41 protein-coding genes and 2 pseudogenes are annotated in these 57671 nt (G+C 46.7%); 22 read left to right on the forward strand and 21 right to left on the reverse strand.

Features of this window, described 5'->3' with window-relative positions:
- Positions 1–175 precede the first annotated feature (175 nt).
- A pseudogene (locus QUB56_RS37260) lies at positions 176–628 on the forward strand (ScaI family restriction endonuclease).
- Here QUB56_RS37260 and QUB56_RS16180 read toward each other — a convergent pair.
- Together QUB56_RS16180 and QUB56_RS16185 are read right to left on the reverse strand one after the other, a co-directional pair.
- The gene (locus QUB56_RS16180; protein ID WP_332956439.1) at positions 620–1141 is read right to left on the reverse strand and encodes a site-specific DNA-methyltransferase; all 522 of its coding nucleotides are present in this window, start codon (positions 1139–1141) and stop codon (positions 620–622) included. The pseudogene QUB56_RS37260 and the gene QUB56_RS16180 sit on opposite strands and share 9 nt — an antisense overlap.
- Before the next feature lie 123 nt (positions 1142–1264).
- Positions 1265–1468: a hypothetical protein gene (locus tag QUB56_RS16185; protein WP_332956441.1), complete on the reverse strand. Its 204-nt coding sequence runs from the start codon at positions 1466–1468 to the stop codon at positions 1265–1267.
- A gap of 170 nt (positions 1469–1638) precedes the next feature.
- Here QUB56_RS16185 and ribBA point away from each other — a divergent pair, with 170 nt between their 5' ends.
- The 4 genes from ribBA (at position 1639) to QUB56_RS16205 (ending at position 7493) form a co-directional block, all read left to right on the forward strand.
- Entirely contained in the window at positions 1639–3354 is a 1716-nt protein-coding gene (gene ribBA / locus QUB56_RS16190) for a bifunctional 3,4-dihydroxy-2-butanone-4-phosphate synthase/GTP cyclohydrolase II (protein ID WP_332956442.1), read from the forward strand.
- A gap of 270 nt (positions 3355–3624) precedes the next feature.
- Positions 3625–4080 (forward strand): HAD domain-containing protein, encoded by a 456-nt coding sequence (locus QUB56_RS16195; RefSeq protein ID WP_332956443.1) that lies wholly within the window; start codon positions 3625–3627, stop codon positions 4078–4080.
- A 47-nt stretch (positions 4081–4127) separates the two neighbouring features.
- On the forward strand, positions 4128–5567 hold the full coding sequence (locus tag QUB56_RS16200; protein WP_445243361.1) for a pentapeptide repeat-containing protein: 1440 nt from the start codon (positions 4128–4130) through the stop codon (positions 5565–5567).
- A 195-nt stretch (positions 5568–5762) separates the two neighbouring features.
- A complete protein-coding gene (locus tag QUB56_RS16205) occupies positions 5763–7493 on the forward strand; it encodes an ATP-binding protein (RefSeq protein ID WP_332956445.1) in 1731 nt (576 codons plus the stop codon).
- Between the two features lie 76 nt (positions 7494–7569).
- Here QUB56_RS16205 and QUB56_RS16210 read toward each other — a convergent pair whose 3' ends face one another.
- Together QUB56_RS16210 and QUB56_RS16215 are read right to left on the reverse strand one after the other, a co-directional pair.
- Entirely contained in the window at positions 7570–8250 is a 681-nt protein-coding gene (locus tag QUB56_RS16210) for an OmpA family protein (RefSeq protein ID WP_332956446.1), read from the reverse strand.
- Positions 8251–8257: 7 nt separating this feature from the next.
- Complete coding sequence (locus tag QUB56_RS16215; protein WP_332956448.1) at positions 8258–9010, reverse strand: hypothetical protein; 753 nt, start codon at positions 9008–9010, stop codon at positions 8258–8260.
- A gap of 784 nt (positions 9011–9794) precedes the next feature.
- Here QUB56_RS16215 and QUB56_RS16220 point away from each other — a divergent pair.
- From QUB56_RS16220 to QUB56_RS16235, 4 genes are all read left to right on the forward strand, one after another.
- A complete protein-coding gene (locus QUB56_RS16220) occupies positions 9795–10799 on the forward strand; it encodes an RNA polymerase sigma factor, RpoD/SigA family (protein WP_332956450.1) in 1005 nt (334 codons plus the stop codon).
- A gap of 511 nt (positions 10800–11310) precedes the next feature.
- Positions 11311–12513, forward strand: coding sequence for a zinc ribbon domain-containing protein (locus QUB56_RS16225; protein WP_332956452.1), 1203 nt, complete (start codon positions 11311–11313; stop codon positions 12511–12513).
- A gap of 222 nt (positions 12514–12735) precedes the next feature.
- Positions 12736–13233, forward strand: coding sequence for a hypothetical protein (locus tag QUB56_RS16230; RefSeq protein ID WP_332956523.1), 498 nt, complete (start codon positions 12736–12738; stop codon positions 13231–13233).
- Positions 13194–15866 (forward strand): CHASE4 domain-containing protein, encoded by a 2673-nt coding sequence (locus tag QUB56_RS16235; RefSeq protein WP_332956453.1) that lies wholly within the window; start codon positions 13194–13196, stop codon positions 15864–15866. The genes QUB56_RS16230 and QUB56_RS16235 overlap by 40 nt, the downstream gene beginning before the upstream one ends.
- Positions 15867–16444: 578 nt before the next feature.
- On the opposite strand, the gene cobO is transcribed toward QUB56_RS16235, so the two are convergent.
- From cobO to QUB56_RS16250, 3 genes are all read right to left on the reverse strand, one after another.
- On the reverse strand, positions 16445–17068 hold the full coding sequence (gene cobO / locus QUB56_RS16240) for a cob(I)yrinic acid a,c-diamide adenosyltransferase (protein ID WP_332956454.1): 624 nt from the start codon (positions 17066–17068) through the stop codon (positions 16445–16447).
- 59 nt (positions 17069–17127) lie between these two features.
- Positions 17128–17706, reverse strand: coding sequence for a Uma2 family endonuclease (locus QUB56_RS16245; RefSeq protein WP_332956455.1), 579 nt, complete (start codon positions 17704–17706; stop codon positions 17128–17130).
- A 165-nt stretch (positions 17707–17871) separates the two neighbouring features.
- Positions 17872–18489 (reverse strand): hypothetical protein, encoded by a 618-nt coding sequence (locus tag QUB56_RS16250; protein WP_332956456.1) that lies wholly within the window; start codon positions 18487–18489, stop codon positions 17872–17874.
- Positions 18490–18606: 117 nt separating this feature from the next.
- Between QUB56_RS16250 and QUB56_RS16255 the strand changes: the two genes are divergently transcribed.
- From QUB56_RS16255 to rimM, 3 genes are all read left to right on the forward strand, one after another.
- On the forward strand, positions 18607–19860 hold the full coding sequence (locus tag QUB56_RS16255; protein ID WP_332956457.1) for a molybdopterin-binding protein: 1254 nt from the start codon (positions 18607–18609) through the stop codon (positions 19858–19860).
- Positions 19861–19962: 102 nt separating this feature from the next.
- The gene (locus QUB56_RS16260; RefSeq protein ID WP_332956459.1) at positions 19963–20595 is read left to right on the forward strand and encodes a response regulator transcription factor; all 633 of its coding nucleotides are present in this window, start codon (positions 19963–19965) and stop codon (positions 20593–20595) included.
- 144 nt (positions 20596–20739) lie between these two features.
- Entirely contained in the window at positions 20740–21381 is a 642-nt protein-coding gene (gene rimM / locus QUB56_RS16265; protein WP_332956461.1) for a ribosome maturation factor RimM, read from the forward strand.
- Positions 21382–21568: 187 nt separating this feature from the next.
- Here rimM and QUB56_RS16270 read toward each other — a convergent pair whose 3' ends face one another.
- Complete coding sequence (locus QUB56_RS16270) at positions 21569–22039, reverse strand: phosphate-starvation-inducible PsiE family protein (protein ID WP_332956463.1); 471 nt, start codon at positions 22037–22039, stop codon at positions 21569–21571.
- A 591-nt stretch (positions 22040–22630) separates the two neighbouring features.
- Positions 22631–22942: an RNA recognition motif domain-containing protein gene (locus tag QUB56_RS16275; RefSeq protein ID WP_332948676.1), complete on the reverse strand. Its 312-nt coding sequence runs from the start codon at positions 22940–22942 to the stop codon at positions 22631–22633.
- 335 nt (positions 22943–23277) lie between these two features.
- On the opposite strand from QUB56_RS16275, the gene QUB56_RS16280 reads away from it, so the two are divergent.
- Positions 23278–23550, forward strand: a complete 273-nt coding sequence (locus tag QUB56_RS16280; RefSeq protein WP_332956464.1) for a hypothetical protein — start codon at positions 23278–23280, stop codon at positions 23548–23550.
- Here QUB56_RS16280 and QUB56_RS16285 read toward each other — a convergent pair.
- From QUB56_RS16285 to QUB56_RS16315, 7 genes and pseudogenes are all read right to left on the reverse strand, one after another.
- Positions 23540–25735 (reverse strand): nitrate reductase, encoded by a 2196-nt coding sequence (locus QUB56_RS16285; protein WP_332956465.1) that lies wholly within the window; start codon positions 25733–25735, stop codon positions 23540–23542. The genes QUB56_RS16280 and QUB56_RS16285 overlap by 11 nt on opposite strands.
- 375 nt (positions 25736–26110) lie before the next feature.
- Positions 26111–27790, reverse strand: coding sequence for a nitrate ABC transporter ATP-binding protein (locus QUB56_RS16290; RefSeq protein ID WP_332956466.1), 1680 nt, complete (start codon positions 27788–27790; stop codon positions 26111–26113).
- A gap of 104 nt (positions 27791–27894) precedes the next feature.
- Positions 27895–29919 (reverse strand): nitrate ABC transporter ATP-binding protein, encoded by a 2025-nt coding sequence (locus QUB56_RS16295; RefSeq protein WP_332956467.1) that lies wholly within the window; start codon positions 29917–29919, stop codon positions 27895–27897.
- 209 nt (positions 29920–30128) lie between these two features.
- The gene (gene ntrB, locus QUB56_RS16300) at positions 30129–30998 is read right to left on the reverse strand and encodes a nitrate ABC transporter permease (RefSeq protein WP_332956468.1); all 870 of its coding nucleotides are present in this window, start codon (positions 30996–30998) and stop codon (positions 30129–30131) included.
- Positions 30999–31180: 182 nt separating this feature from the next.
- On the reverse strand, positions 31181–32512 hold the full coding sequence (locus QUB56_RS16305) for a CmpA/NrtA family ABC transporter substrate-binding protein (RefSeq protein WP_332956469.1): 1332 nt from the start codon (positions 32510–32512) through the stop codon (positions 31181–31183).
- 115 nt (positions 32513–32627) lie between these two features.
- Positions 32628–32972, reverse strand: coding sequence for a 2Fe-2S iron-sulfur cluster binding domain-containing protein (locus tag QUB56_RS16310; protein ID WP_332956524.1), 345 nt, complete (start codon positions 32970–32972; stop codon positions 32628–32630).
- 3 nt (positions 32973–32975) lie between these two features.
- Positions 32976–34511: pseudogene (locus tag QUB56_RS16315) on the reverse strand (ferredoxin--nitrite reductase); the annotation flags it as partial.
- Positions 34512–35124: 613 nt separating this feature from the next.
- Between QUB56_RS16315 and QUB56_RS16320 the strand changes: the two are divergent.
- The 3 genes from QUB56_RS16320 to QUB56_RS16330 all read left to right on the forward strand — a co-directional run bounded on the left by QUB56_RS16320 (position 35125) and on the right by QUB56_RS16330 (position 37089).
- Positions 35125–35340, forward strand: coding sequence for a hypothetical protein (locus QUB56_RS16320; RefSeq protein ID WP_332956526.1), 216 nt, complete (start codon positions 35125–35127; stop codon positions 35338–35340).
- A 164-nt stretch (positions 35341–35504) separates the two neighbouring features.
- On the forward strand, positions 35505–35672 hold the full coding sequence (locus QUB56_RS16325; RefSeq protein WP_332956470.1) for a hypothetical protein: 168 nt from the start codon (positions 35505–35507) through the stop codon (positions 35670–35672).
- Positions 35673–36201: 529 nt separating this feature from the next.
- A complete protein-coding gene (locus QUB56_RS16330; protein ID WP_332956472.1) occupies positions 36202–37089 on the forward strand; it encodes a PEP-CTERM sorting domain-containing protein in 888 nt (295 codons plus the stop codon).
- A 98-nt stretch (positions 37090–37187) separates the two neighbouring features.
- Here the strand turns inward: QUB56_RS16330 and QUB56_RS16335 are convergent, their stop codons facing one another.
- From QUB56_RS16335 to QUB56_RS16345, 3 genes are all read right to left on the reverse strand, one after another.
- Entirely contained in the window at positions 37188–39842 is a 2655-nt protein-coding gene (locus QUB56_RS16335; RefSeq protein WP_332956474.1) for a C39 family peptidase, read from the reverse strand.
- 589 nt (positions 39843–40431) lie between these two features.
- On the reverse strand, positions 40432–40872 hold the full coding sequence (locus QUB56_RS16340) for a peroxiredoxin (RefSeq protein ID WP_332956476.1): 441 nt from the start codon (positions 40870–40872) through the stop codon (positions 40432–40434).
- A gap of 383 nt (positions 40873–41255) precedes the next feature.
- Positions 41256–42746: a catalase gene (locus tag QUB56_RS16345; RefSeq protein ID WP_332956478.1), complete on the reverse strand. Its 1491-nt coding sequence runs from the start codon at positions 42744–42746 to the stop codon at positions 41256–41258.
- A 153-nt stretch (positions 42747–42899) separates the two neighbouring features.
- Between QUB56_RS16345 and QUB56_RS16350 the strand changes: the two genes are divergently transcribed.
- The 5 genes from QUB56_RS16350 (at position 42900) to ileS (ending at position 49510) form a co-directional block, all read left to right on the forward strand.
- The gene (locus QUB56_RS16350) at positions 42900–44099 is read left to right on the forward strand and encodes an AAA family ATPase (protein WP_332956480.1); all 1200 of its coding nucleotides are present in this window, start codon (positions 42900–42902) and stop codon (positions 44097–44099) included.
- A 3-nt stretch (positions 44100–44102) separates the two neighbouring features.
- Positions 44103–44813: a DUF4276 family protein gene (locus tag QUB56_RS16355; protein ID WP_332956481.1), complete on the forward strand. Its 711-nt coding sequence runs from the start codon at positions 44103–44105 to the stop codon at positions 44811–44813.
- Positions 44814–44885: 72 nt separating this feature from the next.
- Positions 44886–45296 (forward strand): Npun_F0494 family protein, encoded by a 411-nt coding sequence (locus tag QUB56_RS16360; RefSeq protein WP_332956482.1) that lies wholly within the window; start codon positions 44886–44888, stop codon positions 45294–45296.
- A gap of 171 nt (positions 45297–45467) precedes the next feature.
- The gene (locus QUB56_RS16365) at positions 45468–45632 is read left to right on the forward strand and encodes a hypothetical protein (protein WP_332956484.1); all 165 of its coding nucleotides are present in this window, start codon (positions 45468–45470) and stop codon (positions 45630–45632) included.
- Positions 45633–45919: 287 nt separating this feature from the next.
- The gene (ileS, locus tag QUB56_RS16370) at positions 45920–49510 is read left to right on the forward strand and encodes an isoleucine--tRNA ligase (protein WP_332956485.1); all 3591 of its coding nucleotides are present in this window, start codon (positions 45920–45922) and stop codon (positions 49508–49510) included.
- A 56-nt stretch (positions 49511–49566) separates the two neighbouring features.
- On the opposite strand, the gene QUB56_RS16375 is transcribed toward ileS, so the two are convergent.
- Both QUB56_RS16375 and QUB56_RS16380 read right to left on the reverse strand, forming a co-directional pair.
- Positions 49567–55701 carry a tetratricopeptide repeat protein gene (locus tag QUB56_RS16375; RefSeq protein ID WP_332956486.1) on the reverse strand — a complete coding sequence of 2045 codons (6135 nt, stop codon included), beginning with the start codon at positions 55699–55701 and terminating at the stop codon, positions 49567–49569.
- A 3-nt stretch (positions 55702–55704) separates the two neighbouring features.
- The gene (locus QUB56_RS16380) at positions 55705–56991 is read right to left on the reverse strand and encodes a hypothetical protein (protein ID WP_332956487.1); all 1287 of its coding nucleotides are present in this window, start codon (positions 56989–56991) and stop codon (positions 55705–55707) included.
- A 115-nt stretch (positions 56992–57106) separates the two neighbouring features.
- Between QUB56_RS16380 and QUB56_RS16385 the strand changes: the two genes are divergently transcribed.
- Positions 57107–57574, forward strand: a complete 468-nt coding sequence (locus tag QUB56_RS16385; RefSeq protein WP_332956489.1) for an NAD-dependent epimerase/dehydratase family protein — start codon at positions 57107–57109, stop codon at positions 57572–57574.
- Positions 57575–57671 lie beyond the last annotated feature (97 nt).

The following is a 57671-nucleotide window of genomic DNA, read 5'->3' on the forward strand; positions in this document are numbered from 1 at the left end:
AATAGCATCTATAACTGGATGGGATTACATTTTGTCAGCCCTAGCTACTGTTGCATGATTTTTGAAAATTGGTATAATAAAGATACATCCACTTAAGCCCAAGGAAATATATGAAGTAGTAATTCAAGTCTGGCGATAAATATTTGAATCTATTTTTACCAGCAAAAAATATAAAATAGGTGTCGATTTATTTCCTCGCCCCCAAATTATGGGATACTTTTTGCACGAACTCATCCCATTAGAATTGGGGAGGCGATAGCCAGGAATTTGGCGTCGCGAAGAAACTGCTACTGAAAAATATCTGGTCTGTCTTCTAGATGATTGCTTCTCGATCGAGATTAAAACTTCTTCAAGTAATCGTAATACATATGGAAATCGCAGTTTTCCTCAACTAAGCACTACTGGTATAGAAGGAAAGAAGAATAAATCGGGCTATTATCTTGTTGTTAATTTCCAGAAAGTCAACCAAAAAAATCAATGCTCACAACTACCGCAGATTAATTTAGTCAGATTTGGATGGTTAGACCGAGAAGATTGGCAATGTCAAGCCTCTGCCACTGGGCAACAAGCGAAATTAAGTTCGGATATTGAACGTTATAAATTGCTGGAATTACCAACTTTAAAATAAAGATAAATGTGCTTCTCTGAGTTCCTTGTCCATCAAAAAATTATCTATTCTACTAGCGACAATCTCACAGTAATCAGCCCTAATTTCAAATCCAATAACTTGTCGCTGCAAACCCAGAGCCACAATTGCTGTAGTCCCGGAACCCATAAACGGATCTAAAACAATTTCGTTTAAATTCGATGCAGACTTGATGATGCGATCGACAACAGCAACAGGAAATTGAGCGGGGTGAGGCGTGCGTTCTTTTGAAGCTCGGTTTTTCCCTGACGTAACTTTTGGGAACTGCCAAACATCCGTCGGATTTTTGCCTTTTAAGTTTACTTTAATCTTGCCGTTCTTTTTCTGATTCGGATATTTCACATTTGGGTCGCGCACTTCATCCAAATTAAATGTATACTTGTCTTGATTTTTCACATACCAGAGAAACTTTTGATTGCGGGGTGAAAAGAACTTGCTGCCCGCAACTCCCGCGCCGTAGTTCCAGACAACTTCTTGAATCAGATAAAAAGGCACTTTGTCTCAAAGCAGGTAGGAAATCCCAATTGCTTTTGCCCGATCGCGAATTGACAAATAACCTAAATTCAGCCAAAACGCTCCTCGGTCGAGCGTTACCCGGTAAACCTCCGCTATCCACTGCTAGCACCAGTTTAAATACTCATCTAACACCAAGAATTTTTCGTACTCTTTGCCGATGTTATAAGGCCCGCTGGTAACGGTTAAATCTACAAATTGATCCGGCAGCAGCTTCAATGCTTCCAAACAATCCAGGTTATAAATTAGGCAATTAGGAGCTTGGAAGTACGGTTTACCTAAAATATTCGCGATCTCAGTCAAGCTCATGAAACATTGGGGAGAGATTTTGTTGACAAGATGCAATAATTATAGTAAGTGAGTTGAGAAAAATTGTCAAACTCATCTGGACTGGGGAATCGCCCTGTCGGAAACAAAAGGTTACAATCACAAATACATTCTATTTCCATAACATTACTGTTTATAGCTTGAACTCCTCAGTGCCAAATAACAACTCCTCAACTCAATCCTTTCAATTTGACTCGATCGACAGCGCCCTCGCAGACCTCAAAGCAGGTCGCCCCCTGGTAGTAGTCGATGACGAAAATCGCGAAAACGAAGGCGATGTGATTTGTGCCGCCCAATTCGCCACCCCCGACAACATCAATTTTATGGCGGTGAACGCCCGGGGTTTGATTTGTCTGGCATTGAGCGGCGAAAGGCTCGATCGCCTGGAACTGCCCCTCATGGTCAGCAAAAACACCGACAACAACCAAACAGCCTTCACCGTCAGCATCGATGCAGTCAACGGCGTCAGTACCGGCATCTCCGCCGAAGACCGGGCGCGCACCATCCAAGTAGCCATCCACCCGGACACCAAACCTCAAGACTTGCGCCGTCCCGGTCACATTTTCCCCCTGCGGGCGATAGACGGTGGCGTCCTCAAACGCGCCGGTCACACCGAGGCCTCGGTTGACCTCGCCAGACTCGCCGGGCTGTATCCCAGCGGCGTGATCTGCGAAATTCAAAACCCCGACGGTTCGATGGCGAGGTTGCCCGAGTTAATCGACTACGCCAAAACCCACAACCTCAAAATAATCAGTATTGCCGACTTAATTAGCTACCGGCTCGAGCACGATCGATTCGTCCGCCGCGAAACCGTCGCCAAATTGCCCACTCAATTCGGCGAGTTTATGATTTACGCCTACCGCGACACCCAAGACAACTCAGAACACGTTGCTATTGTCAAGGGCGACCCGGCAGAATTTAAAGACAAACCCGTGATGGTGCGGGTGCATTCCGAATGCCTGACCGGCGATGCTTTGGGTTCCCTGCGCTGCGACTGCCGGATGCAACTGCAAGCGGCACTGAAAATGATCGAAAATGTCGGTTCTGGCGTCATAGTTTACTTGCGCCAAGAAGGTCGGGGTATTGGATTGGTAAATAAACTAAAAGCTTACTCGCTGCAAGATTTGGGATTCGATACCGTAGAAGCCAACGAGCGGTTGGGATTTCCCGCCGACTTGCGGAACTACGGCGTCGGAGCGCAAATGCTCAACGATTTGGGAGTAAAAAAAATTCGGTTGATTACCAACAACCCCCGCAAAATTGCAGGTTTGAAAGGTTACGGAATTGAAGTAGCCGATCGCGTCCCCTTACTGATTGAAGCCACAGATTACAACTCGATCTATCTGGCAACAAAAGCCGAAAAACTCGGTCATATGCTGCTGCAAACTTATTTAGTAACAGTGGCGATTCAGTGGAACGAAACGAAGGAAGAAGCCAGAAGCCACAAAGCAGAAGGACAAGAGGAAGATTCTGCCATTCAAAATCGGTACGAACACCTGGAGAAACTGCGGCATTTGGCCGCTAGCCAGCATTTGCTGCTGCAAGAAGAAGCGCGGCCGGTGGGAATAGCCCTTTTTGGAGAAGGCTCCCTCATCGTTCACCTCGGCTTCGATCAAGCCGGACTCTGTGCCCCCGACTGGTACTCTGAGGTAAACCATCCTTACGTCAAGGCGATCCGCCACATTCTGGCTTCCATCAGCACCCAGCCGAATTTGCAAACATTAGAATTGATGGTTTCCTCCGGTGGAGATCCGCTCAAAACCCTGCAAGTTCAGCTCGATCGCGAGACATTCCCTTTGTCGGAATTAGTCGGAATTTGCGATCGGCTCGAACCTCAAAAAATCTACAGTTTTGCCCCTATTCCCTGAAGGCTGAAGGTAGAAGGCAACCCCCCTATCCCAGCAGGGGGGAAAGCCCAAGCCCCGAAAAACAGTGAATTTCAGAACAATACTTGTTGATACCAACATCTTCCTTTCGTCAGAAAGCAGCAGCCCCGAAAAACAGTGAACAACAATGTTTGTTGATTGCAGTCTAACAAGTCGAGGCAGCGAACAATTGAGAGAGTATAGTAGATGCACACATTTATCTTATTGACAAGTATTAATAGTCATTAAATTATTCCAGAGGAATTTTACTTAATGTTAATTTTCTTAGATATTGATGGTGTCCTTATTCCTGAGCGAAGACATGAAACACCTGGCTCGCTAGCAGAGCTAATGAAATTTAATTCAGATTGCCTTAATCACTTTGAAAATGTCCTCCGTTCCTATCCTAATGCGCTAGTAGTAATTTCATCCTCTTGGCGTGAAATATTCCCCTTCGAGGTAATCCCACCATTGTTTTCACCAGATATCGCTAGCCGTATTATCGGATTCACCCCTTTCCTCAATCCCAAAAATATTCACCAACACAAATATCTACGACACCAGGAAGTTCTGGAGTATCTGCGACAAAATCAAGCAGAAAATTTACCTTGGGTAGCCATTGACGATATTCCCGAACACTATCCGCCAGATTCGCCAGTTGTGGCTATTGATGATTACAATGGTTTTGACCAGAACTCAGCAAAGGTACTTTCAGAATATCTAACTTGATTTCAAATGTTAGGAAAAAAGTATCGGAATAGAGGGGGCAAATTGATATGGAAATGAACGCTGGTGAATTACTGCACCGGCTCGACTTCAGGGGGCAAGCGCTTAAAGGTGCTGACCTCGGAGGTGCGGAACTCCGGGGAGCCAACCTCAGAGGCAGCGACCTCCGAGAAACCAACCTCAGCAACGCTATTCTCAGGTATGCAGACTTGATCGAAGCCGACCTCACCGGCGCCAATCTCAGCGGGGCGGATTTAGCTGAATCATTTCTCAATTTAGCTAACCTCACTAGAGCCGATTTGACCAGTGCAGTCCTCCGAGAAGCTACTCTCGTAGGAGCCGAACTCGTGGGCGCCAACCTCAAACAAGCAAGTTTGATCAAGGCTAATTTAGTTGGAGCAAATCTCCAGGAAGCCAACTTAACCAGAGCCAACCTCAGCGGAGCCGATTTTCGCGGTTCTCAGTTGAGCAGCGCCATTTTAGACAAGGCCGTATACAACAACCGGACTATCTTTCCCGAGGATATTGACCCGCGTGCAATGGGAGCATTTTTGCTAGCTCCCAATGCTTCGTTCCCCGGCTTAAATCTGGCTATGGTAGATTTGACCGAAGCCGATTTAAAAGGAGCCGATTTGCGGCGGACAAATTTATACCAAGCTATTTTATTTGGCGCCAAACTCGATCGGGCAAACTTAGCAGGAGCCAACCTCAGCGGAGCGGACTTGAGGGAAGCCAGTTTGAACGCCACGATTTTAGAAAAATCTGTTTACAGCAACAAGACTTTGTTTTCAGAAGGTATCGACCCCAGCCTGGGCGGAGCTTATTTGATTGCTCCCAATGTATTGCTGCAAGGGGTAAACTTAACCGGAGCCGACTTAAACGGGTCAGATTTAAGTGGATCTAATTTGAGCGGTTCTAACTTAAGTTCGGTCAATCTCAAAAATGTAGACCTCAGCAGAGCTAGCTTAAAAAAAGCTTACCTCAAAGGTGCCAACTTGGAGGGAACAGATTTGAGAGGAGCCGATTTAAGCGGCGCAATTTTAAAGGAAGTAAACTTGAGTTCTGCTGACCTCCGGGGTGTAGACTTAACAAGGGCAGACCTCAGTGGCGCTAATTTAAGCGATGCCGATTTGAGGGAGACAGATTTCACCGGAGCTACTTTGCTGTTCGCTAACTTGAGCGGGGCAGACTTAAGAGGTGTAGACTTGACAAAAGCTGACCTCAGCGGCGCGAAGTTAAACGAAGCTGACCTTAGAAAAGCAGATTTGATGAGAGTAAATTTGGAGGGAGCAGATTTAACTGAGGTAGACTTAAGCAATGCTCATTTATTCCGGGTTAATCTCAGAGGTGCTAACCTCAAAGGTGCTAACCTCAAAGGTGCTAGTTTAAAAGGGATATTTTTGACCGACGCTTATTTGAGCGAAACGGATTTGACCGATGTAGAGCTGAGCCAGAGTTTTTTTGAAGAGCCACTAGAATCGGAATGGTAATTCGTTGAATGTTAACAATCGAAAATCAAAAATCGCCCAGCGAAAATGGCTCGATTATTAACAATCTAAAATCTAAAATCTAAAAGGGCTCGTCGGAATGGTAATTCGTTGACTGTTAACAATCGAAAATCAAAAATCGCCCAGCGAAAATGGCTCGATTATTAACAATCTAAAATCTAAAATCTAAAATCTAAAATGGATCGACCGTTAGGCTCTGTTATTCAAGGTTCCCTCAGCAAGGGATTAGAAGTGCGACTGCACGCCGATGTTTCGGTGGAAGATATGAGGGTGGGAAAATTTCTAGTAGTGCGGGGGGTGCGATCGCACTTTTTCTGTATGCTCACCGACGTGTCTCTCGGAACTTCCAGCGCTCGCATTTTATCAAATCCTCCCAATCCCAACGACGATTTTCTTCTAGCAGTGCTAGCCGGTAGCAGCACCTACGGTACCATAGAACTCTCGCCGATGTTGATGTTGACTGCAGAACGAGAAAAACAGCAGGCAATTTTCGACCCCCTAGGCGGCCCAGTCCGCGAGAACAAGTTGGCGTTAGGAAATTTGGCTTCTTTTGAGTCACAAACGGGGGCCGATATGGAGTTGCTGCCGGTCAAAACTATTCCCAGCCACTTTTCCCAGGTGTTTGATGCCAAAGAAACCGATTTTCGGGCAGTTTTTGGCTGGGAAGATGACCCGTACCGCCGCAATTTTGCGATCGGCAAACCGATTGACATGGACGTTGCTGTGTGCTTGGATTTAGATAGGTTTGTGGAACGCAGCAACGGAGTTTTTGGCAAGTCGGGAACGGGAAAATCTTTTCTGACTCGCTTGCTTCTATCGGGAATTATTCGCAAGCAAGCTGCTGTTAATTTAATTTTCGATATGCACTCGGAGTACGGGTGGGAAGCTGTTTCGGAAGGGAAACAGTTCAGCACTGTTAAAGGTTTGCGGCAGTTGTTTCCCGATAAAATTCAGATTTATACCCTCGATCCAGAATCGACCAAACGCCGGGGAGTCCGCGACGCTCAAGAGTTGTTTTTGAGTTTCGATCAAATTGAAGTGGAAGACATCGCCCTAGTGCAGCGCGAGTTAAATTTGTCGGAAGCTAGTATCGAAAATGCGATTATTTTGCGAAATGAGTTGGGAAGTGCTTGGATCAACAAGTTGCTGGAAATGACCAACGAAGATATCCAAATGTTTTGCGAAGAAAAGCGGGGAAATAAGTCTTCGATTATGGCTTTGCAGCGCAAATTAGAGCGGCTGAATGATTTAACATACATTCGGAAACGCTGTCCGAAAAACTATGTAACAGAAGTTTTGCAGTGTTTGGATGCTGGGAAAAATGTAGTAATTGAGTTCGGTTCGCACTCGGATTTGCTGTCGTATATGTTGGCGGCAAACGTGATAACTCGCCGCATTCACGGATCTTACGTGCGGAAGGCTGAGAAGTTTTTGCAGACTAAAAATCCGTGCGATCGCCCGCAGCCCTTGGTAATTACCATAGAAGAAGCTCACCGCTTTCTCGATCCGGCGATCGTCCGATCGACTATTTTCGGTACAATTGCCAGAGAAATGCGAAAATACTTCGTAACCCTGCTGATTGTAGACCAGCGTCCCTCCGGCATCGACGCCGAAGTCATGTCGCAAGTCGGCACCCGGATCACAGCTTTGCTAAACGACGATAAAGACATCGATGCTATTTTTACCGGCGTTTCAGGAGGGCAGAGTTTGCGTTCAGTTTTGGCAAAACTCGACTCCAAACAGCAAGCATTAGTTTTGGGCCACGCCGTACCCATGCCAGTAGTCGTGCAGACTCGTCCTTACGACGAGCAATTCTACAGGGAAATCGGGGATATTGACTGGCAAGAAATGCCCGACGAACAAGTATTTGCAGAAGCTGAAGCTGCCAAAATGGATTTAGGATTTTAACAACAGATTAAACCATTATAAAATTCCTCTTTATCAGCGTTAATCTGCGTGCATCTGCGGTAAAAAAATCTAATTCCTATGTTTTAATAATTAATTCAACGCGGCGGTTTTTTTCCCTCCCCACCGGGTTGTCTGAACCGTCTAAATTATTATTAGGAGAAATCGGTTTAGCTTTGCCGTACCCTTTGGTTTGCATTCGGGTATTCTGCACCTTAAAAACGTTAATAAAATAATATTTTACCGCGGCGGCTCGCTTCTGGGAAAGATCGAGATTATAGGAATCTTCCCCGCGGTTGTCGGTGTGTCCGTTGATGAAAATTTGGGCGTTTTTGTAATGTCTCAGCAGCAGATCGATCTTGGTGAGAGTGGGTTTAGCTTGGGCGCGGACGTTATATTTGTCAAAATCAAATAAAATAGTTTCTGGCACATTAATTCTGATGCCTTCAGGTACTTTTTCGGCGTTCAACTCTGTTTCAATGTTTTTGACAGTCTCGGTTGTTATTTGAGTTGGTAGCTGCTCCTCTGTCGCAGTTTGATTGGCGGTGATATTCTCAATTTTTACTGTAGTCTGAGCAATAATTTCAACTTTTACTGTAGTAGGAGTAATTGGTATTGTTTCTAAGGTTGTAACTGCTGTTGATTCTGATTCAACCGTATCGACTTTGGGGGATTTACTGGCAGCTAAATGAGAGGATGAGGTCGCGAAAAGCAATGATGAGATTATCGTAGTATTAATCAGTCTAATTAGGTTGGTCATTTCTCAATTACCTGTTAATGGGAATATTGTAGAATAGGGTAATAGTGCTACCATCATTTATAGTGGAATACAGCCCCAAATACTTGGCTTTCGGTTGTAACCAACCTACAAATACAAACTGCCCTTTGAGCGTAGTGCCTGGTTTAATCAGAATTTGGGTATTATTGGAGGGAGGTAATAAATTATATCGTTGGTTATAGTTGTCGTAGAGATACATACCATCTTTACCATTAAGCATTACAACTTCCTTGCTACCATTTGTAATCGCCATAGTCACTATAATGCTATCTTCACCAAAGGTAATTTTGGTCAGCCGTCGCCATAGTTGGTTAGTGATAACCCGGAGGTCGTAAGTTTGTGCAGGTGGCAGAGAGTTTGTAGGTTTTTGGGCAACCTCTAAACTCGTTTGAGTCGGAATTGGTGTAGGATTTGGAGATTGAGTTTGAATTGGCCCAGGAGTTGGAGTATTGGGTGCGGGCGATGCGGCGGGTTCTTGTGCTCTTGGTGTTTGAACGGGAGGTGAAATTGATGGAGTTTGAATTGCCGTAGGAGTTGGGGTAGTGGGTGCGGACGACGCGGCGGGAGCTTGTGCCAATGGGTTTTGCACACAGGCGACACACACCAGCGATAGTAATGCTAATTGTGGGAAATTTTTAGCTTTCATTGCTGCACCCGATCGAGCTTTTGTGCTAATTTTAATTGAGAGTGGTAGCTTTTGTTGCGGGTTTAATCTAGCCTTGAGAATTAAATGAGCTACCAAGTGCGAGATCCCTTAAAATCTCTTTAACTAGAAATTACGATCGAACGTCAAAAAAATTAGCCCCCAGCTTGGGATCCGAAGCTTTTCCCCTTTCACCCCCTCACCCCTTATCCCTAACTTCACAAAAGTTGCCTAAGCTTAAATATGGTTGAGCCTCGCGGCACAATTGAGCTCAAACAGCCCCACAGCCAGTTTTGATACACCTTTACTTACTCGCAGCCGAATTTGAGTAGCATACTCCCAGAAAAATGTCAATAAATATTTAAAATATTTTAAAGAGTAAGTGGCAGTGAATACGGCGATCGAGTTCGGTTATCTCGCATCGCAGCATCTAGGCAGGGAGAAAATTTCAAGCGATGATGGAACAGAGAGGAAAACAAAGCCCTGGAATTGCATGAGTCTGTTTGCATGAGTATTGTGAAGTTGAGTGACGCTTAAAACGACCAGGGAATTTAAAAGCTTAAGGAAAAATGTAGAATCTTGACCTTAAGACAGAGGTTTTTACTCTTTACGATCCTCAAAATTTGGAATAATATTGAACAAAGTAAAGTCTTACTTCACTTCGCCTTGAACTAGCCGTTAAAGCTAGCGAGTTATCCAAAATCGATGGGATTACTGGGAAATCAAGCACAAAAGTAATCCCAAACAACAAGCTTCTACCGATCGTCACCGATAAACAGGAGGGGAAACATCCCCCTTGTCGCAGTCTTTATCCCACTTGCAAAAGTGGGACAGAGTATCACCAACTTTTTATCTGTTGTTACAAGGAGTGCAAAACTCACCCATGTCCACCACCACCCCCAAAAACAAAACAGTGAAAGCCGATCGCATGGGCAGCCGGCCATACTCCTCAACGGATACGGTTCGTGCCTATCTGCATGAGATCGGTCGCGTACCCCTGCTAACCCGAGAAGAAGAAATTGTTTTCGGGAAGCAAGTGCAGCAAATGATGAAATTAATCGAAGCAAAACAAGCACTTGCTAAAGAATGGCAGCGGGATCTGACTCTTCAAGAGTGGGCTGCCGAAATGGAGTTGACCGAACCTGAACTGAACCGGATATTGCAGTTAGGGCGGCGCGCCAAGCAAAAGATGATTGAAGCGAATTTGCGGCTAGTAGTGGCGATCGCCAAAAAATACCAGAAACGCAATATGGAATTCTTGGATTTAATTCAAGAAGGTACTCTCGGTTTAGAACGAGGAGTCGAAAAATTTGACCCGATGCGGGGATACAAATTTTCCACATACGCCTACTGGTGGATTCGGCAAGCAATTACCCGCGCGATCGCCCAACACGCCCGCACCATTCGATTGCCAATTCACATCACCGAAAAACTCAACAAAATCAAAAAAGTGCAGCGGGAACTCACCCAGCAGTTGGGCCGGTCTCCCTCCCCAGCGGAAATTGCCACCGCCCTAGAACTGCACCCTTCCCAAATTCGGGAATACCTGCTGATGGCAAGACATCCAGTTTCTTTAGACTTGCGGGTAGGAGATAACCAAGATACCGAACTGCAAGAACTCTTAGAAGACGAAACTGCATCTCCAGACAACTACATTACCTCGGAATTGCTGCGGCAAGACCTCGATACTTTGATATCAGAACTTACCCCCCAGCAGCGAGATGTAATAATTCTGCGCTTCGGTTTGGAAGACGGCACCGAAATGTCTCTAGCGAAAGTCGGAGAACGGCTCAATCTCAGCCGGGAACGGGTGCGGCAGCTAGAACATCAAGCCCTCGCCCACCTGCGGCGCCGCCAAGCTCAAGTCCGAGAATACTTGGCTAGTTAGTCAGTAAAAGAGTTGAGATTTTTCCCAAAATCTCAACTCTTTTTTTCGTGTTGGCGTGGCTGGGAAGAATACTTTTATACCCGTAAAAACAAATGTAACTGTAGCTATGTGCTCCAAACCATTAGGGAATAGGTCACGCCAAATCCTTCAATTCTTTAATCTAAAATATCAAATCTAAAATGGTATTATAGCGGTTCTCGGAAAGATGAGGTATTCACCAATTAATTAACAATTCCCCAATCCCCCAATCCCCCAATCTCAAATCTCAAATCTCAAATCTCAACTTGTACCTCATCTATCTGAAAAAGGCTATATTTGAGGGGTCGATCGCGCGGGGCGGACGCAAAAATTGTCAAAACTAATCTTAGATTTAACTTCAGGAGGCGGGCGCTCGTTCATTCAAGTTAATACCCAGCGTTAAGCGGTTGAACACAAAGCGGTAAATCTGTTTAAATCTGTGTATAATTGTGCATATTAGTAAATTGCTGAGATTAAGGAAAGCCACGTATATATGGTAGGTTCCAAGAAACAACAGAAAACTGAAGAAGTTTACACCCCGGTGATACCTGTTGTCTCTTGTGCCGACGAAACTCAGGTTGACCGGATCGCGGAACTGTGCAGAATCTCCAGAGCTTTAACTTACAACAAATTAGGTTCTGTAAAGCGATGGGGACTCGACGGTCAGAAGGCAAACCCCATTGTTCGTACAATTCTAAAAGCCACAGATATCAACTTGCAGTCAAAGTTATGGGAATGGTCAATTAGCTACACAATGAAAGCGATTGCCGCCCAACAAGAAGCCGCGAAGGTTGGCGTTGTCCGTGGGATGGGGCGCACATATCCTTTAAGCCCAGTCGAAAAAGAACGCACAAATTCGTGGTTGAAAACAGCCAAATCTACCAAAAATAATGATTCACTATTAAAGTTTCCGAAAGCGGAAACGGAGATATTGCGAGACAATCTCTTTGATTTACTGCACAACGACACCTCTTATGGTGACGAGATTGCCGCGGCTTTAAGTAAGTTGATGACTGCTAAATCAAAGCGGAGTGTCAGCACCGATCGCAATAAATACCGACAGCGTTCTTATATTAAAGACCTTGACGATCCAATCAAAGTCAAAAATATATGGGGAAACAATCTGGCTCACAAGGTTAAATCCAGAAAAATTCAGCGAGAGCGGGCAACCCTACAGAATTTTATTTGCAGAGATTTGAAGAAACTCATCACTTCACCGACTCGAATCTTTGCCGAAGACCTCACTCAGCCCATCAGTGGCAAGCACCAATCTAAAGCGATAAATCGCCAGCTTAATCAGTGGATGAAAAGTAGATTGCAAGCTTCATGGGAGAAAATCTCTAGGGAGACAGGATCGAATTTATCAGTGGTAAATCCTGCTTACACTTCGCAAATGTGTTCTCAAACCGGGACGTTATTGGGTAAACGGGATGGGGATGTTTTTACCGCTTATACCGAGGTAGTGATTCAATCTGATAAAAAGGCCGCGCTGAACATTCTGTATTGTCGCTCTGATAGCGAAATAAATCGCTGGATGAAGTATGCGGAAGTCGGCAAGGTTTTACTGTTGCCGACAGTTCGATATTTGACTTCAATTGGCAAATCTGTTACCGAAGTTTGGGACTTAGGATGGATCAATCCTAAGTTTAAAGTAGAAGCGATCGGGTGGGAAGATGAGTATCACCGACAGGGGTAGTCGGTACGGTTACGCAATTAGTAGATGGGATAGTGTCCAAGCTCGACAATCCTCCTAAGGGGAACCATCAACAATTGAAAACCAGCAATTGAGACACTTCTAGTCGATCGGCATAAATTTACGTAGATTTAGTTTACCGCAGATACCCGGTTTCTTTAGGAGCTTTTTGAAACTGGTACAAGAGGTGCTTCGAGGCAGCTATTTTAAATTTTGGGGTCTGAAGTGGTTTTGACTTATTTGATATTGACAGGAAGTTTAGAATCGATCGCGATCGTGCTTGCTCTCTTGCCCGGTAACTTCAGCATCGCATTCCCCGCACACCGGGCACAGGATCCGGACATCACATCCGGAGTTTTCAGGTCGCAATCTCCCCCAAATCCTGCGCCAGATACAGCTAGCACAGGTTTAGCAGATGGCATTTACCTCTACGGCGAGTCGAGCAAGCCAGATGAAATTAAACAAGAATATTTTGTATTTGAAATGCGCCAGAGTAAGGTGGTAGGCGCTTATTACCTGCCTCGGTCTGCTTTTTACTGTTTTTACGGCACAAGCGATCGAACTCAGTTAAATTTAATAGTAGTGGACAGTTACGACGGCAGTCGCTCTCCCTACTCCGTAAACCTGCAACAGTATTACCGAATTTCCGCCGTCAGCGAGAACGATCGTCGCATCTTGGGTATTTGCAAGGAAGCTCACCAACAGCAGGTGTGGGAAAAGTAGCCGACAGTCGCAGCCCCAGCAGTCAGGGTTCAGGGAACATCAGTAAAATTTCTCCTGAGTTGAGAATTTCGGACGGACACCACACATACGGCAAGATGAAACTGCGTCGGAAAACACTATCTATCGTTGGCATTACCATCGCTGGACTGACTGGCATTCTGTATGCCGCCTCCTCAAGCATCCTTTTAGGCAGCCTTATTAAAGCAGAAGAACAAGAAGCCACACAGGTCGTCAAGGGAGTGCTCAGCGTGTTCGGGCAAACAGCCGACGACTTCAACTCGCGCTTTGCCGACTGGTCGGCCTGGGACGACACCTACGCTTTCGTCCAAAACCGCAACTCAGAATTCATTGCCTCCAATTTAGTTCCAGAAGGGCTGGCTAATTTGAGAGTTAATATAGCCGTATTTGTCAATACTTCTGGCAAAATAGTTTACGGTACGGGTTTAGACAGCGAAAAGCTGAAACTAACGCCTGTTCCAGAAGCATTAAAACGGCACATTTCTCTCAGTGACCCGCTGTTGCAGCACCGCAACCCCAACAGCAGCCTCGCTGGTATCATGCTGCTGCCCTCAGGGCCGATACTGATTACTTCCCGGCCAATTCTCACGACTAAAAGCACCGGCCCGATCCGAGGCACGCTGGTATTCGGGCGCAATTTGGATGCTGCGGGCATTGCGAAGCTTTCTAAAATTACTCGCTTGCCGCTGATAGTACACAGCGTTAATGAGCCTCGGTTGCCTGCAGACTTTCAGAAAGCGCGGGAGAAACTGTCGGAAAAAAAACCGATTTTGGTGCGTCCTTTAAGCGAAGAATCGATGGCGGGTTACGCTCTGATCCGCGATATTTACAACCAACCTGCGCTGCTATTGCGGGTGGATATCCCCAGAGAAATATATCGGCAAGGTCAGATCAGTTTGCTGTACCTGCTGGTGTCTGTAGTGTTAGCGGCAATTGGGTTGGTCGGCTGCACTCTGCTGCTGCTAGAGGGTCTGGTGCTATCTCCGTTGAGCGGTTTGGCGAAAGCAGTGAACTACATCAGCAGCAGCCAAGACCTCTCGGTGCGACTGCCGGTGACGGGCGAAGACGAGTTATCAGACCTTGCCCATACTATCAACGGAATGCTTTCGGCGATCGCGGTCGCCGAAAGCGAACAACTTGAGGAAAAAGCCCGCTACCAAGCCGTAGTCGAGCAAGCTACAGATTGCATTTTCCTGTGGGACGCTCAAACCAAACGCCTTTTGGAAGCCAATACAGCCTTTAGAAACTTGCTCGATTACAGTCTTGAGGCGATTTCGCAACTGACTATTTACGATATCATCGCTTACTCTAAAGACCTAATTGACGACAATATCGAGTTGCTGTTGATGGACAAACAATTCAGAATTGGCGAAGTTCTCTACCGCCGCCGAGACGGTTCCTGCGTGGACGTGGAAGTCAGCGGGAGCGTGATTTCCTACGGCGGCCGCGAGATTATTTGCACTGTGGTCCGCGACATTACCGAGCGCAAGCAAGCTGAAGCCGAACTGCGAGCCTCGGAAGAACGCTACAGACTTTTGTTTAAAAATAACCCCCATCCGATGTGGGTTTACGATTTAGAAACTCTCAAATTTATAGCCGTCAATCAGGCTGCTGTCCAACACTACGGCTACACTCGCGACGAATTTCTCAACATGACCATTGCCGACATTCGTCCCCGCCAAGATGTGCCGAAATTGGTAGAAAATATATCCCAAGTAGATGTCGGTATTGAGTTTGCAGGTGTGTGGCAGCACCTGAAAAAAGACGGAACAATTATTGATGTAGAAATTACTTCTTATGCCCTGATATTTGATAGCAGAAAGGCTGAATTAGTGCTGGCTCACGACGTGACCTGCCGCTTGCAAGCCGAGGCAGAAATGTACAAGGCAAAGGAAGCAGCAGAAGCAGCTAGTTTGGCTAAAAGTCAATTTTTGGCCAACATGAGCCACGAACTGCGAACTCCTCTGAATGCGATTATCGGTTACAGCGAGATTTTGCAAGAAGAGGCTTTAGATTTGGGCGAAGAAATTTTTGTGTCGGATTTGGAGAGAATTCACAATGCAGGTCAGCTTTTACTAAGCTTAATTAATGATATTCTCGACTTGTCAAAGATTGAAGCCGGTCACGCGGAACTTGAATTAGAAGCTTTTGACGTGTCCGAGGTAGTTCAAAATGTAGCGAGAACTGTTAAACCGCTATTTGTGCGAAACAGCAATCGCCTGAATGTTGAGTGTCCTAATAATATTGGCAATTTGTATTCCGATCAAATTAAGTTAACTCAAATTTTGTTTAATTTGCTCAGCAATGCAGCTAAGTTTACTGATAAAGGGACAATTACACTCAGCGTTGAAAGAATTAAAAATAACGAAAATAGTGGGGATTTTGAACAGTTAATTTTTAAGTGTACTGATACGGGGATTGGCATAACTCCTGAACAGCTACAAAAGTTATTTCAACCTTTTACGCAAGCGGATGCTTCGACTACCCGCAAGTACGGAGGTACGGGTTTGGGTTTGGCAATAGCGCAGAAATACTCTCAGATGCTGGGGGGAGAAATTACGGTGAATAGTGAGTTTGGCAAGGGGTCAACTTTTACTTTAATATTGCCAGCATAGATCTATTTTAAATTTAAGATTTTAGATTGGGGAAAAACTCCTGATTACAAACAATATGAATACGGGCTTTTAGTGAGGGCTTCATATCATGTCCGGTCCATTACCCGACCTCAGGTAGGGGCGCGTTCACCAACAATATCTGCCAACAATTGACCATCTCAAAAACCCGCCCGGCCGGGATATTCTGGTCAATCATCGGACATGATATCAATCCTCTCCCAATCAACTTTAAGCCAATTGGGGAGGCAGCATCCCATTTTTGCAAATATACCCTACAAAATTGGGATGCACCCCTTCTGACTCTTCGTCGTGAATAAAATAGTCCTAAACGGGGGGTTCAGAAACCGGGTTGGATGGACAAAAAGACGCGTTGTGACCCGCAGATTCGGTAAAAAACCCGGTTTCTTTGTCGGAGTGCGTCAATCGATTTTAGATTTTAGATTTTAGATTTTAGATTGACCCCACGGATAAATTCGGGGGCTTGAGGATTTTCGATTTTCGAAAAGGGATTGATTCCACGGATAAATCCGGGGGCTTGTACCATCAAGAAATTCTTGGTCAGTTTGGTAAAAACAATATTAATACTCAATACCTGGCTGAGCTTTAATGCCTTGTTCTCGGAATGGATGCTTAACTAATGTCATTTCTGTCACCAAGTCTGCCCGTTCAATTAGCGCTGGCGGTGCGCCTCTGCCTGTTAAAATAATGTGGGTTTCTTCGGGTTTTTGTTCTAAGCCGGAGAGCACTTGCTCGACTTGCAAATAACCTAGTTTTAATGCTATATTGACTTCATCTAACAGCACTAATTTAAATTCGGGATTGCAGATAAAAGTTAGAGCTTTATCCCAGGCTTTTTGAGCTGTTTCAATATCTCGATCGCGGTCTTGCGTGTCCCAGGTAAAGCCTTCTCCCATTGCGTGAAATTCTAGCTGTTTTTCCCAGAGTTGAAAAACGGCTTTCTCTGCGGGTTCCCAGGCGCCTTTGATAAATTGTACTATGGCGACGCGGTATCCGTGACCGAGCGATCGCACAACCATTCCCAAAGCGGCTGTAGTTTTGCCTTTCCCGTTACCCGTATTGACTATAATTAAACCTTTTTCTTTTGAGGAGTTAGCGATTCGCTGCGCCTGTACTTCTTGGCGGCGCTGCATTTTATGTTTGTGCTGTTCGGCTGTTAGGGAAGTGGTTTCTTTCGTTTCCATTAGATTTTTTTTAACCGCAGATGAACGCCAATAGACGCTGATGAATGCAGACTTTTTAGTTATTGCCAGACTAGCTGCAAGTTTAGCACGAAACCGGGCAAAACATCTTCTCCTGAAAGTTCTGCGGGAGATTCCACTATTTCTACTTCTTGTCCTTGGCGATAGATTTCGACTCGGCGGGTTTTGCGGTTGATTAACCAACCTAGTTTTACTTGGTTGTTCATGTATTCTTGCATTTTGTCTTGGGTATCTTTTAAACTATCGGTGGGCGACATTAATTCCAAGACAAAATCTGGGGCGATGGGAGGAAATTTTTGTTTTTGTTCCGGAGTAAGTGCGTCCCATCTTTCCTTTTTTATCCAAGAGACATCGGGAGAACGATTTGCACCGCTGGGCAGTTTGAAGCAAGTTGAAGAATCGAAACAAATTCCCAGTTTGGTTTGTCGGTTCCAAATTCCCAAATCAGTAGCTATTTCAAAATTGTAATTTCCTGTTTCTCCTCCGGTAGGTGGCATGATGATTATTTCTCCTTTGGCGTTGCGTTCAAATTTGACATCGGGGTTTTCGCGACACAGTTGATAAAATTGGTCGTCGGTTATTTGGGCGATCGAGTTGAAGTTGATGGTAACTGCTATCATGGTATTTTATCAGGATGCGTTGGGATTTTTAAGCCACATAATGTATGTGAATGCGGATCAATGCCGAGCGATGCCGATGCTGTAAATATTATTGATGAAGGAAGGAGGATTTGAGTTGTAGTTTTTGGGAGGCACTGGTGATATCATTATATCATCTACTGATAACTAGCTCTCAATATTTTTATAAAAAGCTTTTTGTAGGAAACACTTACAGACATACCAATAATAAAACGCAATGTTGATTTCGCTAAACAATTTAGGTACTCCCTCTAGTAAACTGGAGAATATCTTGTTTTTCAAATGCAGGGAATCCACGCCGATCGCAAAAAACAACAAGCCCAAACCAGCTAACAATATTTGGTAGGGAGTAAACTTTAGTTCTCGCCGAAAAAACCATCCGTAGGATGACAAAACAACGGCGTACAAAAGACTTACTCCTAGCTTGGGGATTCCCAGCGCTACCATATATATATGAATTCGGTAAATTTCATTTAGTAAAAATCCACCTGTTAACAAAGCTGAAAACAGAATAAATCGATTTTGTGAATTGCGCGGTTGAATAGTTAGAGCTAATTTATAGGTGAAAGTACAAACAATGACTGGTACAGAACATAAAATCTGGAAAGTCCGAGTTAACAAGGCGATATTGGGATTGGGGGAAAAATAAGGGTGAAAGAATAAATCGCTGACTTTTAAGCCGGAAAGTTGAGTGAAAATTATCAGCAGCGCCACTAGGAAGAAGGATAAAGAATTTAGTCTAAAAACAAAGCGAGAAATAGTCACAAGCAATTAATATCACAAATTAGGTTGACTGCCCCAATACAAAAAAATTATATCACCACTATCTCTGGATATTTTGCTAAACTTAATCAAGAGTGTAATCAAAACAAGGAGACAGTCATGCTGTCAGTGAAAGAAGCAGAATCGATCCTTCTAAATTTGGCACAACCCCTCGACAGTCAGCGGGATGTAGAAACTGTAGACTTGCTGGCAGCATCGGGGCGCATTTTGGCGGCACCTGTCACTGGTTCTCTCGATTTTCCTTATTGGGATAATTCAGCAATGGATGGGTACGCGGTGCGGTTTGCTGATGTTGAAAATTGTAGCGCCGAAAAACCAGCGGTACTCGAAGTTGTTGAGGAGATTCCAGCGGGATATCGGCCTAAAAGTACGGTGCAATCGGGGCAAGCGGCGCGAATTTTTACGGGTGCTATGATGCCAGCGGGTGCTGATACGGTGGTAATGCAGGAAGAAACTAGGCGAGAGGGCGATCGCATTTTTATCTTAGTTTCTCCTGAAAAACCGCAAGCATTTGTCAGGAACAAAGGCGCTTTTTATCAAGCAGGAACAACTTTGTTAACTCCCGGTACAGTTATCAATGCCCCAGAAATGGCGGTGTTAGCAACTGCACAGTGCATTCAAGTTCCCGTTTATCGGCGGCTGCGGGTGGCAATTTTTTCTACTGGTGACGAATTGGTATCGCCTGATGAACCTTTGGCACCGGGGAAACTGGTAGACTCGAATCAGTATGCTTTGACAGTTTTGTTGGCGCAAATGGGGTTTGAACCGATTCGATTGGGGATTGTTCCTGATAATGAAGATGCCTTAAATAAGGCGATATCCCGGGCTGTTGCGATGGCGGATGTGGTGCTTTCTACGGGGGGCGTCTCGGTAGGAGACTACGATTATGTCGAGAAAACTTTGGCTGATTTGGGAGGAAAAGTTCACATTAGTTCTGTGGCGATTAAGCCGGGGAAACCTTTAACGGTTGCTGGGTTTAAACGAGGTGAAAAAAATTCGGATTGTCTCTATTTTGGTTTGCCGGGAAATCCGGTTTCGGCTTTAGTCTGCTGTTGGCGGTTTGTTGTGCCTGCTTTGAGAAAGATTTCTGGGCTTGGCCCGGATGCTTGGGGGCCGGAGTTTGTGCGGGTTCGGTGTCATGCCCAATTGCGATCGCACGGTCGGCGCGAAACTTATGTTTGGGGTAAACTGCATTTAGTTGCCGGAGTCTGGGAATTTGAACCTGCTAGCGGCACCCAAAATTCAGCGAATTTAATTAACCTCGCGAATACGAGTGGTTTAGCAGTTTTGCCCGCATCGGAAACCTGGATTGGACCGGGCGAATTCGTTGAAGTTTTAAAAGTTAGTCATTAGTCATTAGTCATTAATCATTAGTCATTAGTCATTAGTTCGGTAGAAATTCATGTAAAATATTAACAACTAAGTAATCTTCCTTCTTCCTTCTTCCTTCCTCTTATGAAAATTTTAATTGTTGAAGATGACCCGATGATGCAACTGGGATTAGAGCAAGTTTTAGCTGATTCCCCAGAAATAGAAATAGTAGGACAAGCAGAAGATGGCTATTTAGGCGTAGCAGCGGCACTGAAACTCAAACCTGATATTATTGTAATGGATATCGGTTTGCCGCGGCTGGACGGCATAGCAGCGACGCAGCAAATTAAAACACAACTGCCAGAAGTTCGAGTAGTAATGTTAACTTCTCACACGGCAGAAACTGAAATTATTGCTGCCCTTTCTAGCGGTGCGGATGCTTATTGCATTAAAGGTGCTTCCATAGACAGGCTGTTAGCAGCGATTGCAGCCGCAGCAGAGGGGGCTACATATCTTGACCCTCAAATTGCCCGGACTGTCATCGAACACCTCAAACCCCCCATACCTGCCTCTACAACTACTTTTGGGCAGTTGTCGCAGCGGGAATTGGAGGTGTTAAGATTAATGGTGGAAGGTAACAGCAATCCGGAGATAGCAGCGGCGCTTTACTTGAGTCCAAATACTATTAAAACTCACGTTCGCGGTATTATGAACAAGTTGGCAGTGGATGACCGCGTGCAAGCTGCAGTTGTAGCGCTGAGAACTGGATTGGTGTAAAGAACTCAGTAGTCAGTAGTCAGTAGTCAGTAGTCAGTAGTTATCAGTAGTTATTTGTTGTTTGCTACCCATGCTTTTCTGCGAAGATGCTTTTCTTCCCAATGCCCAATTGCCAATTGTCAATTCCTAATTCCCAAAAATTTTATGTCTGAGTGGATAGAAATCGGTAAAATTGTAGCAGCTCAAGGTTTGGATGGGGAAGTGCGAGTCTATCCCGATTCGGATTTCCCGGAAAGGTTTATCGAACCGGGGAAGCGGTGGATTTTGCGCCCTAACAAAAGTGAACCGGAACCGATCGAGTTTTTGGGCGGTCGCTACATTCCGGGTAAAGGACTGTATGCTGTAGAGGTAGAGGGTGTGGAAGACCGCGATGGTGCTGAGGCGCTGCGGGGCTGTAAGTTGTTTGTTGAAAAGACCGATCGACCTTACCTCGAACCTGATGAGTTTTACGTCCAAGATTTGATCGGTATGGAAGTTTTTAACCAGTTAACTGGGGAAATCTTAGGCAAGGTAAGTGATATTATTCCTGCAGGTAACGACCTTTTAGAAGTAGAAACGAATCTAACAGCGCCGGAAACTGTCGTCGCAGAATTAAAAAAGCCAAAACAGCCTGAAACTCCCAAAGCCAACGCTGACCCCAGAAATACCCGCCCCCCACGGAAAACCCGCGTTAAACAGCCTAAATCCACAAAAATATTGATTCCTTTTGTGGAAGAGATTGTCCCAATTGTGGACTTAGAACAAGGCAGAATTGAAATTTTGCCTCCTCCTGGTTTGTTGGAATAATACAGTATATTCCACGTTTATGAGGTACACCACAGAAACCGGGTTTCTTTACAGTTCTCGCATCTCCACTGATTCTGTTGCTCGAAACCCGGTTTTTTGTACTACATTTACATGGAATATGCTGTATCATGTCCGGTCGATCGACCGGACATGATATTAGTTATGAACACTTCCCAATCCCCAATTCCTAATGCCCACTATTACTGTTTCCTCTATTTGTCAACCGCACTATCAAGTAACTGATGGAAAGCGCGAAAATTGCAGTCGCCAAACCAATCAAGTCGGCTGCGGTTTTCTTTTCCAGGTCAAGAATGATGATTTTTCGAGATACGGCTATCAAAGAAGTTACAATAACTAGCTCTACTTGAATTACGTGCTTTTTCAGATAAGCTGTAATATTTTCCAATATTTCCAGAGCAATTAAAACATTTAAAAATAACCCAAATATGACAAACAACGTGTCTTTTAACAAATTATCACTGTGGTTTACCAATTCTTTTGCTAAAAAAATCAGCAAATCGCAAACGCTGACGATAATTACCAAAATCATCGCCAGTGATAAAACTTTCGATATTATTGCTTCTACACTTTCTGTAAAATGCAGAAAATTTTCCTCATTCCCTAACTTAGAAATTTGCCTAAATATTTTTTTCAGCATACCGGTGATTTAGTCTTCATTCTTAATGATTCTGTCATTGTTCGGTACACTTGGCAAGCGCTAAACTCTACTCTGTGATTGCCTGGTGTCACGGCGCCATCCGGGCCCTGGGGAAGGGGACTCTCTGGGCCTGTGATTTTATGGTTTTTCGTGTCATATCATGTCCGATCGATTAACCATAAGATCCCGGTCGGGGCGGGTTTTTGAGATGGGAGATTGTTGGCAGGTATTGTTGGCGAACCCTCCCCTACAAAAATCGCGGTCGATCGACCGGACATGATATCATATCAAATCCGTTAGCATCGGAATAGTAAATTCGAGTTGAGTGTTCACTGTTGACAGTGAACACTCAACATCATTCCGGTGTAACCGGAAATGATATCAGCTAGGAATCGATCGCGCGCGATCGAACTCTTGATTAATAATTTTTGCCATAAAAAAGCCTCAACCTATTGTCTAGCAATATTTTGAGGATTTTAAGGCGCGGTGCGACCGCTGAACTAACTATCTATTCTCAACAGAGAATGATTGTTGACTCCCAGCTTGCTCCCACGCAATATATAAGATAGCTAAAAATTTAGCTCGGGTGGTTTAGTAGCGACGAGAATTGCCACCGCGATCGTTGTTACCCCAGTTACCGCTGTTAGAAGAACCACGTTCTTCGCGGGGTTTTGCCTTATTGACCTTGAGGTCGCGACCCATCCACTCAGCACCGTCAAGAGCCTCAATGGCTGCGGCTTCTTCGGCTTCTGTAGACATTTCTACAAAAGCGAAGCCCCGCATCCGACCTGTTTCCCGGTCAGCAGGCAACTGAACGCGCTTTACTGTTCCGTACTCTCCAAAAGTTTGGTTGAGGTGCTCCTGCGTTACTTCGTAGGATAAATTGCCGACATAGATTGACATTGAACATTCTCCAGAATCAGAGGGTGTAGAGATTTAAATCCGGAGGAACGCCGATCGAACGAACTGTACTGCCGAAAATAAAGCCTTGTAAAAACATGATAGCACATACAGGTGCAAACTGCAATTGTCTGACTCGATTAATTAAGAAGAAGGCAGAAAGCATTCGCCAGAAGACATTCTCCGGAAGGAAAAACCCCTCATCAAGAAGGAAAAACTCAGCATAAATAAATTTAATTTTCCTTGTTCCCGGGCCCGGCCGGGGAAACGCAGCTTGTAGGCCCATTCATGGCATAAAGATTTTAGGTTTGAGATTGGGGATTGGGGATTTGAGATTTATGTGTAGGGTGCCTCCGGGCTCAAAATTGCTCGATCGAGAGAGGTTGTTACCCGAAAAACGGATACAAGCCCCCGACACTCGTCGTGGAGAGATCAAAATTTTAGACTCTTGTTCAAGAGTCCAGATTCATTTGTGGAGTAAATCTCAAATCCTTCGACTGCTGGCACTCGCCGAACGTCAATCCGTTCCTCCCCATGTCGATCGCCTGGGGCTTCTCGCTCGTTCTGCGGTGAGTTGTAACATCCCATTGTGGGACGGCATCAAGAAGTGACGGCAAGGCTGGATTTTGGCCAATTAAATTCCCCAACTTCTGCGGGAACTTCTGATCCAGCTTCTGCTGCATTTTCTGCCCCAACCAGCACCAACTGCACCGCACAAGCTTTTAACTCGGGCTGTTTGGAATCTGGACAGCTTGCAGAATGAGTCATGGCATTGGCTTCAGCACCTTCGGCCCACAGAGAACCCCAGTGCATCGGTACAAATAGCGTACCCGGGGCGATCGCCTTTGTGACTTTTGCCGGAAACTGCGCCTTGCCGCGGCGCGATCGAACTTCCAGCAAATCCCCCTCCTTTATCTGCAATTTGGCAGCATCGCGGGGATGAATTTCCAAAAACGGATCGGGGTGCAATTGATTAATTTTCTCTGTTCTACCCGTCCGCGTCATAGTGTGCCAGTGTCCGTAAAGTCTGCCTGTCGTCAACACAAACGGATAATTCGGATCGGGAGGTTCTGCCAGTCCCCGGGAGTGATAGGCCGAAAATCTTGCCCGCGCGTCAGGAGTGTGAAAACGCCTGTCAGTATATAGCCGTTTCGCTTCAGGGGCTGGATGCGGAGGCTGATTTTCTGGGCAAGGCCACTGCTGGGGGCCTTCTGTGCGCAAATATTCGTGGCTGAGGCCTGTGATGTCGCAAGGCTGGCCCTGCGTCAACTGCACGTACTCTTTGTATACGTCAGCAACGCTGTCGAAAGCAAAGTGTTGGGCAAAACCCAACCGGCGGCCGACTTCAGCGAAAATGCTCCAGTCGTCGCGGGCTTCCCCGGAGGGAGTGTCGAAACCGGGACAAAAGGTAACGCGGCGTTCGGAATTGGTCATTACTCCGGTTTTTTCGCTCCACTGCGTTGCCGGCAGCAGGATGTGAGCGTAGGGGGAGGTTTCAGTGGGATAGTAAGCTTCTTGATAAATAGTAAAGGGCGATCGCAGCAAAGCGGCTTTAGTGCGTTCCAAATCCGGCATACTTACCACCGGATTGGTAGCTGCAATCCACAGCAACTCGACATCGCCAGTTTCCAAGCCCACAATCATGTCCCAAGCTGTGCGGCCCGGATTCGGGGAAATGCTTCCCGGTGCGAGTCCCCAAAACTCCTCGACTTGGGTTCTGTGTTCAGCATTTTTCACAAATCGGTAGCCGGGGAGCAAGTGAGAAAGTCCTCCCGCTTCCCTGCCTCCCATCGCGTTTGGCTGGCCGGTGAGGGAAAACGGGCCGCATCCCGGTTTGCCGATTTGACCGGTCATCAAGTGCAAATTAATCAGCGATCGCACCTTTGCCGTGCCTTCCGATGACTGATTCATCCCCATCGACCACAGCGACAAAACCCGCTGCGACTGTTCCCAGTAGTTGGCCGCCGTTTCTAAATCGCTGACAGTAATGCCGCAGCGCGAGGCTACAAACTCCGGCGTGTAGCTGCTAATAACCTCAGTAAAATCTGAAAAATTAGCCGTGCATTCTTGAATAAACTCAGGATCTATTGCTTGCCTGCCTAACAGCAAGTATGCAATTCCGTTGAGCAAATCTATATCCGTACCAGGTTTAATTGCTAAGTGCAAATCTGCCGCTTCTGCAGTCGGAGTCCGCCTCGGATCTACCACAATCATCTTGACATTCGGATGCTTTTTGTGGTATTTTGCTAATCGGTTAAATACAATTGGATGGCATTCCGCTGCATTGCTGCCGATAACAAAAGCGCAATCTGTTAATTCTAAATCGTCGTAACAGCAAGGGGGTCCGTCCGAACCAAAGCTTTGAACGTATCCTGAGACTGCTGAAGACATACACAAGCGAGAATTAGCATCAAAATTATTAGTACCCAGACAACCTTTAATTAGTTTCTGGGCAACATAATAATCTTCTGTAACGAATTGACCCGAACCGTAAACGCACAAAGCATCGGGGCCGCTGGTGCTGCGAATTGTTTGGATGCGGTTAACAATTGCGTCGAGAGCTTCGTCCCAGCTAGCGCGGCGGAAGGGTTGGTCGAGTGTATCTCGCATCATCGGATAAAGTAGCCGATCGCTCCGAATGGACTCTGCTACGGTTGCTCCCTTAATACAAACCATGCCTTGACTAGATGGGTGAGTGCGATCGCCCCGAACTTTCCAACTTTGTTTTTTGTCTGGAACAACTTCTAGACCGCAACCTACACCGCAGTAAGGGCAAAGAGTTTTTATAGTTTCCATCTGGTGATTTTAGATGCTAATTTTTGAAAGCTAATGGGTAATTCGTAATTTGTCATTATAGTCGGAACTGAGGGCTCCTGCCAATAACATCTCAATAATTACTAACTTACCGCAAAAATGCTTCACAGCAACGGACAATACCCTGACTTCCCATTAACCGCTCTCTTCCTAAAACTCGCGATCGCTCTCGCTTGTAGCCAGCTTGTCGCTGTTCCTAAATCTCCCTCTAACAGAGGTACTCGATACCTAAATCTTGTCAGCCCCACCTATGGGGAGCTATGAGGAATCTGGGCAGGGCTAAAACAGCGTACCTGTACTACTTTTGACCTAATTGTTTATAGCAATCTGAGATTTAGTGCGGGAGTATTATGTCGCCTACTTCCCTGTTTTAACTTCTAATACGCCGCCGTTTGTGGGGCTAAAAGTTACTTGGAATTCAGCAGTTTTTTCATTGGCTGCTGTGGCACCTGCAGGAGTTTGCAAAATCGGCAGAGGAGTTTCTTTGACGAAATCTTTAGCTGCTTGATTTGTGGGGTCGAACTGTAGGATATCGCCGTTTTCTTTGACTTTGACCCGATAAGTCAAACTTTCGGTAAATGTCGGAGTTGTACTCCAATTTTTGTCGATTTGTGCATACAACTGCTGTCCGATCGCATCGAGTTCGGCTTGGTCAGAAATCCCTGAGGTGGCACTCGTGGCTGCATTGGGCGCGGTGGCGGTGTTAGCAGCGATGGGTGCAGGACTTGCCGCAGCGATGGGTGCAGGACTTGCCGCAGCGGTGGGTGCAGGGCTTGCAGCAGCGATGGGTGCAGGACTTGCAGCAGCGGTGGGTGCAGGGCTAGGATTCGGCGCGATCGAACTTGCTGCAATTTGCGGGCTGGGGGGAGAAGTCACAACCGCCGCCGCAGTCGTCGCCTGCGGTGCAGTTTCTCCTAGTTTCGCTTGCTTTAGCTGGCTGGAAGCAGACATATTGACTGCTGCTAAAGCAGCCATTGCTACCAACCACGAGACTGATAGGATGCCGAGTTTGATCGGCGAGGCTTCGGGGACTTCGGCAGCGTGATGCATAAAGGGCGCAGGGGCGATCGGCCTATTAGCAGTCTCCGCAACTGCAGACTTTTTCTTACTAGCAGGTAATGGCATCGGTAGGGCGACGGCTTCTGTCTCCGAGTCCGTTGCTTCATCCTCTTCGTGGTGCGCGTAGCGAGAAAACAGGAACTCCAAAGCAAAGTTGCGAAGTTCGTAGTATTTCGGGTCTTCCATAATCCGCGCCCGGTTGCGGGGACGGCTGAACGGAACGTGCATATCTTCGCCGATGGAAGCTGCTGGCCCGTTGGTCATCATCACGATGCGATCGGCCAAAAACAAAGCCTCATCAATATCGTGAGTAATCATAATGACGGTAATTTTTTCCTTCCGCCAAATTTTCAGCAATTCTTCCTGCAACTCTTCCCGGGTAATCGGGTCTAGAGCTCCGAAAGGTTCGTCCAAAATCAACAGTTTGGGGCGAGTTGCCAGAGCTCGGGCGATCGCCACGCGCTGTTTCATCCCCCCGGACAATTGGCCCGGTCTTTTGTTACAAGCTTCCGTCAGCCCGACTAATTCCAAGTGTTCCTTGACGATCGTATTATGTTCGTCTGCAGACTTGGACGGGTAAACATTTTCCACGCCGAGGTGAATGTTTTCAGTAGCAGTCATCCACGGTAGCAGCGAGTAGTTTTGAAACACCACCATGCGATCGGGGCCTGGTTCAGTAATCCGCGAACCTTCCAAAGCCACTTCTCCGTTTGTCGGCCCGTTGAATCCCGCGATCATATTCAGCAAAGTTGATTTGCCGCAGCCCGAGTGACCGATCAAACAAATAAATTCGCCTTCATTAATAGTCAGGTTTACACCGTCGAGAACGACGTAAGGGCCTTTGGGAGTTTCGTAGACTTTCGATACGTCTTTAATAGTAAGAAACTCTTGCTTTGGCGTCTCAATTTTTGTTGTTTCGGGGGTTTTGATTGTTTGCATATTTTCAGGATTTGGATTGTGGGTTGATGAATTAGACATGACCAATTTGGATTGATAATTTGAAATTAAGGAGTTAGAAATCGGGAAATGTGGAGTCTTGTTTCCTGATTTCTTGCTCCTCATTCCCTCTTCCTATTTGCTGGTTATGCTATCAGTTTGATGGAACACTGACTGCCTATTTGTTCAATTAAGATTTCTTCAATGCGCACGTTGCGCTTGATTTTGACATTTTGAAGATACTGGACCGGGTCGTCTAGATTAAACACAGTGCCGTCAAATAGCTCGATCGTCCGGCTATCTCTGGCAATATCCGGCAAACCCAATTCGCGCACTGCTTGACCGAAAACATCGGGCCGCAAAACTCGATCGACCACTTCCACCCAGTTTTTCGGGAACGGGATCAGTCCCCAGCGAGCCATCTGCGCCATCACCCACACCATTTGCAGGCGGTCTGGAGCATTGGTTTTGTCAACGTGAAACTGGTTGAAGTTGTAGAGCATTTCGGGTTCTGCCCCCGTACCGGAGTTGTACGGGTCGATGAACCCCGGACGGATGTCTTTGGGATCGGCGCCGATGTATTGTTCTTGGCTAATCAATCCTAGGACTTCTTCGCGGTTGCGGCGGTCGTCGCAGTAGTCGCAGGCTTCCAAAAGCGCTTTGACGAGGGCGAGGTGGGTTTGAGGATATTTCTGAGCCCAATCTTCAGTAACACCGAGAACTTTTTCGATGTGTCCGGGCAGAAGGTCGAGGGAACGGACCATGACAAAACCCGTACCGCTGTTGACTGCGTGGGAGTTCCAGGGGTCGCCCGAACAGTAGCCGTCAATGTTGCCTGCTTTTAAATTCGCTACCATCTGCGGGGGCGGAATCACGGTCAAGGCCACGTCGCTGTCGGGGTCGATGCCGCTAGCGGCCAGCCAGTAGCGGAACAGCAGATTGTGCATGGAGGCGGAGTGTACCATGCCCAAGGTGTGAACTTTATCCGGAGTCTTGGCGATCGCACCTTTGAAGTCCTCTAATGTCCGAATGCCTTGTTTGTAAAGGTCTTTGCTGAAAATAATCGAATTGCCGTTGCGAGACAGCGTCATGGCGCTACAGACCGGCACAGGGACTTGATCGTCCATGCCCAACAGCATGGCAAGCGGCATCCCTGCGACCATTTGCGCCGCGTCCAGCCGTCCTTCGGCGACTCCTTTGGCGATCGCTTTCCAGCTAGGTTCGCGGCTGAGGGAAACTTCTTCCAAGCCGTGGGCTTTGAAAAACCCTTTTTCTTTGGCTACAACTAAGGGCGCGCAATCGGTGAGGGGAATAAAGCCGATGTCGAGGTTGATTTTTTCCAAGCCGTTGCGGGCGATCGCAGGCGGTTGTTGTTTGGCCTTGCGCTGTTTGACCCGCTTTTGCTGGTTGAGGAAGTAAACCATTTCGTTGCGCAGCGCGTAGTAACTCGGATGGTTGACAACTTCCATGCGCTTGCGGGGGCGGGGAATGTTCACTTCGAGGATTTGCCCGATTTGCGCTTCCGGGCCGTTGGTTAGCATCACAATGCGATCGCTCAGCAATAAAGCTTCGTCCACGTCGTGAGTTACCATCACGCTGGTGACTTTGCTTTCCTCGCAAATTTTCATCAACTGGTCTTGCAAACCGCCGCGAGTTAAGGCATCGAGGGCGCCGAACGGTTCGTCTAGCAGCAGCAATTTCGGGCGAATTGCCAGGGCGCGGGCGATCGCAACTCTTTGTTTCATCCCCCCAGAAATTTCGCCCGGGCGTTTGTGGGCGGCTTGTCCGAGTCCGACCAATTTAATGTGGTATTCGATCACCAACTCGCGATCTTCTTTCGAGTTACCGCTGTAAATTTCATCTACTGCTAGGGCAATATTTTCGCGCACAGTCAGCCAAGGTAGCAGCGAGTAATTTTGAAACACCACCATTCTGTCCGGCCCTGGATCGCGGACTTCGCGCCCTTCTAAAGTAATGCCGCCCTGACTTGCATTGTCGAGGCCGGCGATGATATTTAGCAGTGTAGATTTGCCGCACCCCGAGTGTCCGATTAAGGTGATGAATTCTCCCTTTTTAATTTTCAGTTCGATATTTTTAAGAGCGATGTATTGCTCTCCATTCGGCAAGTTAAATACGCGGTCAACGTGGTCTACTTCAACAAATACTGACATGGTAATTTTAGGTTAGTTTGTAATTTGTATGATGCTGATTATTAATTGGGCATTGGGCATTGGGCATTGGGCATTGGGCATTGGGCATTGGGCATTAATTTACAACTAATTTCTAGCAGTTTGCAGTTGGCAACCATTCCCCATGCCCTATGCCCCATTCCCCATTCCCCATTCCCCATTCCCCATGCCCTATGCCCTATGCCCAAATTCTATTTTTGTTCTTCAGGAACAACTTTGGAAGCAATGAAACCAACGATTCTGTCTAAAATCAAACCGACGATTCCTACATAAAGCACTGCTAGAATCACTGCACTGAGTCGAGAACTGTTGTAAGCGTCCCAGATGAAGAAGCCGATGCCGACGCCGCCGACTAACATTTCCGCAGCTACGATCGCCAGCCAAGACAAACCGATGCCAATTCTCAAGCCAGTGAAGATGTAAGGAACTGAAGAGGGGAGCAGGATTTTCCAGAAGTATTTTTGGTTGGGAAGGCGCAATACGCGGGCGACGTTTCTGTAGTCTTGGGGTATTTGTTGAACCCCTACTGTGGTGTTAATTAGAATCGGCCAAATTGCTGTAATTAAGATTACGAAAAGAGCAGAAACTTCGTTAGCTTTCATCCCCATGCCTTCAAAGGGATTGAACTGTTGAAATACACCCAGGGCGATCGGCAGCCAAGCCAGGGGCGGGATAGTTCTGAATACTTGAAACAGCGGGTCTAAAGCATCGAACATTAAGGAGTTTGTGCCGATGAGGATTCCCAAACTGATGCCGAGAACTGCTGCCAAAGTAAAGCCGATCGCCACCCGCTGCAAGCTAGCCAAAATTTGCCAGAACAAGCCTTTGTCTGTACCGCCGTTGTCGAAGAAAGGATTGATAATCAGCTCCCAGGTTTCTTGGACAGCTTTGATTGGTCCCGGCAAGCTGGACTCTGGACTGTGGCAGAGGATTTGCCAGATTATCAGCAGAACTGTAATTGCTACCAACGGGCGGATAATTTTTCGGCGGTTTTTTTGAACCAGATCCAGAACAAAATTTACTGGATTTTTGCTTTTAGAAACAGCGAGGTTTGTTGCCATTTTTCTTTTTGCCGTATTGTGAATAATCGATTATTTGTAGATTCTTTTAACAGAGTTCAGCAGGTTTTGTCCCGGGAACGAACCCTCAGTTTCACTCCGCCCAACCCATCACTTTTAGGGGTTGGTCAACTGTCAGCAGTCAACTGTCAGCAGTCAACTGTCAACTGTCAACAGTTGACTAATTATGCTTTTTTGATTACCAGACCCTTCAGATATTCTTCGGGTTTTTCTGGGTCAAACTTCACGCCGTTAAAGAAGGTTTCGACACCGCGAGAAGTTGTAGCAGGAATTTGGGCTGCGGGGACGCTAAGTGCTGTCGCTGCTGCTTTCCAAATATCTTCGCGGTTAACTTTATCAACCGTGGCTTTGATGTCGGTAGTTGCCGGGATATAACCCCAGCGAATATTTTCAGTTAAGAACCAAGCATCGTGACTCTTGTAGGGATAAGAAGCATTATCCGCCCAGAATTTCATCGCCACTGGGCTGGCAGCTTCAATGCGGCCGGTACCGTAGTCAATTTGACCTTTGGAGCGACCGATAATATCTGCTACTGGAACTTTTAACCACTTATCCTGAGAAATGATTTTGCACATCTCATCGTGATTTTCTGCCTTGTCGCACCACTGCTGGGCTTCCAGTACGGCCATTGTAATTGCTTTAGCAGCTTTGGGGTTTTTCTCGACCCAATCTCCTCTTAAAGCTAAAGCTTTTTCTGGGTGGTCTTTCCAAAGTTCTCCAGTTACTAAGGCGGTGTATCCTACCTTTTGAGTAACTAGCTGAGCATTCCAGGGTTCGCCGACGCAAAAGGCTTCCATGCTGCCAGATTTCATGTTCGCTACCATTTGGGGCGGCGGTATGGGAATCACGGAAACATCTGTATCTGGATTAATACCGCCGGCTGCTAGCCAGTAGCGCATCCACAAGTCGTGGGTACCGCCGGGAAAAGTTATAGCAACAGGAAGGTTTTGGCCAAAAGCTGCTTTCAGGGGTGCGCTGTCTGTACCTACTTTTAAATCTAGGTATTTTTTGCTGAGCGAAATTGCCTGACCGTTAGTATTTAACCGCGCCAAAATGTTCATCGGCACTGGCTGATTGCCTTTGGTAATAGTGCCTAATGTCATGTGGTAAGGCATCGGGGATAAAATGTGGGCTCCGTCAATGCCGCCTTTGTCGGAACCGAGTTCTAAGTTGTCGCGAGTAACTGGCCAAGATGCTTGTTTGGTAACTTGTACGTCTTTCATGCCGTACTTGGCAAATAACCCTTTTTCTTGGGCGATGATTAAGGGTGCTGCGTCGGTGAGGGCGATGAATCCGAGTTTGGCTGCGGTAACTTCTGGAGCGTCGGCGGGGTTGATGTTGACTGCTGGGGCGGCGCTGGGTGATGCGCCGCCGGCTGCGGGGGTGGCACCTCCGTTAGATGTGGTGGAACCGGAACTGCAACCGTGGGCGAGAAGGGTGCCGGCTGCTGTTACTCCGGCGGTGATGATGAATTTTCTTCTGGAAAGGTTGCTCATTTGTCTTGAATTGTGGTTGTACTTGAGATGGTGGAAATGTTCAGATGTGAGATTGATTCGCGACCTTCGCAATTACAGAATTCTGTTTGGCAGTCTCGGAACTCACATTGTGAGATTAGGCGTCGACCGACACTCTACCGATCGCCCGCGCGCTGCAAGCTAAAATGAACCCTGGTTCTAAGTCTCGGGCCGCGTCAGGTTGGCTGTCGTAGACTGTTTGGCCTTCTAGGAGTTTTTGCTTGCAAGTCCCACAGCTTCCCGACCGGCAATTGCTGTCAAGTTCGACCCCGGCCCGTTCGGCAACATCGAGAATGTACTCATCTTCGCTGCAAGCAACTTCTTTGCCCGATCGAGCGAAAATGACAGTAGATGTCTGAGGTTTGGGTGCCTGGGCTGTCATTTCGCCCTCATCAACCGTCAATTGCAGTTGCCGCTGCAGCACAGCTACATCCCCTGTCATCTGTTTGGGAACTGCCCCAAACTGCTCGACTAACAGTTGATGCAGCACCGGTTTGAGGTCTTCGCAAGGGATGCCTTTTTGGACGCAAGCACCCAAATGAGCGTCTTTGCCAACTGTGCCTCCCATGTAAATGTCTACACCTTCGAGGGTTTTGCCGTTCTTGCGAACTTTTGTTCCCATCAAACCGATGTCTGCTACTTGGGGTTGACCGCAGGAATTGGGGCAACCCGTCCAGTGAATTCTGACCGGTTTGGGAACTGAAAGTTCGACATCGAGTTCCTCAATCATGGCCACGGCGCGGCTTTTGGTTTCAATGAGGGCGAAGTTGCAAAACTTGGCGCCGGTGCAGGAAACCAAGGCTCGCATCAGGGGTGCGGGCTCGATGGAAAAACGCTGCAACAGCGGTTCTTTGACTAGCGATTCAATCCGCGAGTCGGGAACGTTAGGAATAATGACGTTTTCTTCGACGGTGAGCCTGAGTTCGCCGCTACCGTAAACCTCGGCGATTCTGGCCAAATCGAACAAATCCGATGCCTGCAGCCGTCCGACGGGAACGTGGAGCCCTACATAGTTGAGTCCTGATTGTTTTTGGGGGTAGATGCCGATGTGGTCGCGTTTGTCCCAGATGATTTCATCTTTGAGGGCGGCGGCGGGCAAAGTGCGACCAAATTCTTCTTCGACGGCAGATCGGAATTGTTCGATTCCGAGTTCGTCAATCAGCCACATCAGCCGCGATTTTTGGCGGTTTGCTCTCGGGCCTCGATCACGAAACACAGTTAAAATTGCTTTGCACAAATCTACAACGTCGCTGGGACTTGCCCAGGCATTGAGAGGAATTGCAGCTTCGCAGCGTTTGGCGGAGAAGAAACCGCCGACTAAAACGTTAAAGCCGATGTTGCCGTCTTTGTAAGCGGGTACGAAGGCGATGTCGTTGATTTCTGCGTGGACTGAGTTGTCGCGGCAGCCTGCGATCGCAATATTAAACTTTCTCGGCAAATTGGAAAACGCCGGGTTGCCTTCGCCGCTGTTGGTAATCATGTCTTGGACTTGGTTCGCCAGTTCCCGCGTATCAATCAGTTCGTCGGCGTCGAGCCCTGCCACTGGGGAACCGGTGATGTTGCGCACGTTGTCCATCCCAGACTGGACGCTGGTCAGGCCAGCTTCTTTGAGGCGGCGGAAAATGTCCGGCACGTCTTCGATGCGAATTCCGCGCAGTTGCAGGTTTTGTCTGGTGGTGATGTCGGCGCTGCCGTCGTCGCCGTAGCGTTGGACGATTTCTGCTAGCGTTCGGGTTTGAGTGCTGGTGATGATGCCGTTGGCCAGACGCATCCGCATCATGAACTTGCCGGGAGTTACTGGCCGAAAGAAGATGCCCAGCCATTTGAGGCGGTGATCCCGATCTGTTTCGTCCATTGCTTCCCAGCCAATTTCGGCGAAGTGGTCGAGTTCACCTTTTAATGCTAAGCCATCTTTTTCGGCTTTGAGTTTTTCAAACTTGTTCAGGCTCGCTTGAGCTTTGGGTTCTACTGTTTGGGTCATCGGTTTACCCTCGCTGCTGGCTTGTTCTGGGAGGTCTTGACTTGGAGCATAAAGTGTGTCTTTCCTGCTAACCTTAGTGAGTGTATGGATTTAAAACTGTATATTTAGTTACTATATCGAATTTGTTTTTAGCATGGTTCGTCTTCTGTACATTTGAGTTTGACTGGGCGCTGCCTCGAACGTCGCAAAACTATTTATGGTAATAGTTGCTACCGACAGTTCGGTAGATCGCTCCGTTTCGATGCACCTTAGTTATGAGCTAATGTAAAGCGCAGCACTGTAAATATTAGTAGTTATTGTTACAAAATATTGAGCTTTATGAAATTTTCGCATAAGTCTGATGCGTTTTATACATGGGTAATGGGTAAAGAAGCCCACAGAGCGGAAAAATCTCTTTAAATCTTTAGATTTGGGATGGAAGAGGGTCAATGTGGAAGATATAAAATCATGTTGTGGCTACGATCGCAGACTTAAAACGCAGCTCGTCACACAATTAGAGTGGTGGCTGTCACACAATTTGCCTCTAAAGATCACGTTCTCTGCTATGCTCGCGTCACTTTTGATTTTTGGAGAACGAGACATGATATTAAGTATCGAATTAAGGGAACATCTCATGTTTTTAGTTCAACTTCTCCCCGGTGCTATTTCCGAAATGCTTGCCTCTGTTACTGATACGGGTTGTTTGACTTTAGCCGATCGCTATGGTTTGATGGCTGCTGTTTTAGACGAGTCTCTCGAGGATGAATACAAACTTTCGATCAACCGCCTGCTGCGCTCTGTGCTCAAGGGAAGAGTCAAGATAGTCAACGAACTTTCGGCGATATGGTAACAGGATTTCAAAAAGGGCAATGTTCAATAGTTGCGAGCAACTATTTTTGAAATTTGATGGATTTATGCAGCGCTTCAAGTGCAGAAACCACCGCCCGAGTTAGAAGGAACCCACGATGCCTGCACCGGATGTAGGGCAATAAGTTTCTTGAGTGTTCTAAAAACGTGCGATCGCGAATCGCCGTCAGAAATTTTTTTGATTCTCCAATTCTCGCTTTGTGCGGCAGTTACAGAAAAAGTGCCACAGTTTGTCGATCGATTAAAAGCCTGTTGCGTCGATCGCTGAGGGTAAAATTAGTAAAATTGTGGGCGATCGGCTTTTTAGGAGTTTGATGAAGGAAGTCATCACCACAAACGTAATTATAATTATTGAACAGGGCTGCAGATGACAGACAAGTTATGCAACTTATTATTAATCAAAAAATAGAAATATTAACAGAATCAGGCATCGGCATCTACAACATCACGCCCCCAATTGTCAATATTCCTTGATAATTTATGAGAAATCAATTAAGTCGATCGGCATAAAAAAACAATAATATGTTGTAGAGAAGGGTAAAGCCTAGATCTGGACTAGCAGGCAGTTTATGGCTGCTCTCAACCGCCCCAACCCAGTAGTCGCTTTATTTGCACCTCAAGTCATGGATCCAGGCCCACGATATAGTGTGCCTGGATCCATGACTGTATTTAGCTAATGGCATGGGTTGGTTTTTTTAAGCTATTTAGTTGATACGATCCAATTGCCCCACCAAATCTTTAGGAAATTTTAATAAATTCTGGGTCAACGTATGCTTTACTGAAAACTACAAACAGTCGATCGAGCAGACTTGAGACTTTAACACTCATTCCCAGGGAGAATTTTATGAACTCCATTAGTAAAAACAGCCTCCACTGGACTTACTCCGTGGCTATTTTCTGTGCCATTTTCGCACTGCAGCAACCAAAAGCTACAGCAGCAACCCTATCTAACGGCTGGAATTATGCGATCGATTCCTTCAACGACGGCGTGACAGGGGGCCAAGTCGGCGGCGGCGATTTTGAATTTTACGGCATAGCCATCAAAGAAACATCAGATACAGCTTTCATCGCCATCAACTCCAATCTAAGTTTAGCAGGATATGCAAGCATCGGCGCTGAAAGAGGCAACGTCAACTACGGCGATTTGTTCTTCAATTTTTCCGGTCAAAACTTCAATACAGCTAACGCAAACGGCAGCTTGTTTGGTATCCGCTTTGCCGCCGGAAATGACTCTGGCGTAGCGACAACAGGGGTATACACTAATGTTACCGCTCAAAGCGTTACCCCAACTAACTTGGGCTTTAGCAATTTAAATCAATACAATACGCTAGTTGCATCTCAAGGCAGAACCCCCTCACTGGGCGATTTAGCTGCCACAGACCCCTATTTTCAACAAACAGGAAACAACACTGTTCTCAACTCAATAGCTACGGGTACAAAAGTTGGAGAAATCAATTTTTTAACGCCAGCAACTTTGAGCGCCCTCGGTCTTAATTTCGCTCAGTTTAATGCAGTAGGTTCTCAAACAATCGGATTCAGTTTCAATAAATCCTCAATGCCTTCGGGGAACTATATTGCTAACTTTTTTGCCGAGTGCGCTAACGATGGTATCGCCATTCAAGGATCGTTTGAGGCTGTACCGGAACCTTCTACTTGGTTTGGTACCTTAGTAGGATTGAGCTTTTTAGGTATTGGGGCAGCGAAACGCAAAATTAAGCGCAAGATTGCCTAAGTGAGCCAGGGTGCGCACCGAGTACCTTACGAATAGCTGGAATGCGCACCTGAGGAATAGCCGTAGTGCCTCAAACTACTTGCCCGCCGTAAAGTAGATTATCGAGAGATGAAATGCGCCCAAACATTCCCATCTGGCCCAGCAACTTGATTCACGTAACTGTAGGGATACATCAACTTTCTCCCCTCAGTATCGCTGTAACCTGTGAGTGCATCTCCCCAAGGATCTTGCACGATATAACCCTGAGAATTGTAGCCAATTAAAGTGATAATGTGACCGGATGCAGTAAAATCTCCCGCTAAAACTACTGGTCGGCGATTCAGCAATTCCGATCGCACATCGGCCCACTTGCGAGTCGTACTAAAACTCGTCTTAAACCCGTAAGCCTGAATCAGCGCCGAAAGCACATTGTGATCGGTTTGAGAACCCTGACCGGCATAGTCGAAACACCACTGCAACAACTCATCCTCCAACTGTCCGCCCCACTTAGAACGAAGGCCGTAATAATAAAGCACCATCGCGATCGCAGTTACGTTGCAAGTAGACCAGTCAAAACGCGGATTGTCCCGCTGCGAAAAATACGGCACGTTCAATTCCACATTGTTCGGCGCCGGATCGAAAATTTTATCTCCCCGCTTGAACTGAACAAAACTAGGAAAAACATAACCTGTATTGCCCAAATTCGGCAGTTCTTCAGTCAGGGCAACTTTCAGGTGATCTCCTTCCAAACCGTAGCTTTCCACGCCGTAAACTCGACCTAAAGGCAGCGTAGTTTTTTCGGTATCTTTCAGGCTGGCAGCATCTACAGGCCGTTTTTTAAACACAGTTGCTTGTAGCATTGTCATCGTCAAAGCACCGGGGTCAAAGGGAACTTCTTTGCCGTCTTTTTTTATTTTAACGTCCTGCCAATAAATAAATCCGATATTGCCGAAACCGCGAATAGATTCGGCGAGAGTTACTCGGAAATGCCCCAAAATGCAGGCATAACCAGTAATGGCATAGGTAGTGCCTAAAAGTAGGTTAGCCACTTGATTTGCAGGCAGTTTAGATGAATCTTCTGGTTGACCTTTAATTTGAGTTGTTTGAGTTACCAAAAGTTGAGCGCTGACGTTGCTATTCGGTACGTCGGCCAGGTCAAATTTTAGGATTTTATCACCTTTGGCAAGCTGAACGTCGGGTTCGTAAAAATAGCCAAAAGTGCCGATCGGCGAAATTGCTGAATCCACAACCACCTTGAGGTGTCCGTCAATAAATCCGTACTTGCTAACCGCCAAAGTCTGGCCTGCTTTGACAAGAACTTTTTGCTGATTGTCGAGCCGGGAAGAATCAAGCGGAGCTGCCTTAAACAAAGTGTCAGAAACAATCTTTAAGGTCAAACCTTTTCCGACAGTCAGCGGATCGGAACTTACAGTAATGTAAATTATTTGGCTGCCAGTAACGTTGCCTTTGCTGTCAGTAGCCCGCAACCTGAGCCACCGAGAGCCTGCTACGCTAAATCCTTTAGCCAAATTAACTTGCCAAGTGCTGGCTTGTTGGTTTAGCGTGACGCTTAGCGGAAATTTATCCTCCGCTATCACCTCAACTTTTGCTGCTTCTTGCCGATCGAAACTACCCCGAAGGACGATCGGCACATTTACTAAAACTTCTGTCGGCCCTTGATAAGTTAAATTAACAGCGGGATTGAAAGATTTGCCACCGCGACTGAATTGCACAAAATCGGGATAAATGAAACCCGTATTGCCAAATTGCGGCAAATTCTCGGTAAGGGAGACTTTAATGTGGCTTTGTTCGATCGAGAATCCGGCAATTCCATAAATCATTCCCGCAGGCAAAGTAATTTTTTCTTGGGGTTGCAGGCTAGCCGCATTTACCGGTCGCTTTTTCAACACAGTCATTTTGATTGCAGTCATCGTAACTGCATTTCTATCAAACTCAATTCCCCTCCCGTCTCGCAAAATTTGGACGTGCTGCGAGTAGAGAAATCCCGAATTTCCTAAGTTAGGAACTGCCCGATCGAATGTAATTCGGAAATGGTTTTCCACGCAAGCGTAGCCGAGAATATTGAAAGTTTCTCCCTGGTTAAATTGTAATTTCTGAGTTTGTCCTAAAGTCGCAGAATCTCCGGGGTTGAGCTTTAACCAAGTCTTTTTGATCGCCCATAGTAACTGCATTCCAGGTGGCGATGCCGGCAACTGGGCGCGATCGAATATGAGAATTTTTGCGCCTTTGGTTACAAGTACGTGTTTTTCGTAAAAAAAGCCAGAGGTTCCTACCGGAGTAATTGGATTATTTAGTTGAACATTCAGGTGTCCGTCTTCTAACTCGTAGTCCCTAATTTGATAAGTTTTACCTGCTGGTATTTGCGCTTTTTGGAGGTCGTTAAGATTGCTCGTGGGCAGTGTTCCGGCTTTGAATGCGGTATCTCTGAGAGTAATTAACGTGAAAATTTGAGCTGGTGACTTAGAAGCAGGATTAACTTTGATGTTAATTGTTTGTTGGCCGATAACTTTGCCAGTCTTATCAGTTGCTCTCACCTGTACTGTGCGAGCTCCGGCGCTATCGAAGCCTTTTTCTAAACTGATGTTCCAAATGCCTGTCGCGGGATTTCTCGTCACATTCAGGGCATTTGAGCCTTCTGCTGCTGAAATTGCTGCCACTACATTTTTGTCAAAACTGCCCACTAAGACAGCGGCTCGATTAGCCTCAATTTCTTGTGGACCTAAGTAACTCAAAATAATGTTGTTGGTTGTCATTATATATCGCCCTACCTACTTAATTATTCAGCTAAAGCAAGGATAACTTCTGATTTTATCAAACACAATGACCAGAACCCGGAGAAAATAGCCCCTAGATTCAGTCTAGGGACGGTTAATGCCTTTTACACCATAAATTTTTAATTATTGGCGGGATTTGCGGCACCAATCTAACTTTAGGCGCACTATAACCACCTTAACCGAATATATGGCTGGTTGAGCGGATCTGTGGTGCAAGTTTTGCGGGCAGGAATTTAGTTCGACTAGGTGGTTTCCCCCATACCCTTGACCCCTCACTTGCTTGAGGAAGGACTTAGGAAAAAAACCCGGTTTCTACGAGAATATTGCCTATATAGCAATCCTCGCATCAGTTTCAATAACTTCCAGGCTCTGCCTGGGAACCGATGTAAGCGAGGCTCTGCCTCGCCCCAGACTATGGAGGCAGAGCCTCCGGATATGCGTTACCAGGAAGAGCCTGGTAACGAGCATAATCATTTAGGATTGTATAGCAAGGAGGCATCTAGGAAGAAACCGAATTTTTAGCCGTTTGGTGCGTCCAGAAATGTTAGTGCGATCGCCTAAACTTCGACTAAACTATGGTGACAAGAATATCTTGAGCGTGAGAGTCAACTTTCAGATTTTCTCCTTCATAAACCTGAATAATTTTGCCGGTACCGTCGATGACGAAAGTAACGCGCTTGGCATAATCGCCTTTCTCGACATCGTAAGCTTTGGTAATCTTGCCATCAACATCTGCTAATAGCTGGAAAGGCAAACCGTATTTTTCTGTGAACTTTTTGTGCGATTCCTCGTTGTCTCGGCTGACACCGAGAACTACTATATCTTTGCCCTTGTATTCTTCATGGGCTGCTTTGAAGCTTTGGGCTTGTCTTGTGCAGCCGGGGGTGTCATCTTTTGGGTAGAAATACAAGATTACGGTTTTACCGGTGAAGTCGGACAGGGAGACGGTGTTGCCGTGGGTGTCTTTGGCGGTAAATTGAGGAGCGGCACAGCCAATTGGTAAGGTCATAGTTTGGTTTCTCTTGTTTGGTTTTTATTGCAGTTCCTCAAGTTATTTTACTTGGTTGTGTGCTTTTCCAAGAGACCTTTGCTAAAAATCGCGTGAAGCGAAGCTATCGGGCTCTTAATCGCCCCCAACTCTATGACGTTAAGCTGTACTGCATTTAACTTGTACCTAAGACGCGAGGTAGGAATGCTTAATTACACGCATAGTTTCAATACTGAGATCTTGCACCATTGTCAATAATCCTTGTTTGAACAGGCAAGATGCCTGTTCCACAAGAAAATCTCCTCTGTGTGGAACAGGCATCTTGCCTGTTCAGCGAAAATAGTCCAAGATGTGAGAATAGACATCTGCTAAAAAGCAGATATCTAATTGAATGTTCGCGGGTTCTACACACCAACCGGTTGAGTAGCAGGGGGCATCATAGACGGATCGATCGCAATTCCTAAACCTTCTGCGACTTGGCTGCCGTAATTCGGATCGGCGCGGAAAAAATGGCAGAGTTGGCGCATCTGAATTTCCGGTTTTGCTGCACTCAAACTTTCCACAATGTTAGCGACAAGCCGCTGCTGTGCGTCGGGTTTCATCAAGCGATAGAGGTCTCCTGCTTGGGTGTAATCGTCATTTCCCTTACGGCGATCGTAGCGATCGACTTTGACATTTCCTAAGTCCCAAGCTGGCTCAGCATAGGTCGAGTTTTGCTTCGGGGCATCTTCGTGGCTGTTGGGTTCGTAGTTGGGCCCGCTACCACCGTTATTGCCCGGTGCCATTGCGCCATCCCGTTGATAGTGCATCACGGGACACTTTGGTTGGTTGACGGGCAGTTGCTGATAGTTTGCACCGAGACGGTAGCGTTGAGCATCTGGATAAGACATGATGCGAGATTGCAGCACTTTGTCTGGAGAGAAGCTAATACCTGGAACGACATTAGAAGGAGAAAATGCCGCCTGTTCCACCTCAGCAAAAAAGTTTTGTGGATTGCGGTTGAGTTCCAGGATTCCCACGTCAATTAAGGGAAACTCTGAATGCTTCCACACTTTTGTCAAGTCAAAGGGGTTTTCGCGATACTCTGCAGCCTGGGCCTCGGTCATTACTTGAATGCAAAACCGCCACTTGGGATAATTACCTTGGTCGATCGCCTCAAACAAGTCGCGAGTGGCATGATCGGGGTCTTCGCCTTTGATCCGCATCGCTTCTTCTGCGGTGAAATTGTCAATACCTTGCATGGTTTTGAAGTGGAATTTGCACCAAACCCGTTCTCCTCCAGCATTGATTAGGCTGAAGGTATGGCTGCCAAAACCGTCCATGTGGCGGTGGTTTTTCGGCGTACCGCGATCGGAAAACAGAATTGTCACCTGATGCAAAGCTTCTGGACTCAGGGACCAGAAATCCCACTTGGCGTCGGGATCTTTGAGATGCGTTTGGGGATGGCGCTTTTGGGTGTGAATCAAATCAGGGAATTTGATAGAATCGCGGATGAAGAAAACAGGCGTGTTGTTCCCTACTAAATCCCAGTTTCCTTCTTCGGTGTAGAACTTGATCGAAAAACCTCTGGGGTCACGTTCGGCATCCGCTGAACCTTGTTCGCCGCCTACGGTAGAGAAACGGAGGAGAATTTGAGTTTCTTTGCCAACTTCTGAGAATAGCTGAGCTTTGGTGTAGCGAGTAATGTCATTAGTGACAGTAAACGTGCCAAATGCAGCGGCTCCTTTTGCATGGACAACGCGCTCAGGAATGCGTTCCCGGTTGAAGTGAGCCAGTTTTTCCATCAGGTAAAAATCCTGCATGAGGATAGGCCCGCGTTCACCTGCTGTCAAGGAATTCTGGTTATCTACAACCGGAATTCCGCTAGCGGTTGTCAATGTTTTGTCTTCTGTCATAGTGGTAAATTGATTGTTCTATCCTAAGTATTCTATACCTTTCTGGGACCCTGGTGTTTCTGCAGCGGTAATTCTCAGATTGGCGATCGCGTGTTATATTATTGGTGTTCGATCCTATTGTTATAAAAATTTTGTAATAAAGGTAACAAATTTATGAAGCTAGATATTTTTGACTATGTGTATAATAAAGGTCTACCTGGTGAATGGCAAGTCGAAGAATGTCGATTAAGCCAAACAAATTTAATTGTAGGTAAAAATGCTAGTGGTAAATCAAGAATTTTGAGGGCAATACATACTCTATCAGAGTTACTATCAAATAGTAGGTCTATTCTTCCACAATCCAAAAGCTGTGAATGGCATTTGTTGTTTGATATCGATCGGTCGGAAGAAAAAACAGAATATATATTGAAAATAGAGAAAGGTCTTGTAATTAAAGAAAAATTAATTATAGGCAGTAAAAGCAATAAGCCACTTTTAGATAGGGATGAATCAGGCAAAGGTACTATCTTTGCTAAAGAACTTGACCGAGATATTCGGTTTCAAACTGACCAAACAGAACTCGCCGTCGTTAAGCGTAGAGACTCTATTCAGCATCCTTTTTTAGAGGATTTATATCAATGGTCTAGTTCCCTAAGATTTTATGAGTTTGGAACAGAACTAGGTAAGAATTTTATATGGGTTCCTCCCTTTCCCCGAAACCGAGAATTATCAAAAAATGAGATAAAGGTCAAAGATGCTAGGTCTGTTGTCGGTATATTTGTGCTGGGAGAAAAGGAATTTGGCGAGCCGTTTATAGAAGCAATTATCTCTGACATGAGTAAAATTGGTTATCAGTTATCAAAACTTGGAATAAAAGTGCCATCTTTGATCAATTCCGATATTTCCGCTGCTGATAGTTCAGAGGACTTACCACACTCTCTATACATTCAGGAAGCAGATTTAAATTCCGTTACAGAACAAGCCGAAATTTCACAAGGAATGTTTCGAGCTTTATCATTGTTTATTCAAATCAATTACTCTTTACTAGCAAGTAAGCCTAGTTGTATTGTGATTGATGATATTGGAGAAGGGTTAGATTATCAACGCTCTTCTTGTATAATTAAAATCATAATTGAGAAAGCTGAGACAGGATTAGTTCAACTTATTATGACTACCAATGATGAGTTTATTATGAATGGTGTTCCGATAGAATATTGGTCATTGATTGAACGAACTCCTGGGAGGGCAAAATTACATAATATTTATAATTCACGCGAGAAGATTGAGGAGTTTAAGTTTATTGGACTTAATAACTTTGATTTGTTCACCAGTGAGTTTCTGCTACAAAAAGAAGGTGAGGAAGAGGCTGCATAAATTATGACACCAAAGAAAATTGCTTGTTTTGTTGAAGGACAAACAGAACAGCTCTTTGTTGAAAGGTTATTTCAGGAAATTGCTGGTTATAAAAACATATCTATTGAAACTTGTAAATTTCAAGGTACTAAAGCTAATCGTATAATTCAACCACTTAAATTAAGTACCATAAAAAATGCTCCTTTTTTTGTCGTTTTATATGATTGTGGTAATGATGCTCATGTAGTTTCTGATATCAGAAAACAGCATCAGAGCTTAATCAAGAATGGTTATGAAAAAATTTTAGGGCTGAGAGATTTATACCCAATACCTTTAGGTAAAAAAGAAGAAATAGAAACAGGAATCAGAGGATTTTTGAAACCTTTGCAAAAAACAGGAGTGCCAATTTCTGTAATTTTAGCTGTCATGGAAATTGAAGCATGGTTTTTAGCAGAATGGAATTATTTGAGTAAAATAGATAATCGTTTAACCTGTGATTTTATCCTCCAGAAATGTGGTTTAGATATAAGAATTATCGATACTGAAAAAAGAGCACGTCCTAGTCAAGATTTAGATAAAATTTATCGGTTAGTAAGTAGAAATTATGCTAAAAGTGAAAAAACGTCGCAAGAGATTGTAAATAATCTTGATTATGAATTTTTGTATTTGCACTTGGTTAACAGTGTTAAGCAACTCAAAAGGTTTATTGATGAGATAGATAGTTTCTTGGTTTAGTAAATCAACCGCAAAACTTACTATATAATCGGTAACAATTAAAAATATACAACCTGTTCAGAGGTTCTCTCAATGACTTTTATCCCATCCGAAGCGTTTAAATCTATTAGTTATCCCAGCCGCACTGTCAAAAGAGCCGATCGCGCGGTCCGGTGCAGCCCTTTTCAATTACACTTCTTCCAGACCATCCGCGATAACAGTGTTTTCCTAAGTGCGATCGCCTCAAAGGCGGGTGTCGAAAGCGGCTACACCCGATCGCCCGTATCCGAACTCGCAGCCGAAAACTCCCTGCTGTGGCTGATCCAAGTCGGCGTTTTGCGGCGGGAAGTAGACGGACAAGGCATTACTGACAGTTTTCGCCTCACGCCCCTAGGCCGCCAACTCGTGGAAAAATGGGAACAGGAAGGACAGGGAGTGCCGGCGGCGTCATTGTGCGATCGCCTGGGAAATGCCGTTAGCCGCGGGTTGGGACTGTTCCTCTGAGGGGTTGTCACTGCCCCGAGTCCGACATTCCGACATTCCGACAGGGAATGAATTCCCTGTCTCATAGCGAAAGTCGGTTAAAACCGACTGCAAGTGTCAATTTAACTCGATGTTGAGTTTCGCATTGCACGTTAATCAACCTCCTCAGTCCTCTTGCAGAGGACTTGCGCTATGAGACAGGGATTTCAATCCCTGTCGGACTCGCCGTCAAACGAGTTAGACCCCGATCGCACCATAGCAGTTTTTGAAGATCCGGGCGATCGCATCCCTGTTCCAACCTTTGCCGAATGCTTCAATCTCACTGTCGGTGAAATGTTCAGTTGGCTAACGGAATAGCCCAAGGTCGATTTGCGATATCGCTTATGGTTTGACTGGAAGGATTTAACCGCAGAGGGCGCAGAGGGCGCAGAGTTCGAGAAGAGAGAGCTGTCTGCGGATTTGGTTCGATCTAATGTGCGGTCGATCGCCTATACTAGAATATCTGGTTGTCAGCTCTTCAAGGACGAGAGAGGACTTGCGGTCTTCACTACAAACTTAATTTATGATTATTTAACCGGACTTGATATCATCTCTCAAATAACCCCTAACTACTAACAACTAACTACATAAAAAGTTTGTCAAAAATGGAAGCTAAATCTTACAAAGACACCGTAAATCTGCCCAAAACTAAGTTTGATATGCGCGCCAACGCCGCCAAGCGCGAACCAGAATTGCAACAATTTTGGGCCGATCGAGAAATCTACGATCGCCTATCCGAGAATAACCCCGGCGACTTGTTCATCCTCCACGACGGCCCGCCCTACGCTAACGGACAACTTCACATCGGCCACGCCCTTAACAAAATCCTCAAAGACTTTATCAACCGCTACCAAATACTGCGCGGCAAAAAAGTTCGCTACGTGCCCGGTTGGGATTGTCACGGATTGCCGATCGAACTTAAAGTATTGCAGAACATGAAATCCGAGGAGCGACTCAATCTGACGCCGCTCGAACTCCGCCGCAAAGCCGCTGCCTTCGCCCAGCAAACAATGGAACAGCAGCGCGAATCCTTCCAGCGCTACGGCGTTTGGGGCGACTGGGAACACCCGTATTTGACCATGAAACCCGAATACGAAGCGGCTCAAATCGGCGTTTTCGGTCAAATGGTGCTCAAAGGCTACATCTACCGCGGCTTCAAACCTGTTCACTGGAGCCCGAGCTCGAAAACAGCCCTCGCCGAAGCGGAATTGGAATATCCTGAAGGCCACACGTCGCGCAGCATCTACGTCGGCTTTCACGTGAAAAAATTGTCAAAATCCCTGCAAACGAAGCTCAAGCGCTATATGCCGAGCCTCTGGGCGGCGATTTGGACGACTACTCCCTGGACAATTCCGGCAAACTTGGCGATCGCAGTTAATCCGGAACTGACTTATGCGGTGGTGGAACCGCCTGCAGATTCCCACATCGCACAACAATTTATGTTAGTGGCTGTCGATGCGGTCGATCGGCTGTCGGCAACTTTTAACACTGAATTAAAAATACTTGCCACCTTCAAAGGCAAAGAGTTAGAAGGCTGCATCTACAAACACCCGCTGTTCGATCGCGAAAGTCCAATTGTTGCCGGTGGTGACTACATTACCGCTGATTCCGGAACCGGATTGGTGCACACCGCACCGGGGCACGGACAAGAAGACTTTATCGTTGGAAAACGCTGCGGTTTGCCAGTTTTAACGCCCATAGATGAAAACGGAAATTTCACCGCAGAAGCCGGACAGTTTGCAGGTTTAAATGTCCTGGGCAATGGCAATGCCGCAGTGATTGATGCCCTTGCTGAGGCAAATTGTTTGATTAAAGAGGAAAGTTACGCTCACTCTTATCCTTACGATTGGCGCACGAAAAAGCCGACCATTTTTCGGGCGACGGAACAGTGGTTTGCCTCGGTTGAAGGGTTCCGAGATGAAGCCCTAAAAGCGATCGCGGATGTGAATTGGATTCCCGCCCAAGGGGAAAATCGGATTACTGCAATGGTGGGCGATCGATCGGATTGGTGCATCTCCCGCCAGCGGACTTGGGGCGTTCCCATTCCCGTATTCTACGACGAAGAAACCAACGAACCGCTGTTAAATGAAGACACGATCGCCCACGTGCAAGCCCTTTTTGCCGAGAAGGGTTCGGATGCTTGGTGGGAATTGTCGATCGATGAATTGCTGCCGGAATCTTACCGCAATAACGGTCGCACTTACCGCAAGGGAACCGACACGATGGATGTGTGGTTTGACTCGGGTTCTTCCTGGGCCGCTGTTGCCCGAGGTCGATCGGAATTAAACTATCCTGCTGATATCTATTTGGAAGGTTCAGACCAACACCGCGGCTGGTTTCAATCGAGCTTGCTTACGAGTGTAGCAACTAACGGCGTTGCTCCTTACAAAACAGTTTTGACTCACGGTTTTGTGCTAGATGAAAAAGGCCGGAAGCAAAGCAAATCTGAAGGTAATGTCGTCGATCCGGCAGCCGTAATTAAGGAATATGGAGCCGATGTTTTGCGGTTGTGGGTGTCTTCGGTAGACTACTCAGCAGACGTGCCTTTGGGGAAAAATATTCTCAAACAGCAGTCGGATGTTTACCGCAAAATTCGCAATACAGCTAAGTTTTTGCTGGGGAATTTGCACGACTTTGACCCGGCAAAAGATGCCGTTGCTTACGAGGAATTGCCGGAACTAGACCGCTATATGCTGCACAGAATGGGTGAAGTTTTTGCGGAAGTTCAAGATGCTTTTGACAGCTTCCAATTTTCCCGATTTTTCCAAACTGTGCAGAATTTATGCACGGTGGATTTGTCGAATTTTTACTTGGATATTGCTAAAGACAGACTTTACATCAGCGCGACAGATACCCACCGCCGCCGCAGTTGTCAGACGGTGATTGCAATTGCTGTGGAGAATTTAGCACGGGCGATCGCACCTGTTTTGTGTCACATGGCTGAGGATATTTGGCAGTACCTTCCCTATCCGACTCCTTACAAGTCAGTATTTGAAGCCGGCTGGGTGCAAGTTGATGCTTCGTGGCACAATCCAGAGTTGGCTGCGCGCTGGCAGTATTTGCGACAAGTGCGCGCCGAAGTTAACAAGGTTTTGGAAAAAGCCCGGATGGAAAAGGCGATCGGTTCTTCTTTGGAAGCTAAGGTTTTGCTTTATGTTCCCGATGTTGAGAAAAGGCAGCAATTGCAAGCTTTGAATCCCAGCAGCGAAGAATTGGTGGATTATGTGCGATCGCAAAATTCAGCCATACACTCAGCCGCAGAGGAGAAAGCAAAAGCAGCACAAGATCGACAGGAAGAACAAGCGGCAAATGTTGCCACAGTGTTGACAGAAAACACAATTTATGTTGAGGCGGAAACCGTTGCAGAAAAGGGATCTCGATCTTCTCAGATCGTACAGTATTCTGCCCCTGAATCGTCGGCTTCAGACGGGCAGCAAATCTTAGATCGAGTCGTCGAGTTTGTGGCTAATTTGCCTGAATACGCGGGTAACTTTTTCACAGAAAACCAAAAAGCGCTGGTAACACTTGGGCTGTTAGCCTCTGTGTTGATAACGGGCCGAGTAACGCTGGCGATTTTGGATACGATTAATCAGATTCCGGTGTTGGGAGGCTTATTGGAAGTCATCGGCATCTTATTTACAATCTGGTTTGTTTTCCGTCACTTGCTGTTGGCCGCCAACCGTAAAAAAATTGCACTACAAATTGATTTGTTGATAGCAGATGTGCTGGGCCAGACAACCGCGATCGTGCCTGCAGAAACAAGGGCCCTCGTCCTCGCACCGGCAGTAGAGACAGCGCTTGTGCTTGTAGAAACACAGGCGATCGCACAAACAGCCCCTGTACAAACGGCGCTTGTAGAAACACCCCAAATTGAGGAAGCAGAATTAATTGCGATCGAACCCAAGCCAGAAATTCCTGCTGAAATAGCTGCAGGGCACGAATCTACAATGACCGGCAACGGTGTAGACGAACTGCGCTATTTGTTCATTACTTCGCAAGTGGAACTGGTTGAATCGAATGCAGTCCTGCAAGAATTGCCGTACACTTATCAGTCTCCGGAGTTGGCGATTGGTGTAGTCAAAGCAGATGGGGAAAAGTGCGATCGCTGCTGGAATTACTCGACTCACGTCGGAGAGTCGATCGAACATCCGCTGATTTGCGAACGCTGCGTTTGTGCAGTAGACGGCAAATTCTAACCTAGGCTGTGTACCGCGCACCTTACATCTAACAGTCAACAGTCAACAGTCAACAGTCAACAGTCAACTTCGATGATGTCGAGTTCTTGGTAGAGTTGGCGGCTGTCCAGGCAGAATTGGGCGGCGGTGGTGGCGGCATCGGGTTGATGCGGGATGCGATGTTTGTAGATTTCGCCGAGGAGTTTGAGGGCATCGGCTTGGAGTCGGCGGCGGTTGAATTCCTGGAAAGTTTGCAGGGATTGGCGGGTGAGGGATTCGGCAAGGTTGAGGTTTTCTAGGGCAGGGATTTCTAGGTAGGCCCGGGCGATGTCTAGGGTTTCTTCAGCGAGATTGACGGTTTGCCCGAGGGCCGTGAAGTGGCCCAAACCCATCGCATAGGTGTTCTCGAATTGGGCGATGCGGATGGGTTGGGTGGGATCGCCGGCGGGGATGTGACGCAGGAAATCGCTACAGACGAGGCTGAGGGCGATGTAGTCGTAGGCGAGGTTTTTTCGATATTCACGATCGATATTTAGCTGTATTGCCTGTTCTAGGTGTTGTTCTGCTTGGGTGAGAAGGGAAATTGCGGCTGTGCGATCGGCGGTTTCGCGGGCGAGTTGGCGCTGGCTGTGGGCAATGTGTCTGAGTTGTCGGGCAAGGCTGTCAGTTTGGCCCAACTGCTGATAGATTTCTCGGCTTTGTTGGTGATGGGCGATCGCATCTTCATATTTCCCCCAATCTTTATAGATTATGCCCAATTGAGAGTAAGCATCGGCAATGTTTGGTCGATCGTCGAGTTGCTGACGCAGGGCTAAATCCTGTTGTGCTGCATCGAGTGCCTCTTCGTATTTACCCCACTGCCGATAGCAAACTGCCATCCAGTACCAAGAGTTAGCAACATCTTTTTCCTTGCCCAATTGCTGATAGAGTTCTCGGCTTTGTTGGTAATGGGCGATCGCTTCTTCATATTTCCCCCAATCTAGATAGATTCCTCCCAATTGATAGTAGGCTAGGGCAATTCTGGGTCGATCGTCGAGTTGCTGACGCAGGGCTAAATCCTGTTTTGCCGCATCGAGTGCCTGTTCGTATTTACCCCACTGCCGATAGCAATCTGCCATCGAGTACCAAGAGTTAGCAACATCTTTTTCCTTGCCCAACTGCTGATAGAGTTCTCGGCTTTGTTGGTAATGGGCGATCGCTTCTTCATATTTCCCCCAATCTTTATAGATTATGCCCAATAGAAAGTAGGCTAGGGCAATTCTGGGTCGATCGTCGAGTTGCTTACGCAGGGCTAAATCCTGTTGTGCGGCATTGAGTGCCTCTTCGTATTTACCCCACTGCCGATAGCAATCTGCCATCAAGTACCAAGAGTCAGCAACATCTTTTTCCTGGTTCAATTGCTGATAGAGTTCTCGGCTTTGTTGGTGATGGGCGATCGCTTCTTCATATTTCCCCCAATCTTGATAGATTCGTCCCAGTTGATAGTAGGCTAGGGCAATGTTATGTAGATCGGCGAGTTGCTGAAGCAGGGCTAAATGCTGTTGTGCGGCCTCGAGTGCCTGTTCGTATTTACCCCACTGCCGATAGCAATCTGCCATCCAAGACCAAGAGTTAGCAACATTTTTTTCCTGGCCCAACTGCTGATAGATTTCTCGGCTTTGTTGGTGATGGGCGATCGCTTCTTCATATTTACCCCAATCTTGATAGATTCCTCCCAATTGATAGTAGGCTAGGGCAATTATGGGTCGATCGTCGAGTTGCTGACGCAGGGATAGATCCTGTTTTGCCGCCTCGAGTGCCTGTTCGTATTTACCCCACTGCCGATAACAATCTGCCATCGAGTACCAAGAGTTAGCAACATCTTTTTCCTTGCCCAACTGCTGATAGATTTCTCGGCTTTGTTGGTAATGGGCGATCGCTTCTTCATATTTCCCCCAATCTTTATAGATTATGCCCAATAGAAAGTAGGCTAGGGCAATTCTGGGTCGATCGTCGAGTTGCTTACGCAGGGCTAAATCCTGTTGTGCGGCATTGAGTGCCTCTTCGTATTTACCCCACTGCCGATAGCAATCTGCCATCAAGTACCAAGAGTCAGCAACATCTTTTTCCTGGTTCAATTGCTGATAGAGTTCTCGGCTTTGTTGGTGATGGGCGATCGCTTCTTCATATTTCCCCCAATCTTGATAGATTCGTCCCAATTGATAGTAGGCTAGGGCAATATTATGTAGATCGGCGAGTTGCTGAAGCCGAGCTAAATGCTGTTGTGCTGCATCGAGTGCCTGTTCGTATTTACCCCACTGCCGATAGCAAAATGCCATCCAAGACCAAGAGTTAGTAACATTTTTTTCCTGGCCCAACTGCTGATAGATTTCTCGGCTTTGTTGGTAATGGGCGATCGCTTCTTCATATTTCCCCCAATCTTGATAGATTCCTCCCAATAGAAAGTAGGCAGCGGCAATTCTGGGTAGCTCGTCGAGTTGCTGACGCAGGGCTAAATCCTTTTTTGCCGCATCGAGTGCCTGTTCGTATTTACCCCACTGCCGATAGCAATCTGCCACCCAGTACCACTGGTTAGCAACATCTTTTTCCTTGCCCAATTGCTGATAGAGTTCTCGGCTTTGTTGGTGATGGGCGATCGCTTCTTCATATTTCCCCCAATCTAGATAGATTTGTCCCAATTGAAAGTAGGCAGCGGCAATGTTGGGTCGATCGTCGAGTTGCTGACGCAGGGCTAAATCCTGTTGTTGGGCATCAAGAGCTTGTTCGTATTTACCCCACTGTCGATAGCAAACTGCCATCCAAAACCAAGAGTTAGCAACATCTTTTTCCTTGCCCAACTGCCGATAGATTTCTCGGCTTTGTTGGTAATGGGCGAGCGCTTCTTCATATTTCCCCCAATCTAGATAGATTCGTCCCAATGCGTGGTAAGCATCGGCGATGTTGGCTCGATCGTCTAGTTGCTGACGCAGGGCTAAATCCTGTTGTTGTGAATCTATAGCCTGTTCATATTTCCCCCACTGCCGGTAGCATTCTGCTATCGAGTACCAAGAGTTAGCAACATAAGTTTCCTGATTCAATTCTTGTAAGAGTTCTCGGCTTTGTTGGTAATATAAAATCGCTGCTTCGTAGTTTCCCCAATCTTGATAACTTCTGCCAACACTATAAAAAATACTGGCCTGGGCTTGACAGTTGTTCGCTTGCTGAGACAACTCTATTGCTTTCTGAAGACACTCTAATGACTGCTGGTATTGCTGATGCGATCGATAACAAACTCCCCAGCTTTGCCACAAAAGGAATAAATCAGCAGCACGGGAAGATTGCAGCTTATCCAAACATTGCTGATAGTAATTCAAACTCCGATCGTAATCTTCTTTTTTCTCGCAGGCAAAGGCGATCGCCCATTCGACAAAACCCCCTAGATCGCAATCCCCTCGCTCTTCTAGAGTTTGTAACAGGGAAATTGCCCGATCGTACTTTTTCGATCGCAAATAAGACAATCCCGTCATAAATTCTAAGGCTTGTCGGCGATCCAAATCGCAGATTGCATCTTCCAAAGCGCGTTCCAATGCCAGAGTCATCTCTACTCCCAATTCGGAGACTAAATCCAGAATTGCTTCAAACAACGATGGCGTTAACTGTTGTACGATGCTCGTCACGCCTGCAATTAAACGTTCTCCCGCTTCGCCACAAACCACATAAAGCATCGCCACTCGCGCCTTATTTTGCTGCTCTTGAGACAGCCGCTCATCTGCTGCTGCTTGTTGCAACCTGTCTAAAACCTGTTGATTAAAGACCTCAATTCCCCGCAGCAACCGCAACAACTCCTGAGTTGGTTCATCTGCAAAATCATCCCCATCCAATCCCAAATAAGTCACTACCAGCTTCTCCACTTGCTGCCGACAGAATTTGGGCGTGACTTTGATTTCTGCCAATACCTGCCCCACAAACAGCAAATCCTGCCACAGCGAATCAGACTCCCGCGGGGCTGCCTCTGCCCGTGGATACCACACCAGCACTCGATTAGCGCCCGTTTCTTTCAGCCGAATCTCCTTCCCAGCAATATCCGGTTGATAGTCGGCTAAATTGCCAAACAACTGTTCCAACAACCGATTCACTCGTTGGCGATCCGCACTCAAATACCCCAACGCCAGCAAAATCGGCTCGTTCCACCGTGCCTGATAGCGATAGGTGTCGATCATTTTCAAAATCTCAGGAATCTCGTTGTCGGCAATGTACCGCGCCGCATAATATTCCTCAAAAGTCAGGTGCATAAACCCATACACCGCCGGAGCTCGTTCTACAAATAGCCCCGTCGTCTCCCGCACCTTCCGCAAAAACTGTCGCACCATTTCCAGTGCCTCCGGTTCCTCCACCCCCTGTAAATCCGCCATTTTGGGCGTTAACCAGGCTTCCACCTCTGCCTGCGTCACCAACCCCGAGGGCTTCTCCTCGTGCATCTGGAACGCCAGAGGAGCCAGCAGTGCCGTCACTTCCTCTTCCACCAGCGAAAGTTGCCTCTGCTGTACCCCATAGGAAATGTTACGCCCCAACTGCCAATCCTCAATCAGCGTCTTGGTTGCCAACTGATACAATTCCACCCGTCGCTGCGGCATTTGAGTGCCGTTGCGGTGAATCAGCGCCAAAATCGTCAGCAGCAGCGGATTGGTGGCAAATCGATTCACTCCCGGCTTGGTTTCGATCGCCTGTAAAATGCCCCGCGCTTCTCGTTGGGCCTCTCGTTCCTTCAAACTAACATCGGCTTCGGGACGTTGCGCCTCTTCGATGGCCCGACACCAGCGTTCCAGAAACAGCTTGATTTGGGCATTGCCCATCGGCGTAATCGTGAGCTCTCGAAACCGGCTGCCCAGGGAGGCTTCCTGATATCCGGCAATCCGGCTGGTGATGACAAACTTATTCTCGCCGTAGTCCTTCACCAATCGATCGATCTGCTGCACCACCTGCACGCGATTTGCGCGATCGAAAACCTCATCCAACCCATCCATCAGCACCAAACAATCCCCCGCCGCCATCTTCGCCAGCAACAAGTCGGCAACCGCATCGCCATTAGCGCGATCGCGATCGCACTCCCAGTGGCGATAAAACTGCTTCAGGTACTCCACCAAACTCAAACCCGGCTGCTGGGCAAGGCGTTCGGCAAAATCGGCAATCCGAAACAAAATCGGCAACCGAATCTCTCCTAAATCCTCATCCATGCCTCCGAGCACCCTCAAATTGGGCGACCCCTCCTCAACCCTGAGAGGAGAGGGGCTTTCCTCCCCAGAAGGCTGCGCGGTTGGCTCATCTGTAGCTTGAAGGCCGCGATAGGCGATCGCAAAATGTCGCGCCAGATAGCGCAGCAGCGTCGTTTTTCCGGCACCAGGCTCCCCTAAAATCGCACTGTAGGTGTGTTTCCGCAACGCTTCCGCGAGATCGACGATTTTAGTCACGCGCTGGCGACTGCTAGGTTCAGCACTCACAGCCAGCATCGGCTCATCTGTAAACTCGAAGTCTGGGAAATCCGGTTCTCCCAGTTTGTGAGGGCGACTCGGTTTGACTCGCCCTTCCCCCCTGGTAACTCGTTCTCGAAACGATTGACTCTGTTCCTCCACCCATTCTGCCTGAAGCGATACATAAATGCGATCGAGGAGAATATCCACCTGGCGGTTGACTTGCATCACCCCAGCCACTTTCAAATAAGAGTTTTCAGCAATCAGCCACTGCAGATACGGATACAGCAGCGGATTCGAGGGGGGGCGCGTCGCAAAATAGGCCACGTTCCCCCGCCAGTCCCAAAAATCCGCAGCCTGCTGGCGAAACTCATTGAGAAACGTCTCCCGACTCAGCCAAAACACCAGCACGATATTGCGATCGAAAATGCGTTCTCGCCCCAAATTCAACTGCTGCATTTCCTGTCGCAATCGGTGTCGGGGCAGGTACTCCAGCCCAAATGCCATCACTACCCTGCGCCCGGATGCCGCCTCGACCTCCAGACGGTGGAGGCAATCGAACAGCGAATCGTCACTGTAGTAGAGGGTGCGGAACTCAAACGGCTCATCCAACTCCTGCAACTGCGCTTTAAACTGTTCCACCACCGGATGATTCGGGGCGCTATCCGGCGCGATCGCAAATAAGCTGAGGCTGCGATCGCTCAACGCCACTGCATTGACCAGTTTCGTTAATTCTGCTCGATCGCCCGGTTCTAGTTCCTGCATCACCTACTCCTTGGCTTGCTGCCAGCGTTCCAAATCAACCCACAACATCGGATTCACATCAAACCAGCGCCCATATTTCTTGTCGTCGTACCCTAACACCAACTTGTAGTGCAGTAACTCATTACAAATGACTATTCTGCCGTGCTTTGGCGAGTCAAACACATTGCTGCTCAACTTGCCCGTGCGATGCACCGTCTCCAGTTCGGGAAAATGATAATCCTCGATCGTGTACATTCGATGTTCCTCTCGAACCGCTTCCTCAGCAATCGTGCGATCGATCCGACTCACCCTCCGACTCAATGCGACTTGGCAAGCCATCCGCGCCAACCGCACCAAATCCCGGAGCACGCCGCCACTTTTCTCGCACAGCAAATCCATCGCCTGGGGCTCAAACAAATTCGCGTAGGCATCTCCCAATGTTGCCAACCGTTTCTGAACCACTTCCATCAAAATATGCCGTCCCACCCGATCGGGATTTGTAGTCGGGCGAGCCATCTCATCGCACTTAAAAACGGCAATATTGGATAAATCTAGACATCTGGTAAAGCCCTCCATCGTTTGCCGAAAAGAAGGCGAATAACGCAAGTCGATCGGAATTGCATAACATATATGGCACTGAAGATCCGTCAACAACGAACTGGAAAACATATTTTGTGCGATCGAATATTCCTTTCGATCCAAGCCATCCACAATCACTAATAGCTTCGGTTTATCTCGTTGAGCTGCTGCTATAATCTCATTCACTTTATTGATAATTTCACCCAAAACGGGTTTCACTTCCAACGTCCGCGTCGTTTCACGCTGAAACCCCACTTTCAGCAGCATTCCCAAGTCTTGAAACAGCTTGGGTAACTGAAGTTCGCCCCCACCCGTAACTTTATCTTGGTAAGTTATTTTTTTGAGAGTTTCCAAAAGTTCCTTTTCTAATTTTTGGGGCAACTTCCAACCTACATCTTTCAGTCGCTGCACGACTTGCATCCCAATCAGTACAGGCACTTCCGCATGACCGATATTAAATTTATCCAGCGCCGTATCCGTATCCACCCAAACAACTGTGTAATCCTGTGTACACTTTTGTTCTAGCCGTCGCAACTCCGTCGTCTTACCGCCCCCGCGATGTCCTGCCACCAGATACTGAGATGGCTCATCGTCCGTTGCCAGCGAATTTACCAAATCATCCACCGGACTATCTTCCCGGCGGACGTAGAAGTCTTCTAACTCCTTATTAATTAACGGCTCATCAGGTCTGAATAGTTGACAAGCTGGTTTCCAAAATTTGATGTCACTCATTCGCCGCTTATTTAATTTTTTTTCTATTGCAGGTATTATACCAGTTAATTAGGGCATAGGGCATACCTCACCACGCGATCGAACCGCTATAATTAATCTGACAAATTTAACAATCTTGAACCTTGTAGGGTGCCTAATTTACTTTTCAGCATTTAGATTTGAGCGATCGCGCTGGCATATCCCAACTTTTCCTAGACCAAAAATGCGATCGGGCTGTACACCTCGCCAAGCCGGCCTCCGCTACTCCCTGCAAAATCCCCACGCTTGCGCAGACAGCAACCTCACGGGATTTATTAACATTTTAGAAGGCTGCCGCCCCAGCAAAATCGAGCATTTAGTCTTTGCTTCTTCGAGTTCCGTTTACGGTACTAACACCAAAGTTCAGTTTGCTGTTAGCGATAACGTCGATCGTGCTATTTCCCGTTACGCAGCCACCAAAAAAGCTAAGGAACTGATGGCTCATTCTTACAGCCATTTGTACAACTTGTCAATCACAGGATTGCGCTTTTTTACAGTAGACCTCTTGCATAAGTCTTTGCTTGATACAAAAACCGCGGATGTAAGGCAGATAAACACAGATTAACGCAGATAATTGAGGGAATTGAAAGCAATTTTTGCAAGAGGTATAGTCTAGGGCTCTTGGGGCCGGCCGGATATGGCTGATTTCAAGTTTGTAAATT

This window comes from Microcoleus sp. AR_TQ3_B6 (genome assembly GCF_036702785.1).
Lineage (GTDB): Bacteria > Cyanobacteriota > Cyanobacteriia > Cyanobacteriales > Microcoleaceae > Microcoleus.

Coding starts and splice junctions, on each gene's coding strand:
- ntrB (WP_332956468.1), bottom strand. CDS start 30,998: ATGGCAACAAACCTCGCTGTTTCTAAAAGCAAAAATCCAGTAAATTTT.
- QUB56_RS16365 (WP_332956484.1), top strand. CDS start 45,468: ATGAGACAGGGATTTCAATCCCTGTCGGACTCGCCGTCAAACGAGTTA.
- QUB56_RS16210 (WP_332956446.1), bottom strand. CDS start 8,250: ATGACCAACCTAATTAGACTGATTAATACTACGATAATCTCATCATTG.
- cobO (WP_332956454.1), bottom strand. CDS start 17,068: ATGGAAACGAAAGAAACCACTTCCCTAACAGCCGAACAGCACAAACAT.
- QUB56_RS16340 (WP_332956476.1), bottom strand. CDS start 40,872: ATGACCTTACCAATTGGCTGTGCCGCTCCTCAATTTACCGCCAAAGAC.
- QUB56_RS16375 (WP_332956486.1), bottom strand. CDS start 55,701: ATGCAGGAACTAGAACCGGGCGATCGAGCAGAATTAACGAAACTGGTC.
- QUB56_RS16290 (WP_332956466.1), bottom strand. CDS start 27,790: ATGTCTAATTCATCAACCCACAATCCAAATCCTGAAAATATGCAAACA.
- QUB56_RS16350 (WP_332956480.1), top strand. CDS start 42,900: ATGAAGCTAGATATTTTTGACTATGTGTATAATAAAGGTCTACCTGGT.
- QUB56_RS16220 (WP_332956450.1), top strand. CDS start 9,795: ATGTCCACCACCACCCCCAAAAACAAAACAGTGAAAGCCGATCGCATG.
- ileS (WP_332956485.1), top strand. CDS start 45,920: ATGGAAGCTAAATCTTACAAAGACACCGTAAATCTGCCCAAAACTAAG.
- QUB56_RS16185 (WP_332956441.1), bottom strand. CDS start 1,468: ATGAGCTTGACTGAGATCGCGAATATTTTAGGTAAACCGTACTTCCAA.
- QUB56_RS16255 (WP_332956457.1), top strand. CDS start 18,607: ATGCTGTCAGTGAAAGAAGCAGAATCGATCCTTCTAAATTTGGCACAA.
- QUB56_RS16285 (WP_332956465.1), bottom strand. CDS start 25,735: ATGGAAACTATAAAAACTCTTTGCCCTTACTGCGGTGTAGGTTGCGGT.
- rimM (WP_332956461.1), top strand. CDS start 20,740: ATGTCTGAGTGGATAGAAATCGGTAAAATTGTAGCAGCTCAAGGTTTG.
- QUB56_RS16345 (WP_332956478.1), bottom strand. CDS start 42,746: ATGACAGAAGACAAAACATTGACAACCGCTAGCGGAATTCCGGTTGTA.
- QUB56_RS16310 (WP_332956524.1), bottom strand. CDS start 32,972: ATGACAGGGGATGTAGCTGTGCTGCAGCGGCAACTGCAATTGACGGTT.
- QUB56_RS16280 (WP_332956464.1), top strand. CDS start 23,278: ATGTGTAGGGTGCCTCCGGGCTCAAAATTGCTCGATCGAGAGAGGTTG.
- QUB56_RS16260 (WP_332956459.1), top strand. CDS start 19,963: ATGAAAATTTTAATTGTTGAAGATGACCCGATGATGCAACTGGGATTA.
- QUB56_RS16200 (WP_445243361.1), top strand. CDS start 4,128: ATGGAAATGAACGCTGGTGAATTACTGCACCGGCTCGACTTCAGGGGG.
- QUB56_RS16195 (WP_332956443.1), top strand. CDS start 3,625: ATGTTAATTTTCTTAGATATTGATGGTGTCCTTATTCCTGAGCGAAGA.
- QUB56_RS16245 (WP_332956455.1), bottom strand. CDS start 17,706: ATGATAGCAGTTACCATCAACTTCAACTCGATCGCCCAAATAACCGAC.
- QUB56_RS16305 (WP_332956469.1), bottom strand. CDS start 32,512: ATGAGCAACCTTTCCAGAAGAAAATTCATCATCACCGCCGGAGTAACA.
- QUB56_RS16205 (WP_332956445.1), top strand. CDS start 5,763: ATGGATCGACCGTTAGGCTCTGTTATTCAAGGTTCCCTCAGCAAGGGA.
- QUB56_RS16275 (WP_332948676.1), bottom strand. CDS start 22,942: ATGTCAATCTATGTCGGCAATTTATCCTACGAAGTAACGCAGGAGCAC.
- QUB56_RS16320 (WP_332956526.1), top strand. CDS start 35,125: ATGTTTTTAGTTCAACTTCTCCCCGGTGCTATTTCCGAAATGCTTGCC.
- QUB56_RS16330 (WP_332956472.1), top strand. CDS start 36,202: ATGAACTCCATTAGTAAAAACAGCCTCCACTGGACTTACTCCGTGGCT.
- QUB56_RS16380 (WP_332956487.1), bottom strand. CDS start 56,991: ATGAGTGACATCAAATTTTGGAAACCAGCTTGTCAACTATTCAGACCT.
- QUB56_RS16295 (WP_332956467.1), bottom strand. CDS start 29,919: ATGTCAGTATTTGTTGAAGTAGACCACGTTGACCGCGTATTTAACTTG.
- QUB56_RS16335 (WP_332956474.1), bottom strand. CDS start 39,842: ATGACAACCAACAACATTATTTTGAGTTACTTAGGTCCACAAGAAATT.
- QUB56_RS16360 (WP_332956482.1), top strand. CDS start 44,886: ATGACTTTTATCCCATCCGAAGCGTTTAAATCTATTAGTTATCCCAGC.
- QUB56_RS16355 (WP_332956481.1), top strand. CDS start 44,103: ATGACACCAAAGAAAATTGCTTGTTTTGTTGAAGGACAAACAGAACAG.
- QUB56_RS16225 (WP_332956452.1), top strand. CDS start 11,311: ATGGTAGGTTCCAAGAAACAACAGAAAACTGAAGAAGTTTACACCCCG.
- QUB56_RS16270 (WP_332956463.1), bottom strand. CDS start 22,039: ATGCTGAAAAAAATATTTAGGCAAATTTCTAAGTTAGGGAATGAGGAA.